Raw genomic sequence first — 54,076 nt, 5'->3', positions numbered from 1 at the left:
AGCGCCAAGGTGCTGACCAGCACCCGGCTGAACAGGTCCAGCTCGCCGAGCAAGGGGGCCAGGCCGAAGTTGAACAACAGTGACACCGGAAAAAACGCCAGCCAGATCGCCACCGCCTGTTTCCAGCGCGGCGGACGTGCGCCCACGGCACCGAACCAGCCATCGATGCCGCTCACGCGATGTTCGGACGGGTCGGCGAACAGCTCGCTGCCACGGCTCAGCCAGGCACTGCGCGACGCGGAAAACTCCCAGGCATGCAGGGTCTTTTCATCGGCGAAGCGGAAGATGATCTGGAATTCATCATCATGGGGGGGCGGTGCGAGCACGCCCGAGCCCAGGTAACCGGGAAAGTCCGTGGCCAATTGCTCGCCTTCGCGCAGCCAGGCCATCAGTTCTTCGTAGCGACCTTTGGCCACACGGCGCGCAACCATCAAGGTGACGGGGGAGGTAGACATTGTGTATCTCCAGATAAACGGATGCGCTTGACCGGGTAGGCGGCGCACGAGCGCAGTGGCGGGTATTGCCACTGCGCTGAAAAAACAGGCAAGGATTATTCCTGTTTTGCGAAAATACGCCAGTGACGTTGGTCCGAAGTCCGGGGGCCTTGAAAAAGACAGGTTTAAGTGCGTTAAATGGGATCCCATTTCCGTTGTCTTTTTGTCAGAAACCCCGTGATTACTGCACCGACTGATAGCACTTTGCAGCTGGAATCGATTGATTCGGAGCAACGCTTCCCCATTCGGGAAGTGGCGAGATTGACAGGCGTCAATCCCGTCACTCTGCGGGCGTGGGAGCGGCGTTACGGGCTGATCCTGCCCGTACGCACCGAAAGTGGGCACCGCCTGTACTCCAGGGCCGATATCGAGACGGTCAGTCGTATTCTCGAGTGGACTGAACGTGGCGTCGCGGTGAGCAAGGTAGGCAGGCTTCTGGCCCGTGACGCTCAACAGGCCGACGCGATTCGTGCCGAGCGCGACGCGGTTGAAGACAGCGAGTGGCCGCAGTGGCGGGCTCGACTGCTGCAGGCCATCAGTGCTTTCGACGATCGCCAGTTGGAAAGCGTTTATGGCCAGATTTTCTCGGCCTATCCCCTGAACGTCGCGTTCCAGGACATCCTGATGCCGCTGTGGAACGACTTGCTGCGCCATCAGGGCCGTTTCGGTCAGGTCAGTGAGTGGCTGTTTTTCGACGCCTTCCTTCGGGTGCAGACGTTCCTGCGCCTGCAGATAGCGAGCGCGTCGCCGGCGCCCCGCGTGTTACTCAGCGCTATGCCTGGTGAGTGCCGAAAACTGGAGCTATTGGTGGCGGCGCTGCTGATGAGCGGGGAGGGTTTGACCGTGAAGGTACTGGGCCTGGGCCAGCCGGTCGATGAGTTGACCCTGGTCTGTGAAAAGATCCGCCCCCAGGCGTTGGTGATTTTCTCCAACCATTCACACAAGCAGGACCTGAAAGCGCGTTTGAACCGCCTGGCATTGACCCTCAATTGCCCGCTGTTTCTCGCAGGCGCTGCATCGCAGCTGTTGCAGGCCGATCTGGCCGGTACTCCCATCGGTTGCCTGGGCAGCGAAGGGCGCCAGATGCGCCAGCGTCTGCAGCAGTTTCTCAGTGGCGACCTGGATACCTGATCTCAGGCATGTACATGCGGATGCACCAGACGATGCTGGTGCAGGATGAACTGGCGCAGGCGCTCGATTTCATCCGCGTCACTCTGATTCAGGCGGTAGGCGAACAATCCCCGGGCGGTTTCCCGCTCCAGCGTGCCGCGCAGCGCAATGCGTTCGTAACCGGACGGGCTGAACCACAACGAGAAGGATTTCGGCGGCCTGGCTCGGCCACGCCCTTCTACGAGCACACCTTTGAATGACACTTCATGCACCCACAGCGCGCTGGCGGAGCCCTTGATGTTCTCCAGGGCCACCGGCGCTTCAAGGGCCAGGCGCCATGGGCGAATCATCGGTCCGTCTTCAAAAATACTCGGCACGCCCAGCCGAAGATGCACCGCATGAAACTCATCCTCGACCAGATGCAGAGGGAAGGTGAGCTGCTGATTGTCGAACTGCGCCTGGATGGTGACTTGATCATGAGCGGCCAACCGGGTCAGCAGATCGCGAATCTGTGCACCGCCATTAACCGTCAGGCTCGACCATGCGTCCCGCAGGTTGAGCTGCGGGTTGTGCTGCATGTTCTGGATAAAATCCAGCTCGTCCTGAGTCAATAGAGCATCGCGGCGCATTGATATAGCTCAAAGGTTGGGCATTAAAAGGCCATTATCGCTCTAAAGAACGCATTTGTTACAGCTTGTTAACTTGGCTGTTCGACTTGAGCGCCGCCAGCTCGGCTTTAAGCTCGGCTATCTGGGTTTCCAACTGAGCCACGCGTTGCTGTGCCTTGACCTGGAGGGTGACGTCTTTTTGCACGCCGACGAAATACGTCTGCTGGTCGGCCGCGTTGTACACCGTCGACACCGAGAGCTCGTTCCAGAAGTGCGTGCCGTCTTTGCGGTAGTTGCGCACGATCTCTCGGCAGGCGCCGCCACTGTCAAGCGCCTCGCGGATCGCCATCAGGGCCGGCTGGTCACGATCGCCCGACTGCAGGAAGCGGCAATCCTGATAGAGAATCTCGTCCAGGGTATAGCCGGTCAGCCGTTCGAACGCGGGGTTGACGTAGATCAGCGGCTTCTCTTCGCCCTCGCGTTCGGCAACGACGATGCCGTCGTTGGACGCATTGACAACCATCTGCAGCAACTTGGCGTTAATCATTGAGCGTTCCATGGCTTGTTCTGATGGTGCAAGTTTATGGCAAATCCTGAATGTTGCACGGCTCGCCCTGAAACCACGGTGCAACTGCTAATATTCTACGCTTTCGTTCAATGACAGGATCAGATTGATGAAAGTCGCCATCCTTTCCGGCTCGGTCTACGGCACGGCAGAAGAAGTCGCCCGCCACGCCCGGGACATCCTCAAAGCTGCGGGTTTTGACGCCTGGCACGATCCGCGCGCCACGCTGGCGGACGTGCAGGCCTTCGCCCCCGAGGCGTTCCTGGCGGTCACATCGACCACCGGCATGGGCGAGTTACCCGACAATCTGCAGCCGCTGTATTCGAGTATTCGCGACCAACTGCCGGCCGCCTGGCGCGGCCTGCCCGGTGCGGTCATTGGCCTGGGCGACGCCAGCTACGGCGACACCTTCTGCGGCGGCGGCGAGCAACTGCGCGAATTGTTCGGTGAGTTGGGCGTTCGCGAAGTGCTGCCGATGCTGCGCCTGGACGCCAGCGAAAGCGTGACCCCGGAGAGCGACGCCGAGCCGTGGTTGGCCGAGTTTGTGACGGCCCTTCAACCGTAGCGAGTGGGCGCGGCAACTGTGGGCACACTGTCCAGCGTGCTTTTATTGACGGCGCTTCTCTGACACCGATTTGTACTATTCTCTAGACTGACTCGTTCAGTCATCAAGCTGGCTGCGAAGGCAACTCCGCAAGCCAGGGCGTCTGACTAGACTGGCCCATCACTTAAAAAACAATAATAAGTGCGCCAAGGAGGTCAACATCGTGAGTCTAGCCCCGGTTTCATCGCCACAGAATGTCAAAGACCAGGTCAGTGCGGCCGAATGGCAGACGCGTATCGACCTGGCGGCCTGCTATCGCCTGGTGGCGATGCATGGCTGGGACGATCTGATTTTCACGCATATTTCGGCCAAGGTGCCGGGCACCGATGATTTCCTGATCAACCCCTATGGGCTGATGTTCCACGAGATCACCGCCTCGAGCCTGGTCAAGGTGGACCAGGCCGGCAACAAACGCATGGCCAGTCCCTACGAGATCAACCCCGCGGGCTACACCATCCACAGCGCCATCCACGAAATACGCCACGACGTGAGCTGTGTGCTGCACACCCACACCGCCGCCGGCGTCGCGGTGTCTGCGCAACGGCAGGGCGTGCTGCCGATCAGCCAGCAATCGCTGTTTGTGCTGTCCAGCCTTGCCTATCACGCCTATGAAGGCGTGGCCCTCAATCACGATGAAAAGGCACGCCTGCAGGCGGACCTGGGTGAAAACAATTTTCTGATGCTGCACAACCATGGCTTGCTGACGTGCGGCGCCACCATCGCCGATACCTTTCTGATGATGTTCACGTTCCAGCGTGCCTGTGACATCCAGGTGCTGGCGCAGAACGGCGCGGCCGAGTTGATTGCCATCGAGCCGCAGATTCTGGCCGGCGCCAAGGCGATGGTGGCGGCTGTCACAAAAAGTGCCCAAGGTATGGGCGGTGCGCTGGCCTGGCCGGCGCTGCTGCGCAGATTGGATCACCAGGACCCCGGGTATAAAAGCTGATGCCACTTGCCGAAATACCACTCAGCGTCTGGCGCAAACGCGGCCAGGACTTCGTCTTCCGCGGTCACACCATTCGTTATTGGGTGGCCGGGCAGGGCGAGCCGCTGCTGTTGATTCACGGCTTTCCCACGGCCAGTTGGGATTGGCATTACCTGTGGCAGCCCCTGGCCCAGCGCAATCTGGTGATTGCCTGCGACATGCTCGGTTTTGGCGACTCGGCCAAACCGCTGGATCATGGGTACTGCCTGCTGGAGCAAGCGGACCTGCAACAGGCGCTGCTTGAACACCTGCAGGTCGTCAAGCCGGTGCATGTATTGGCCCACGACTATGGCGACAGCGTGGCCCAGGAACTGCTGGCCCGACATTATGAAGGCCGGTTTCAGATGGCCAGTTGTGTGTTTCTCAACGGTGGGCTGTTCCCCGAAACCCATCGCGCAACGTTGGTGCAGAAGTTATTGCTCAGCCCTTTGGGCTGGATGATCGGCCGAGCCTCTGGAAGAAGCGGCCTGGCCAACAGTTTCAACCAGATCTTTGGCCCACGGACGCGGCCCAGCGAAAGCGCCCTGGATGATTTCTGGAGCCTGATTGAACGCAATGATGGCACGCGCATCCTGCACAAGTTGATCAGCTATATCCCTCAGCGCCGTCGCCTGCGCGACCGCTGGGTGGCAGCGATGCAACGCGACGACGTGCCGTTGCGCGTCATCGACGGTGAGGTCGATCCCATTTCCGGCGCGCATATGGTGGAGCGCTACCACCAGCTGGTGCCGCATGCCGATACCGTATCGCTGGCCGGCATCGGCCATTACCCGCAGATCGAGGTGCCGGTCCAGGTGCTCAGGCATTACCAGGCGTTTCGTGAGCGTATTGGCCAGCAGTCGACGCGTGCGGCTTATTCCTGAGTCTGGTGTCTGCGTAACGCATCATCCCGCTGCCTTATCGAGCACCATTCAGCGTTGCCCGTATTTATTGTGACCCAAGGTGCTGTGCCCGACACTCTGGCCATTGCCATTGTCGCCAGAGGAGTTGGGTATGAATCAGTCAGTGCAGTTGCAGGATAAGGTCGTGATCGTCACCGGTGCCGGCGGCGGATTGGGCCGGGCCCATGCGCTGCTGTTCGCCCGGCACGGGGCCAAAGTACTGGTCAATGACCTCGGTGGTTCGACCCAGGGCGAAGGCGCCAATGCCTCGGCGGCCGACCGGGTGGTGGCCGAAATCCGCGAAGCCGGCGGCACTGCCGAAGCCAACCATGATTCCGTCACCGACGGCGACAAAATCGTGCAGAACGCGTTGGACGCGTTCGGCCGTATCGATGTGGTGGTGAACAATGCCGGCATCCTGCGTGACAAGACTTTCCACAAAATGGACGACAGCGATTGGGACCTGGTTTACCGGGTGCATGTCGAAGGCGCCTACAAAGTCACCCGCGCCGCCTGGCCGCATCTGCGCGAGCAGGGTTATGGCCGGGTGATCTTCACCGCGTCCACCTCGGGCATCTACGGCAACTTCGGCCAGTCCAACTACGGCATGGCCAAGCTCGGCCTGTATGGCTTGACCCGAACCCTGGCGCTGGAAGGGCGCAAGCACAACATCCTGGTCAACGCGATTGCGCCCACCGGCGGCACGCGCATGACTGAAGGGCTGATCCCGCCGCAGGTGTTCGAGCGCCTCAAGCCGGAACTGGTCAGCCCGTTGGTGGTGTACCTGGGCAGCGAAGCCTGTCAGGAAACCTCCGGCCTGTTCGAGGTGGGCGGCGGCTGGATCGGCAAGACCCGCTGGGAGCGCAGCCTGGGCATGGGCTTCGATCCCGAAGCGGGCTTTTCGCCGGATGACGTGGCGGCACACTGGCAGCAAATCTGCGACTTCGACGGCGCGGCGCACCCCGGGGACAATATCGAGGCGCTGAAAGAGATGATGGCCAACTTGCAGAAGTTCAGCCTCTGATCGTTGCCATAAAAATGGTGAATCCCACGGGGCGTCGACGACGCCCCGTTTTTATTCGAGGCATAAAAAAGGCCGCTGCATAGGCAGCGGCCGAAGTAAGACGTTGGATCAAGGAGCGATAAATCAACGTCAGTGAACACGGGTAACAGATTGAAAGTAGTCACAATCGGTTGAATTCGAGCTTTTCTCCCCCACTCGGGAGCGGGCTGTTTGCCCTGAGAGCGAGGTAAGAATAGTCGGTTGTAACAGAATGAGTAATAGCAGTTCAGGACAAGGACTGTTACAAAAACGACAATAATGACCTGGTCGTCATCGATTCCTCTGATACGCCACCATCCATCCAATCCATGACCGCGCCGAAACCTTGGCCGGCGCGGCTCGTCATCCTTTCGAGCGACAACACGAATACCTCCTTGGTGCGCTTATCGCTCTTCATGGGCGGCAGTAGGGTGGGGCCTTCTGTCACTCACCGGGGAAGACGCATGACAAAAACAACAATGCGCGCCATCTTCACGCCACAGGCGCTGGCCGCTGCGGTTGCCGTGGGCTGCTGTGCCCAGGCACAGGCTGTTTCGTTCAACATTGGCGAGATCGAAGGGCAATTCGATTCCTCGCTGTCGGTCGGTGCAAGCTGGGGCACGCGGGATGCCGACACAAGCCTGGTCGGCGCCGTCAACGGCGGCACAGGTCAGGCGTCCACCGGCGATGACGGACGTCTGAACTTCAAGAAAGGCGAAACCTTCTCCAAAATCTTCAAGGGCCTGCACGACCTTGAACTGAAATACGGCGACACCGGTGTGTTCGTGCGTGGCAAGTACTGGTACGACTTCGAGCTCAAGGACGAGGACCGCGAGTTCAAGCCGATCAGCGACCACAACCGCAAGGAAGGCGCCAAATCCAGCGGTGCGCAGATTCTCGATGCGTTCGTTTACCACAACTATTCCCTGGGCGACCTGCCCGGCACCGTACGCGCCGGCAAGCAGGTGGTCAGTTGGGGCGAAAGTACTTTCATCGGCAACTCCATCAACAGCATCAACCCGATCGACGTGTCGGCGTTCCGTCGTCCAGGCGCCGAGATCAAGGAAGGCCTGATCCCGGTAAACATGCTGTTCGCTTCCCAGAGCCTGACCAATCAGTTGACCGTGGAAGGTTTCTACCAGTTGGAGTGGGACCAGACCGTGCTGGACAACTGCGGCACCTTCTTCGGCGGGGACGTGGCGGCGGACGGCTGCACCGGTAACTACACGGTGGGCAGCCCGGGGATTGCGCCGCTGCAACCCATCGCGGCGGCACGCGGCCAGGGTTTTGTGGTGACCCGCGAAGGCGTGGTGGTGCAGCGCGCCGCGGACCGTGATGCGCGCGACTCCGGCCAGTTCGGCGCCGCCTTGCGCTGGCTGGGCGATGACACCGAATACGGCCTGTACTTCATGAACTACCACAGCCGCACCCCGACCGTGGGCACGATTACCGCCAATACCAACCTGGCGACCATCGGCGCCATTGGCGCCGCCGCCCCGGCGGGCTTTGGTGGGGCGCTGGCCCAGAGCACCATGCTCGGTCGCGGCCAGTACTACCTGGACTACCCGGAAGATATCCGCTTGTTCGGCGCCAGCTTCTCCACCACCTTGCCCACCGGCACGGCGTGGACCGGCGAGATCAGCTATCGGCCCAATGCGCCCGTGCAACTCAACACCACCGACCTGACCCTGGCGCTGGTCAACCCGATTGCCGGCAATACCGCGTCGCCTATCCGCAGCTCATTCGGCGCCGACAACAAAGGCTACCGCCGCAAGGAAATCACCCAGATTCAAAGCACCATGACCCAGTTCTTCGACCAGGTGCTGGGCGCCGAGCGCCTGACACTGGTGGGCGAAGCGGCCGTGGTGCACGTCGCCGGCCTGGAAGACAAAACCAGACTGCGTTATGGCCGCGACTCGGTGTATGGCGCCTACGGGTTCCAGGGTGACACCGACGGTTTCGTCACTTCCACCTCCTGGGGCTACCGCGCACGGGCAATCCTTGACTACAACAACGCAATTGCCGGGGTGAACCTCAAGCCCAACCTGTCCTGGTCCCATGACGTCGCCGGCTACGGCCCCAACGGGATTTTCAACAAAGGCGCCAAGGCCATCAGCGTCGGCGTGGACGCGGACTACCGCAGCACCTACACCGCCAGTCTCAGTTACACCGACTTCTTTGGCGGCGACTACAACACCCTGACCGACCGCGACTTCCTCGCCCTCAGCTTCGGCGTGAACTTCTGATTTGGCTTAAAGAAGGACAAGAACCTATGCGTAAGACAATTGCAGTGCTGGCCCTGAGCCTGTTGGCCGCCCACGTGATGGCAGCGGTATCGCCGCAAGAAGCCGACAAGCTTGGCACCACCCTGACCCCGGTCGGCGCCGAAAAAGCCGGCAACGCCGATGGCTCGATCCCGGCCTGGACCGGCGGCATCCCGAAAAACGCCGGCGCGGTGGACAGCAAGGGCTTTCTCGCCGACCCGTTCGCCGGTGAAAAACCGCTGTTCGTGATCACCGCCGCCACCGTCGACAAGTACAAGGACAAGCTCTCCGACGGCCAGGTGGCGATGTTCAAGCGCTACCCCGAGACCTACAAGATCCCGGTGTACCCGAGCCACCGTACGGTCAACCTGCCGGCGGATATCTACGCGTCGATCAAGCGCAGCGCACTCAACGTCAAGGCGATCAACGACGGCAACGGTCTGGAGAACTTCACGGGTAACCGTTACTACGCGTTCCCGATCCCCAAGAACGGCGTGGAAGTACTGTGGAATCACATCACTCGCTACCACGGCGGCAACCTGCGCCGCATCATCACCCAGGCCACGCCCCAGACCAACGGCAGTTACACGCCGATCCGCTTCGAGGAAGAAGTCGCGGTGCCACAGGCTATCCCCGATATCGACCCGGCCAAGGCGGCCAACGTGCTGAGTTATTTCAAGCAGTCGGTCACGGCGCCGGCGCGGCTGGCCGGCAACGTGCTGCTGGTGCACGAAACCCTCGACCAGGTGAAGGAGCCGCGCCTGGCCTGGATCTACAACGCCGGCCAGCGCCGTGTGCGGCGGGCACCGCAGGTGTCGTATGACGGGCCGGGCACCGCCTCCGACGGCCTGCGCACCACGGATAACTTCGACATGTTCTCTGGAGCGCCCGACCGCTATGACTGGAAACTGGTGGGCAAGAAGGAGCTGTACATCCCGTACAACAGCTACAAGCTCGATTCGCCCACCCTCAAGTACGACGACATCATCAAGGCCGGGCATATCAACCAGGACCTGACCCGCTATGAGCTGCATCGCGTCTGGGAAGTGGTCGGCACCGTCAAGCCGAGCGAGCGGCACATCTACGCCAAGCGCCACATGTACATCGACGAAGACAGCTGGCAGGTCGCCCTGGTGGACCACTACGACGGTCGCGGCCAACTGTGGCGTGTCGCCGAAGGCCATGCACAGTTCTATTACGACCACCAGGTGCCGGCCTACACCGTGGAAACCCTGTACGACCTGATCGCCGGGCGCTACCTCGCGCTGGGCATGAAGAACGAGGAGAAGAGCAGCTTCGTGTTCGGCTTCGCAGCCAAAGCGGCGGATTACACCCCGGCGGCGCTCAGGTCCGAAGGCGTGCGCTGATCTTCAACTGACACTGCAATCAACCTGTGGGAGGGGGCAAGCCCTCTCCCACATCGGGCTGTGTACACATCGGGTTCTGTGCATGGTCCTTAATCACCCCGCTGAATACTTCTTCAACAACCGCCCACCACAGGACTAGGGTTGCATCACAATAAAAAAGCAGGATGCAGCAATGACCGCCCTGACACGCTGCCTGGACCGTCCTGGATTCATGCCTCGGCTGTCCGCCCACCATGTGCTGCGCCCGCGTCTGGCCGCAGCGTTGCTCGCGGCGCCGGCACGTGTGAAGTTGTTGTGCGCGCCGGGCGGCAGTGGCAAGAGCGCGTTGCTCGCCGAATGTGCACTGCAGGCGCCGCCCGGGTGCCAGGTGTACTGGTTGGCGCTCAATGGTGGCGTGGCGTGCCCTGGTGATTTTTCCCGGCGCCTGGCGCACAGCCTGGGCCTGTCTTATACCGATGAAGCCACGTTATTGCTGGATCTTGGGCGCTGGCAACACCCGGCGTGGGTGTGCCTGGATGATTTCTGTCGCATGCCCGCTGCCGAGCTGGACGCCTTGCTGGATCGGTTGCTCACCGTCAGCAGCCCGGCGCTGACCTGGTGGCTGGGTGCGCGGCGCCGGCCATCGTGCAATTGGCCGCGGCTGTTGCTCGATGACGAATTGTTGGCGTGCGGCAGCACCGAACTGGCCTTCAACGCTACGGAAATCCAGGCGTTGCTTGGGCCAGGGCAGAGTGTCGAGAGCGTCATGCAGTTCAGCGCGGGCTGGTGTGCCGGGGTGCGCATCGCGTTACTCAATGACGGCCATGCCGATAAAACCTTGCTCGATTACCTGCAACACGAAGTGTTCAACAGCTTGCCGGCGGAGTTGGCCGAAGCCTGGCGGGTGCTGGCCAACCTGCCGCGCTTCAATGCGGGCCTGTGTGAACATCTGTTCGGCTTTGGTGACGGTGCTCAGTACCTGCGCGAGCTTCAAGCGCTCGGTGCGTTTATCCAGCCCTGGGAAGGCAGCACCGATTGGCTGCAGATATTTGCACCCCTGGCGCGCCTGCTGCGCGAAGAACCCTGGCCGGCCAAGCGCGCCTGGCACCGGCGCGCCTGCCAGTGGTTCAGTGCCGAGCAGGACTGGCAGGCCGCCTTCGAGCAGGCACTGCTGGCGCAGGAATACGAGGCGGCGGTGAGCCTGTTGCAGCACTTCAGTTTCGAAGACTTGTTTCGCGGGCAAAATGCCGTGCTGCTGTTGCGCCTGCATGAGCAGCAGGGCGATGAATTGATGCTCGGCTCGGCGCAATTGGTCGGGCTGGTCACGGCTGCACTGCTGTTTGCCGGGCGCTTCGAGCAGGCGGCGGTGTGCATCGACCAGTTGGCTCGATTCGCACCGCGACCCACGGCGGTGGCGCAGCGTCATCTGGTGGCGCGCTGGCAGGCGCAAGCCGGCTGGCTGCTGCACCTGAGCGGCGATGCCGAGGGGTCCCGCGCGCATTTCCTCGAGGCGCTGCAAGCCTTGCCCGAAGATGCCTGGACATCGCGCCTGATGTGCCTGTCGGGCCTGACCCAGCAAGCCCTGCTGCGCGGTGAACTGGATGTCGCCCAGACCTTGAATCGTGAAGCGCTGTGCCTGGCCCGCGCCCACGGTTCGCTGGTGTTGGAGGCCTTGCTGGAGCTGGATCACGCCCAATTGCTGGAACAGCGCGGCGCGCCGTACCGGGCACAAAGCCTGTTGGAAAGCGTGCAGGCGATGCTGGCCGAGCAGCGCTTGCAGGCGGGGCCATTGATGGGGCGTATCGCCCTGCGACGCGGGCATCTGGCGTTGCGTCAAGGGCAGGACGCCCTGGCGGGCGAATGTTTCGAGGTCGGCATGAACATCTGCCTGCACAGCCAGGACAAGCGCGTGCTCTACGGGTTTCTCGGGCTGGCGCTGCTGGCGGCCAATCGCGGTGATTACGCCCAGGCGTTCATCCAGCTGCGCGATGCCGAGCGGCTGATGCAGCAGCGCCACGTTCCCGTGCTGGTGTACCGCGCGGTACTGTTGTTGATCAGCGGGCATTTCTGGTTGCAGCAGGGGCGCGCGGAATTGACGGTCGAAGCGGTGCGCCGCGTGCTGCGTCACTTTCATGGGCCCTGCGCCAAGCAGGCGCCGCCGGCCACGCTGGAATTGATCCCGCGTCTTGAGTACCTGCTGGTGCTGGCCGAGGTCAGGCTGGGCTGCGCCGAACAGCCGCTCGAGCGCCTCGGCGCCTTGCTCGACAGCACTCGGCAACGCGGCATGCTGTGCCTGGAAACCGAATTGCAGTTGGTGCTGGGCGAGGTGGCCTGGCGCCTGGCAGAGCCGGCCCGGGCGCGCCTGGCCCTGCAAGCCGGCCTGGCATTGGCGGCGCGTTGCCAGGTGCAGCAGGCGGTGCGCGAGTTGCGTCTACGCGCACCGGGCTTACTGAGTGAGTTGGGGCTCGAACCGCAAGCGTCGCCCGTCGGCGTCACGCACAACCTGCTGAGCCAGCGCGAACTGGAAGTGTTGCAGTTGATCGCCCTGGGCAACTCCAATCTGCAAATTGCCGACCGCCTGTATATCTCCCTGCACACGGTCAAGACCCATGCGCGGCGTATCCACAGCAAACTCGGGGTGGAGCGGCGCACCCAGGCGGTGGCCAAGGCCAAGACGCTGGGCTTGATGGGCTAAGCGCGCAATGCCTGGCGATAGTCCCCAGGCGCCGCGCCCATGGCTTGGCGAAAGCGCTGGTTGAAATGACTGGCGCTGGAGAAACCGCACCTCAACGCGATCTCCCCCACGGCCAGGGTGCTGCCGCGCAGCAGGCTCTGCGCGCGGGCCAGCCGGCGCGCCAGCAGGTACTGGTGGGGCGGCAGGCCGAAGCTTTGGCGGAACATGCGCGCGAAATGGTACTCCGACAGTGCGCACAGGCCGGCCAGTTGGCCGAGGCTGATGGCGTCCTGCAGGTGCTGGTCGATGTACTCCACCAACCGCCGCCGCTGGTGCGCGGCCAGCCCACCTTTTACCCGCAGCCCGTCGCGGGCGCCGACCTGGCTGAGCAGAGTGTGACTGAGCATTTCGTGGGCCAGGCTGCTGGTCAGCAGACGCTCGCCGGGCTCGTGCCAGTTGAGGGCAATCAACTGGTGAAAGCATCCGGACAGATGGGCGTCTTCGAGGAAGGTGCCTTCGCGCAATTGCAGTTCACGGGGTTCGCGGTCGAGCAGGGTGACGCAGCCGAGGGCAAATTGTTCGGGGCTGAAATACACATGGGCCAGGCGAATCTGGCCATTGATCACCCACGCCGATTGATGCTCGGCCGGCAGGATGCACAGTTTGTCCGGGCCGCCCTTGATGCCCGGCTGGTCACGGCGAAAGGTGCCGGTGCCGCCTCCGATGTAGCACGACAACGTGTGATGGCTGGGCGCCTGGTAATCCTGGGAATCGTGGTGGTTGCTCCACAATGCCGCGGACAGACCGTCACCGAGCTCGGCACAGGCTTGCAGGCGTGCGTTGGGCGAGCGGTTGAGGGCTTGAAAGACTTGCAGGGATTCCAGTGCTGGCATGCTGTGTTCTCCGACGTTTTGCATCCTACTCCGCCGTCATGGCGCTGTGAGCCCCGCGGCCGACAAAAGCGCAAGAATGTGCAAGAGAACTGCACGCGGTAAAAGCGACACTGGGACTCACTCGCCGGAGCCCGCTATGAACCTTTTCCTGTATTTACTCACGGTGCTGATCTGGGGCACCACCTGGATCGCGCTCAAATGGCAGTTGGGCGTGGTGGCGATTCCCGTATCGATCGTGTACCGCTTCGGCCTGGCGGCGCTGGTGCTGTTCGTGCTGTTGCTGCTCAGCCGCCGACTGCAGGTGATGAACCGGCGCGGGCACCTGATTTGCCTGGCGCAGGGCCTGTGCCTGTTTTGCCTCAACTTCATGTGTTTTCTCACCGCCAGCCAGTGGATCCCCAGCGGGCTGGTGGCGGTGGTGTTTTCCACGGCGACCTTGTGGAACGCCCTGAATGCCCGGGTGTTCTTCGCTCAGCGGGTCGCACGCAATGTGTTGATGGGCGGCGCGCTTGGGTTGCTGGGACTGTGCTGTTTGTTCTGGCCGGAGGTGGTCGGGCACACCGCCAGCCCGCAGACCTTGCTGGGCCTGGGCTTGGCCTTGCTGGGCACGATGTGTTTTTCGGCGGGCAATATGCTGTCGAGCCTGCAGCAGAAAGCCGGGCTCAAGCCGTTGACCACCAATGCCTGGGGCATGGCCTACGGTGCGGTGATGCTGGCGGCCTATTGCGCAGTGCGCGGTATTCCGTTCGAGATGGACTGGAGCGCGCGGTATATCGGCGCGCTGTGGTACCTGGTGATCCCGGGTTCGGTGATTGGCTTTACCGCCTACCTGACGCTGGTCGGGCGCATGGGGCCGGAGCGGGCGGCCTATTGCACGGTGTTGTTCCCGGTGGTGGCGCTGAACGTATCGGCATTTGCCGAGGGCTATCAATGGACCGCACCGGCGCTGGCGGGGTTGGTGCTGGTGATGCTGGGCAATGTGCTGGTGTTTCGCAAACCCCGGACGGTAGCACCGACTTTTCATGCGAAACAAATCTGATGTGGGAGGGGGCTTGCCCCCGATAGCGGCCTTGCAGTTGACACATGCATTGACTGACACACTGCTATCGGGGGCAAGCCCCCTCCCACATTTGATACCAGGTGGCCTGTCTATTTCAGTCCAAGCCGCCTGGCCATGCGGCCGAGGTTGGCGCGGTCCAGCCCCAGTTCGCGGGCGGCGCCGGCCCAGTTGTGTTGATGGCGCTCCAGGCAGGCGCTGATGATCCGGCGCTGGAAGTGCTCGGTGGCCTGGCGCAGGTCGCCAGTGGCGTCGGGGGCAGTAGCGGGCGGTGTTTCGATGGCCGTTGCGCTGACATCCGGCAGGTCCAGGTCCAGGTCCACGGCGCTCAGGCTGAGAATTTTCGGCCGCTCGCGGCAGTGGCCCAGGGCTTTGAGCGCGCTGCGTCCGATCAAGTGTTCCAGCTCGCGCACATTGCCCGGCCAGTCGTAGGCCAGCAGCGCCGCCTGGGCATCGCTGGTCAGGCGCAGACTGCCCAGGCCCATGCGTGAGCGGTTCTGCTCCAGGAAGAAGCCGGCCAGCAACAGCACATCGCGCCCGCGTTCACGCAGCGCAGGCACTTTCAGAGGGTAGACGCTCAAGCGGTGGTAGAAGTCGGCGCGGTAGCGGCCATTGCGTACCTCAAAGGCCAGGTCACGATTGGTGGCGGCAATCAGGCGCACATTCACCTGATGCTCCTTGTCCGAACCCAGGCGCTGCAACTGGCCGCTTTGCAGCACCCGCAGCAGCTTGGCCTGCACCGTCAGCGACAGTTCGCCCACTTCATCCAGGAACAGCGTGCCGCCATTGGCCAATTCGAATTTGCCCCGGCGTTCATTCAGCGCGCCGGTGAAGGCGCCGCGCACATGGCCGAACAGCTCGCTTTCCACCAGGGTTTCGGGCAGTGCGGCGCAGTTGAGGCTGATCAGGGGTTTGTCGGCACGCGCCGAGGCGGCGTGGATCGCCTGGGCGACCAGTTCCTTGCCGACCCCGGTTTCACCGGTGATCAGCACGGTCAGGTCACTGCCGCCCACCAGTTTGATTTCCTCCACCAGATGCTTGTGCGCCTTGCTCTGGCCGATCATTTCCTTGTGTTGCTGGCCGCTGGCTTGACGGTAGATCTCGGCACGCTGGTGCTCGTCCTCGGCGCGCAACGCCAGGCGTTCAATGCGCTCGGCGACGTTGACGGTGGCGGCGGCAAGGCTGGCAAAAGCTTGCAGGGCGTCCAGTTCGACCCGTTCAAAGCGCTCGGTGTCGAGGGCGTCCAGGGTCAGCAGGCCCCAGGGCTGGTCGTCGATAAACAACGGGCAGCCCATGCAATCGTGTACTTGCAGATGCCCGTGCAGGCCGTCCACCAGGCCGTCGTAAGGGTCGGGCAATTGGCTGTCGCTGTCGAAGCGGGTAGGGCCGGGGCTGCTCAGCAGCACCTCGAAACGCGGGTGTTCGCTGACCTTGAAGCGTCGGCCCAGGGTATCGGCGCTCAAGCCATCCACGGCCAGCGGCACCAGCCACTCGCCATCCAGGCGCAGCAACGCGGCGGCATCGCACGGCAGCAGGGCGCGCATGGCTTGCAGCAGGCGTCGATAACGCTCGCCCTCGGGCAGTTCCCGTGACAGGTCGGCGACCAGCGGCAGCAGGGTGGTGAGCAACGGCTGTGCAGTCATAATGACTCCTTGTAGTCCTTATGACTATAAGTTGTAGGAGGTCATACTGACTACATAATATTTAACTCTATGAAAAATAACGTTTTATTTGTTGGCATGAATACTGACTACCTAAGGGTAATGAGTAAAAAGACCCAGGAGTCTGCCATGCTGAGTGCCCAAGACCGTGCCATCGTCAAATCCACCGTGCCCCTGCTGGAAAGCGGCGGCGAAGCGCTGATTACCCATTTCTACCGGATGATGCTGTCGGAATACCCGCAAGTTCGCCCACTGTTCAATCAGGCCCACCAGGCCAGCGGCGACCAGTCCCGCGCACTGGCCAATGGCGTATTGATGTACGCGCGGCATATCGACCAGTTGGACCAACTGGGCGACCTGGTGGCCAGGATCATCAACAAGCACGTGGCCTTGCAGATCCTGCCGGAGCACTACCCGATCGTCGGTGCGTGCCTGCTGCGGGCTATTTCCGAGGTGCTGGGCAGCGAGATAGCCACCCCTGAGGTGATGAGTGCCTGGGGCGCGGCGTACGGCCAGTTGGCGGACATCCTGATCGGCGCCGAAGCGGCTATCTACGACGAAAAGGCCCAGGCGCCCGGCGGCTGGCGCGGTGCGCGGCCGTTCCTGCTGGTCAAGCGTGTGGAGGAGAGCGACGAGATCATCTCGTTCTACTTCGCCCCGGTGGACCACGGCCCGATTCTCAACGCTGCCCCTGGCCAGTACATCGGCATGAAACTGGTGCTCGATGGCGAGGAAGTGCGTCGCAACTATTCCCTGTCGGCCTTGAGTGATGCGGGCCTGTATCGCATCAGCGTCAAGCGCGAAGCCGGTGGGCGGGTATCCAACTACCTGCATGACCAACTGCACGTCGGCGCGACCATCGACCTGTTCCCGCCGGCGGGCGAGTTCACCCTGGCCGCCAGCGATAAGCCGCTGGTACTGATCAGCGGCGGGGTGGGCATTACGCCAACCCTGCCGATGCTCGAAGCGGCCCTGGCCACCCAGCGCCCGGTGCACTTTATCCACTGCGCGCGTAACGGCGGCGTGCACGCGTTCCGTGACTGGGTGGATACGCTGGCGGCCAGGCACCCGCAACTCAAGCGCTTCTACTGCTATGCCGAGGACGACGGCGTGAGCCCGGCGGCGGACAAGGTCGGCCTGCTGAGCCAGGATCAACTGGCGGCGTGGTTGCCCGAGCAGCGCGACATCGATGCGTACTTCCTGGGGCCTAAAGGCTTCATGGCTGCGATCAAGCGGCATCTGAAGGCGCTGGGTGTACCTGAGAAACAGGCGCGCTACGAGTTCTTCGGCCCCGCTGCGGCGCTGGAATAATCCCTCAGCAGCCATGCTGTCCAATGTGGGAGGGGGCTTGCCCCCGATAGCGGTGGGTCAGTCAGCTTGTCTTTCGCTGATACATCGCATCGGGAGCAAGCCCCCTCCCACATTAGCTCTGCATTTTTCTCGATTAATCCGGCGTTAACCCTTCTCTGTTTTAACGGGTGCCTGTGTGTAAACTTGTTGCCATCAGGCAAACAAACAAAGGAAACCGGAGATGAGTGACGAAATGCGTTTGGGCAGGGAGCGGCGCTTTCTGGTGTTGCTGGGCATCATCTGCCTGGCGCTGATCGGCGGCGCGCTGTACATGCAGGTGGTGTTGGGCGAAGCGCCGTGCCCACTGTGCATCCTGCAACGCTACGCCTTGCTGTTGATCGCGTTCTTTGCGTTCATCGGCGCCGCGATGCGCACCAAAGGGGCCGTCACGCTCTTTGAAGGGCTGGTGGTGCTCAGCGCCCTGGGCGGTGTGGCGGCTGCCGGTCACCATGTGTATACCCAGTTCTTCCCTCAGGTCAGTTGCGGCATCGATGTGCTGCAGCCGATCGTCGATGACCTGCCCCTGGCCAAAGTGTTTCCCCTGGGCTTTCAGGTCGACGGCTTCTGCAGCACGCCCTATCCGCCGATCCTCGGCCTGTCCCTGGCGCAATGGGCATTGGTGGCGTTCGTGCTGACCGTGATCCTGGTGCCCCTGTGCATCTATCGTAATCGCCACCCCAAAGCCTGAGCCCGCTCACGAAACGCCCCGGTCTGCTTGAGTGCAGGCCGGGGCGTTTTTGTTCGCAGGGATTTGTGAAAGAGCTGTGACGAGTGGCAACAAAAGCGGCGCGCAGCGTGCGACATGTTGTCACACGGAGGCTGTCGCAGGAGGGTCGTAACCGTCCGGACCGGCCTCTGGATTTGCATCTGGTGCGCAAACTGTGCTGTCAGTTCGGGGTTTGAACGGCGCCGCGAAACGCTCAAGGGTTCGGCACGCGCGGGGTGAGTAAATGCCTTGTTTTATGGGGACTTTACTGCGTTTACCATGCCCTTACAGGTTGTAAGGGGAGTGGCAATCTGCCCAATAGCCCAGCAATTTTTGTGGTTTTTGTTGAGAATTGAACGCGATAAGATCGCGAACCATTGCAAGAATGGTGAAGGATTATTGCTGTAATCGATAAAAATTATTTCTTTATCAGACATGGTTTATACATCGCTAGCTAACTACAATCGCCCGCACTGAATGTCCGGTGCTGTTCAATATTTGAGCATTGGAGCGGTCGAGGAGCAGATGGAAGGCTCTGTGCGATCCCAGGTTCCGGCAGCCTTTCAACTATCCGCACCAAATGGAATTGGTCTGTAACAAGGCCTTTAGCCACGAAATCGAATAAGAACTCACCGCAGGTCCGTGAAACGTACAGCTATGACGTGGCGGGCAGGCTCTTATTCAATCGAAGAGAAATGCCAACCCTTGGCAGGGTGAAGTGTTGGCGATCAAAACCCAACTGCATTGCGCAAGCTGCTTTAGAGGTCGTGAGATGAGTAAAAACAGGTACCCCCGATTACTAGGCTTTTTGCCGCTGCTTGGCATGATGTTAATGCTGGGAGGCTGCAAGTGGACCTTGCTCGACCCAAAAGGACAGGTCGGTCTGGATGAACGAAACCTGATCATCACCGCCACCCTGCTGATGCTGCTGGTCGTGGTCCCTGTGATCATCATGACCTTCGCCTTCGCCTGGAAATACCGCGCGTCCAACACCAGCGCCACCTACGCGCCGAAGTGGTCGCACTCCACCAAGATCGAAATCGCGGTGTGGCTGGTCCCGATCCTCATCATCATTGCCCTGGGTTATGTGACCTACAAGTCCACCCACGCGCTGGACCCGTACCGTCCGCTGGAATCGGACGTCAAGCCGATCAACATCGAAGTGGTCGCGCTGGACTGGAAGTGGCTGTTCATCTACCCGGACCTGGGTATCGCCACTGTGAACCAGATCCGGTTCCCGGAACACACTCCGCTGAACTTCAAGATCACCTCCGACGCCGTGATGAACTCGTTCTTCATCCCAGCCCTGGGCGGCCAGATCTACGCGATGGCAGGCATGCAGACCAAGCTGCACCTGATCGCCAACCAGAAAGCTGAAATGGAAGGCATCTCCGCCAACTACAGCGGCGCTGGCTTCACCGGCATGAAATTCAAAGCGATCTCGACGAGCCAGGAAGAATTTGACGCCTGGGTAGCCGAAGTCAAGGCCGCACCTAAACAGCTTGATCAAGCTGAATACGACGCCCTGACCAAACCAAGCCAGAACAACCCTGTCGCGCTGTACTCCGCGTTTGAACCGAACCTGTTTCAGAAAATCGTCGACAAGTACGAAGGTATGAAGCCAGGCAAGCCGGTCAAGCACGAGAAGAAAGAAGTGGCCGTGGTTGAAGGTTCTGACACAGGCGCGCATTCAACTGCTGGGGCAGAGGAGTAAACGATGTTTGGTAAATTAAGTTGGGACGCGGTCCCATTCCACGAGCCGATTGTGATGATTACCATCGCCATGATCGCGCTGGGTGGTCTGGCACTGTTTGCAGGTATCACTTACTTCAAGAAGTGGACCTACCTGTGGACCGAATGGCTGACGTCGGTCGACCACAAGAAAATCGGCGTCATGTACGTCATCGTGGCCATGGTCATGCTGCTGCGTGGTTTTGCCGACGCCATCATGATGCGTACCCAGTTGGCCATGGCCACCGAGGGTTCGCCTGGCTACCTGCCACCTGAGCACTATGACCAGATCTTCACCGCCCACGGTGTGATCATGATCATCTTCATGGCGATGCCTTTCTTCACCGGCCTGATGAACCTTGCCTTGCCGCTGCAGATCGGTGCGCGTGACGTTGCCTACCCGTTCCTGAACTCCCTGAGCTTCTGGCTGCTGGTGTCGGGCGTGGTACTGATCAACGTGTCCCTGGGCGTCGGCGAATTCGCCAAGACCGGTTGGGTTGCGTATCCGCCATTGTCGGGCCTGCAATACAGCCCGGGCGTGGGTGTGGACTACTACATCTGGGCCCTGCAGTTATCAGGACTCGGGACGACATTGACGGGGGTCAACTTCCTGGCCACCGTCCTGAAGATGCGCGCCCCCGGCATGAAACTGATGGACATGCCGATCTTCACCTGGACCTGCACCTGGGCAAACGTGCTGATCGTGGCTTCGTTCCCGATCCTGGCCGCTACCATGGCGCTGCTGTCGCTTGACCGTTACCTGGATTTCCACATTTTCACCAATGAACTTGGTGGCAATCCAATGATGTACGTGAACCTGTTCTGGGCGTGGGGTCACCCTGAGGTGTACATCCTGATCCTGCCGGCGTTCGGTATCTTCTCCGAAGTGATCTCGACCTTTACCGGCAAGCGCCTGTTCGGTCACCACTCGATGGTCTATGCATCGGGCGCCATCTCGGTACTGGGCTTCATGGTGTGGCTGCACCACTTCTTCACCATGGGTTCGGGGGCCAGCGTCAACGCCTTCTTCGGCCTGGCGACGATGCTGATTTCGATCCCGACGGGGGTGAAGCTGTTCAACTGGCTGTTCACCATCTACCACGGTCGTCTGCGCATGACCAGCCAGGTCCTGTGGACCCTGGGCTTCATGGTGACCTTCGCCATCGGCGGCATGACCGGCGTACTGCTGGCCATCCCGGGTGCTGACTTCGTCCTGCACAACAGCCTGTTCGTGATCGCTCACTTCCACAACGTGATCATCGGCGGCGCGGTATTCGGCTACATCGCAGGTTTCAGCTTCTACTTCCCGAAAGCGTTCGGCTTCAAGCTGCACGAAGGCTGGGGCAAGGCTGCATTCTGGTTCTGGATCTCGGGCTTCTTCGTCGCGTTCATGCCGCTCTATGCACTGGGCTTCATGGGCATGACCCGTCGTCTGAACGCCACTACCAACCCTGAGTGGGTGCCGTACCTGTACGTCGCCATGTTCGGTGCAATCATGATCGCCGTGGGCATCGCCTGCCAGTTGATCCAACTGTACGTCAGCGTGCGTGACCGCAAGCAGAACATGTGCGAGTCCGGCGACCCATGGAACGGCCACACCCTGGAATGGTCGACCTCGTCGCCACCACCGTTCTACAACTTCGCCGTGATCCCTACTGCGAACACCATCGATGCGTTCACCGAAGCCAAGGAAGACGGTACTGCGTACCAGCAACCCAAGCACTACGAGCCGATCCACATGCCAAACAACACCGCCACTGGCGTGGTGATGGGTGCGCTGTTGACCGTGTTCGGTTTCGCGATGATCTGGCACATCTGGTGGCTGGCAATCGTGGGCCTGGTAGGCACCATCGGTTACTTCATCATTCACGCTGCCCGTGATGATCAAGGCTACATGGTGCCGGTCGAAACGATCGAACGCATCGAAGCCGAGCAGCACGCTCGCCTGGTAGCCGAGAAGAAAATCCCGGCCAACCGTGTAGAAACCTCGTTGGAACAGGCTTAAACCATGTCGAACTTAGTGACCAATGCTGGACACGCCCATGTCGATGACCATGGGCACGATGACCATCACCACGACTCGGGGCCAATAACCGTCTACGGTTTCTGGCTCTACCTGATGACCGACTGCATCTTGTTTGCGTCGATCTTCGCGGTGTACGCGGTACTGGTAAACAACGTAGCGGGTGGCCCGTCGGGCCACGACATCTTCGAACTGCCGTACGTGCTCGGCGAAACCGCCTTGCTGTTGTTCAGTTCGATCACCTACGGCTTCGCCATGTTGGCCTTCTACAAGGGCAACAAGAAAGGCGTACTGAGCTGGCTGGGCCTGACCTTCCTGTTCGGCCTTGGCTTCATCGGCATGGAGATCAACGAGTTCCACCTGCTGATCTCCGAAGGCTACGGCCCGCACCGTTCCGGTTTCCTGTCGGCGTTCTTCACGCTGGTCGGCACTCACGGTCTGCACGTATCCGCCGGCCTGCTGTGGATGGCGGTGATGATGTATCAGGTCAATAAGCACGGCCTGACCAACACCAACAAGACCCGCCTGAGCTGCCTGAGCCTGTTCTGGCACTTCCTGGACGTGGTCTGGATCTGCGTATTCACCGTCGTTTACTTGATGGGGACTCTGTAATGGCTAATGCACACTCCCATGACAGCCACGATTCAAGCCACGGCAGCGTAAAGTCTTACGCCATCGGCTTCATCCTGTCGGTCATCCTGACCCTGATCCCGTTCGGCCTGGTGATGTACCCAACCCTGCCGAAGTCGATCACCTTGATGATCGTCCTGGCGTTCGCGGTGATTCAGGTCCTGGTTCACCTGGTGTACTTCCTGCACCTGGATCGTTCCAAAGAGCAGCGCGAGAACGTGATTGCGTTCGTGTTTGCAGGCCTGGTGATCGTTCTGCTGGTTGGTCTGTCGCTGTGGATCATGTTCAGCATCCACACCTACATGATGGCGAAGTGAGGTAAGACCCGATGTCGCTTAAGCACTTTATCCAAATCACCAAACCGGGGATCATTTTCGGTAACGTGCTTTCTGTGGCGGGCGGTTTCTTCCTGGCCTCCAAGGGACATGTCGATCTGGCCATCTTCCTGGCGGCGATGATCGGCACCTCCCTGGTGGTAGCTTCCGGATGCGTGTTCAACAACTGCATCGACCGTGACATCGACATCAAGATGGAACGCACCAAGAATCGCGTGCTGGTCCAGGGTCTTATCTCCCTGAAACTGGCACTGATCTTCGCGACCGTCCTGGGTGTTGCGGGCGTGGTGTTGTTGTACAAGGTGGCCAACCCGCTGGCGGCGCTGTTTGCCGTGATCGGCTTTGTCATCTACGTCGGCCTCTACAGCCTCTACCTCAAGCGCAAGTCGGTGCACGGCACGCTGGTGGGGAGTCTGTCGGGGGCGATGCCGCCGGTGATTGGTTATGTGGCTGTAACCAATAGCTTCGACATGGCCGCGCTGGTGCTGCTGGTGATGTTCAGCCTGTGGCAGATGCCGCATTCCTACGCCATCGCGATTTTCCGCTTCAATGACTACCTGGCTGCGTCGATTCCGGTTCTGCCGGTCAAGCGTGGCATCCAGGTGGCCAAGAAACACATCCTGCTCTACATCCTGGCCTTCCTCGTGGCGACATTGATGTTGACCTTCAGTGGCTACGCCGGCATGAGCTACCTCGCCGTCGCCGCGGCCATGGGCATGTACTGGTTGTACATGGCCTGGACCGGCTACAAAGCGGTGGATGACACCGTCTGGGCGCGCAAGCTGTTCGTGTTCTCGATCTTCACCATCACCGCGCTCAGCGTGATGATGTCCCTGGATTTCCAAGTGCCGAAAGAGCTGCTGCTGACCTACGCGCACTGAGTGGTCCGAGCAGTAAAGGCCCCGCCTTCGCAAGAAGCGCGGGGTTTTTTATTGAGCGCTGCGCCAAACCGGATACGCTGCGTTATCGTTGACGTTTTTCGCGAGCAAGGGCTAGCCGCCCGCCTCGCTCCTACACCCAAATTCTTCGAATGCAGGAAGCAAAGCAATGAGTAAAAAAGCCGTTATGGTCTTCAGTGGCGGGCAGGACTCGACCACCTGCCTGATCCAGGCATTGAAGCAGTATGACGAAGTGCACTGCATCACCTTCGATTATGGCCAGCGCCATGTGGCGGAGATCGAAGTGGCCCGCACCTTGGCCAAGCAGTTGGGCGCCACCGTGCACAAAGTGATGGATGTGTCCCTGCTCAATGAGCTGGCGATCAGCAGCCTCACGCGTGACAACATCCCCGTGCCCACCGTTAACAGCTCAGGTGAAAGCCTGCCGAGCACTTTCGTGCCGGGGCGTAACATCCTGTTCCTGACCCTGGCCGCGATCTACGCCTATCAAGTGAAGGCCGAGAGCGTGATCACCGGCGTGTGCGAAACCGATTTCTCGGGTTACCCGGATTGCCGCGACGAGTTCGTCAAGGCGCTGAACCAGGCCCTCAAGCTGGGCATGGAATACGACGTACGCCTCGATACCCCGCTGATGTGGCTGAACAAGGCCGAGACCTGGGCCCTGGCCGATTACCACGGGCAGCTTGAGCTGGTACGCGAGCAGACGCTGACCTGCTACAACGGCGTCATGGGCACTGGCTGCGGCAACTGCGATGCATGCAACCTGCGCGCCCGGGGGTTGAATGAGTATCTGCAGAATAAAGCGGATGTCATGCAGAGCCTCAAGCACAAGTTACAGTTGAAATAACTCGATCAAGAGCCAAGTGAGATCCAAATGTGGGAGGGGGCTTGCCCCCGATGGCGGTGTGTCAGTTAAAAATGCACTGACTGACACTGCCTCATCGGGGGCAAGCCCCCTCCCACAGAGATAGCGGTGAACCAGTGAGTTTCATGCACTGGTCAGATAGCGCTTGAACAACGACCGGGCCCCATAGGCCGGCAGGATATTGAAAAACGCAAAGCCGACTTTAATCGCGATCTGCACATAGATCATGCTCAAGATATCGCTGGTCTGCATGACGCCATAGAAGGCGATAAAGCAGAACAGGACGCTGTCGATAATGACCGCAAAGAACGTACTGAGGAAAATTCGCAGATACAGGTATCTGGAGTTGGTCAGTTCCTTGATTTTGCACAGCAGATAAGAGTTGATGTTCTCCGACACCAGGAACGACACCGACGAGGCGATCAGCACCGACGAGACTTGCAGGATCACGTCGTTGTACGGTCCGTCCAGTTTCCAGCCCGGCAGCCCTGGCAGAAAGGTCGAGCCGTAGAGCAGGATGATGATCATCGCGTTGCTGGCAAACGCAAACAGAATCGCCCTGCGCGCCAGGCGCAGCCCGAAGTTTTCGTTCAGCAGGTCCACGATCAGAAAGGTCAGGGGATACAGGAACGTGCCCGGCGTCACAATGATGCCCATCGATTCCAGGTAGATCGGTTTGGTCGCGGCGATACTGGTAAAGATATAGAACGTGAACAGCAGCAGATTCAGGATGATGTAGATCATCCATGAGTTTTCATTGCGGTCGTTCATGTCGTAGGCCGTGAGTGCACCGCCTTGTGAATAGAACTTCTTGTAGAGGTTCTTGATTTCCATCCTGTTGAAGTTGTCCATCATTTCGCTGTTGAGCACTTCACTGAGCTTGATCCTGATGACCTTGCCCGTGGCAATCACCATGATCACCGCCAGGCGTTTGTCATTTTCGAACCCCAGCAGCTTGTATTTGCTGTTTTCAACCGGTGCTTCAAGCATGGTCATTGAAACGCTCCTCGAGGATATCGCCGATGACACACAGGCGATCTGAGTTCGCGCAGGGTTCGAGGGTAATGAAGAGTTTTTTGGTGGTGCGGTCGTACACCAGCTTTTCCTTGTCGTCGCTGCACGCGCCTTTTTGCACGATCAGCAGATCGCCTGGCTCATTGAGGCCGGCAATGGCGTGTTCCAGCAGTACGCCAATCAAGTTGCAGGACATGCCGAAGTAGTAAGTCAGCGGGAACAGCGTGGACAGTTCACCGATACGCTTACCCAGGTGCTGCATGACCTGGCTTTCCTTGAGCACCGGCACCGCCGCCGGGTTCATGTTGCCCAGGGGAGAAACATTGCTCTCGATGATTTCCTTGGCTTCAAAACTGATCGTCTCGATTTCTTCGTAGGAGACGCCGAAGAAGTCGGAGATTTTCCGGATGGTCGACTGCTGTACGTTGGCGACCTTGCCTTCCAGGATGTTGTAGATGGTGGTCCTGGTCAGGCCGGCGGCGCTGCTTAACGAAAGCTGGGTCTCGCCGCGACTTTTGATCAAGTACCTGATGTTGCTCTTCAGGTGCTCGGTTTTTTCCCGTCTGTGCATCAAATGCTCACCACTTCCATTTAGTCATAATCGTCCATTCTTTTTTGCGAAACCGTGGATTTAGAGCCTTCCACGCGGCTTTTCAGCGTCGCGATCGCGAGTGTTACATGCGTGCCGCTCAACAATAAAGCGCTAAATCAGACCGCGTTTTTCTCGTCATACTTCTCTGTACGACCCGTACGAATCTCTCGTCCGTCTACAAGGAGTAGTTGCCATGGTCAGCGTCAGTCGTCGATCTATTCTCGCCCTGGGCGCGGCCTTGCCCGTACTGGGGCATCTGGAGTGGGCAGTCGCAAGCGCCGCACCGGCGACCTCTGACAAGGTATTGCTGAACTACAACGAAAGCCCCTACGGGCCGTCGACTGCGGCGCTTGAGGCGATGCAGCGGGGCAGTGCGGCATCGGGGCGTTATCCTTACCGGCACATGTACGCGTTGGCTGCGCTGTTCGCCCAGCAGCAAGGCATTACCGAGGAGAGCGTGGCGGTGTTTGCCGGTTCCATGGCCGCCCTGCGCTATGCCGTGTTGGCATTCACCAGCCCAACTCGTGGCCTGGTGATGGCCACGCCGTCCTACGAAGTGCCGCGCCAGGCGGCCGCGTCGAACCAGGCGCCGGTGCGCGAGGTGAACCTCGATGCCGGGCATGCCCATGATGTACCGGCCATGCTCGTGGCTGATCCCCAGGCCGGCATGCTGTACCTGTGCAACCCCAACAACCCGACGGGCACTGTGACGCCAACCGAGGCCATCCGCCAGGCGCTGGCGAACAAACCCAAAGGCTGCGTGCTGGTGGTGGACGAAGCCTATATCGATTTCTGCGATGCCCCCAGTTGCGTGAGTTGGACCAAGGACCACGACGACCTGCTGGTGCTGCGCACCTTCTCGAAAATCTACGGCATGGCCGGTGCGCGCCTGGGCCTGGCAATCGGCCACCCGGCATTGCTGGAGCAACTGGCGGTGTTCGGCGGCGACAATGTGCCGGCCGGTGCCAGCCTGCTGGGTGCCCATGCCAGCCTGGAAGACGTCAAGCTGCTGCCTCAGCGAAAAGCGCTCAATGCCACAGCGCGTGATGAGACGATCGCTTGGTTGGCGGACCGGGGGTTCAGGTGCACGGCGTCGCAGAGCAACTGCTTCATGATCGACGTCAAGCAACCCGCGGAGCAGGTGATCGAGCGGCTGGCTGCACAGCATGTACTGGTGGGGCGGGTATGGAGCAACTGGCCGCAGTGGGTGCGGGTGACGGTGGGTAACCGGCAGGAGATGGAGCGGTTTCGCCAGGTATTCGCCACGCAGATCGTGGGTGGCGGCTGAAAAAACATACAAAAGTGGGAACGGGCAAGCCTGTTCCCACCTTCGCGTCCTGTTGCGCGACCGCCAACGGCTTACTGTTGGGCGATGCTGTAGCCATCAAAGGCTGTCTGCTGTTGCAGTGCAGCAATCACGTTCTTGCGGCTCAGCGGCTGTTCAGTACCGGCATTATCCACAAAGCTTTCCACCTCCGGCTCGGCCTCATCACCCTCACCGACAAAGTTGAACCCCAGAAACTCGAACGCTTCACGGTCGACGTTGAGTTTGGAGCGCGGCGTACGCAGGGGCAGGGTGACGCTGCTGCCCTCCTTGCTGATCACAAACACCTCGGCTTCTTTCTTGACTCGCGCGGCCTTGCCCTTGCCGGCGCTCGGGTTGCTGATGGCCTGGTGCGACTGGTTCAACACCTTGAGAGCCAGGCCATAGACCAGTTCCTGGAACTCGGGATCGTCCTTGAAGCTGGACAGGATGCGGCTGATGGAGAACTTGCTGTTCAGGTCTTCCAGGGCGGCGTTATCGGCAGCCTCGGCGTCCTTCAATTGCTTGAGCTGGCCCATCAGATCGTAGGCCTTGTCATCGTCGAAGGCGTCATGGGCCTGACGGATAGCCATGCGCAACTCGCGGATCTGGTCGCTTTCCTTGGAGGTGTGAAACGCGTCCAGCACCATTTCGCTGATGATCTTGGCCGCTGGCACATGCTGTGAAAGATTGATGGCGTTCTCGTATTCGGCTTTGGCGTGCAAGGCGGTTACGGAGGCTTCGGCGGATTCAGCGGTGTACGAATCGGACATTGAAATTTCACTACTTCAGTAAACGGGGAGAGACAAAAAAGCGTCGGGCATTTTCAGGGGGCAGGGGAGTCAGGTCAAGACAACTCCCGGCGGTGAGACCGGTCAGTCGTGATAAGAAATGGGCGCTCAGGTTACCGTTTTTATTCCGACACGCCATTCTTCCCCGCCGCCTTGGACCGATACAGCGCCTGATCGGCGCGTGTCATCAGGGCTGCCGGTGACTCACCGAGCCGCCGTTCCACCACGCCCAGGCTCAGGGTTATCCTGGCATCACTCACGGCAGGCATTTCCTGGATTTTATAACGCACCCGTTCGGCCAGTTCCTTGGCCGTCTCCAGCGTACTGTTGGGCAAGACCAGCATGAACTCATCACCGCCCCAGCGCGCCAGTAAGTCATCTGCTCGCACGCACGCTTCCAGGCCTTCAACGACCCGTATCAGCGTCTGATCGCCTACGCCATGGCCATGTCGGTCATTGATCGGCTTGAAGTCATCGATATCCATGGCCACCAGCGCCAGTGGCAGGCGAAAGCGTTCGGCGCGGCTGCACTGCTCGAGCAATACTTTTTCCAGGCGATAACGGTTGGCGATGCGGGTCAAGGCGTCCCGTTCGGCCAGGGAGCGGTTTTCGTCCAATTGCAGTTGCAGCTGCTGATTGACGCGCGACAATTCAAGGGTGCGCTCGACCACCAGCGCTTCAAGAGACTGGTTACGCTTTTGCAGGCGTTCCATGGAGCATTTGCGAGTGTGGATGTCGCGGTGCGCACCCACCATGCGCGCGACCGAGTTGGCTGGATTGCGCGCGATGACGTAGCCACGGTCTTCGATCCAGAGGTAGCTGCCATCGTATTTTCGACAGCGGTATTCGGCCCGGTATTGGGGCGCGCGTTGGCAGATATAGTCGTCAAATCCGGCCATCACCCGGGGGTAATCCTCAGGATGGATCAGGTTTTCCCAGGTGAATACGCTGTTTTCCAGGGAGTGGCGCGAGTGGCCCAGCATTTCGTACCAACCGGGGTTGCGGTAGACGAACCCGGTATTGGCATTCCAGTCCCATATCCCGTCGCTGACCAGCTCCATGATGGCATGCAGCAGGTCGGCGTTGAGGTCGGAAAAGTCATTACGCGGTATTTCGTTGCCGGCTGTATCGTCCATCGACGCGCTTCCTGCGTGAACTGGCTTCCAAGGCCAGCTGTGGTTGACGCCGATACTCCGTGGCTGACGCTACTGTACAACGCGGACGTTGCGCTTTGAATAGGGCAGATGTGTTGTTTCAGGGGCTTGGCGCCGTCATTTTCGTACGAGGCCTGCCATCCGCGTTGTGCTGATAAATCGTTTCAGGTTGGCCCTTTTCGTTGAAAAATACCTGGCCGATCCCGGCAGAATTCCATAAGCGCTCGCCTGCCTCGGCATGTTCCGGAATATGCGGCACCACCTGCATGGTACGGCGCCGCGTAAACCAGTTGAGCGGTGAGCGCGGGGAGTAGAGCCAGCGGTTGAGACGGTCGAACCATTCCAGCAGGCGCGGCGGGAACTCGTTCTTGATGCCGCTGCTGGTGATCTGCCAGATCCTGGGACCCGCATTGCGGTGGCGAATCAGCACTTCGTAGACGAACGAATAATGCACGTCACCCGACAGAATCACGTAATTACCGGGTGTACGTGAGTGGCGGAAGATATTGAGAATCACCTGGGCGCTGCCGCGATGGGCCATCCAGTTTTCGGCGTCCACCAATAAGGGGTGGCCGCACCAGCTGAAGATTTTCTGCACGGTCTCGATCAGCTTCACGCCAAAGATTGGCGCGGGCGAGACGATGATGGCCGAAGGGTGATCGAGCAGTTCCTGCTGCAGTTCGCTCAAGGCTTCCCAATCCAGCAGGCCGGAGGGTTGCTTGAGCGTGAACTCGCTGCGCCAGCGCCGGGTGCGGGTGTCGAGCACTACCAGCGCGGGTGTGGTCGGCAGTACGTAGTGCCAATGCTGGAATTTCAACAGCGCTTGCACCAGGTCATCCTGCGCGCCGGCGTCGAGGTGATTGTGGCGTGCCGTTGCGGTCAGGGCCTGGGTTCGCTTCACCAGTTCGTCAAACACCTGTGGTTGGTTGCCCCAGCCCTGGCACAGCATGTAGGCAAGCAAGGCATTGCCGATGATACGTTTGGAGAAGGGGTGGCCGTAAGCGGTTTCCTCCCATTGAGCGCTGAGGTTCCAGTCATCGGTGATGTCGTGATCGTCAAAGATCATCAAGGTCGACAGATGGGCGAATACTCGCGCGACACCCGGCAGGCCGTCGCGGAATCCCTCGACCCGGAGCTCTTCGCTGGCGTAACGCTGCTGTCGTTCCAGGCTCAAGGGCGGGCCTTGAAGCGTGATCAGCGCCCAGGGCGTGGGCGACCACACCAGCAGGTACATCGCGATGACTTCAGCAAAGGTCACCAGATGATTATCGGCGGTGCTGCTGGTAAAAATCGGCTTTTTCACACCACCGAAGAAGCGTTCGCGCAATGTCTCATTGCTGTCCAGTGCCGGCAGCAAATCGGCACGGTGATAATAACTGGCAGGATGCCGGTAGAGGCTTGCGCTGTCATCGACCACAGCGCCTTCCAGGTATTCATCGAACAGGCCCAGCCGTGCAATCAGCCCATGAATCGCGCGCAGCATCGGCCCGGCGACATCGTCGGCGTAAACCTGATCGCCGCTCATCATCAATAAGGCCGGACGCTCGGCCGGGGTCTGGGCGTCGGCCAGCAGACGGTCGATGCACAGCAAACCTTCGTTGGCACTGTGATGGGGTTTGCGGCATGAGCCGTGCACCAACTGATGGATACGGCTATGCAGTACGAAACTAGGGTAGTGATCGTTGGCGTACAGGAGGTGAGGTGCCCATTCGGCGATGCCAGTATTGGCAAAAACCAGGTCGTAGCCGATCGCCACGTCCAGCGGCAGCGCTTCGTCCAGCGACACATCGATCAAGTGAATAAATGCATGACGCCCGACGGTTACGACGGTGCAGTCAAGGGGAATCTCCAGTGTCTGCGTGGGCAGATGCAGCTTCAGCGTCAGTTCCAGTGCTCGACTTCCTACCAGCCACAACACCAGGCGCCGAGCTTCGAGGCGTCGCAGCAGAGGGCCGGCCAGAACGGCGGGCAGTGTGTCGGAAGGCGGCATGCAGGCAGTGGTCCCAGGCTGGATTGAACCGGTAAGTCTAAGCGAGTGAATGTCATGGTTTTGTTATCGGGGGTACGAAGGGCCGTACACTGCCCCTCGTACGCGCCGGGTTAAAGCACGTTGCCTCGACCCAGGCCGTCCAGGCCACCGCCCCTGTTTTTGCTTCGGTCATTGGCCGCCATGCCTTCAGGCTCGACGGCATTGCGTTGCGTGGAGGTGGGATCGATGCTGCGCTTCGTGCGTTGGGACGCTGCATCATCTTGCAGCAGAGGTGGGTATTGAAAGCTGCTCAGTGAGTGGTTGATTCCGCTGACCATGGATGTTTCCTTCTATGAGTAGAGGATGACTTCGCCTGTCGGAGCGAAGTAAGGCCTACCTTAATAGCGGTCCAGGGGGGCCGCTATAAACGCGCTGCTGCAAGATATGACTGCAGATGACGAGCGTTTTTTGGAAACCTCACGCACATGCTTTACCGCATCAGGTGTACGAATCTTCAATCACCTTGGGCACCGTAAACCGGAACTCGCTCCCTCGGCCCACCTCACTCTCGGCTACGATCTTGCCGCCATGGGCCTGGATGATGCCCTGGGTGATGTACAGCCCAAGGCCGCTGCCGGTGGGGTTGTTTTCGGTCTGGGTCCAGTAACGATCAAACACATGCGGCAATTGCTCCGGTGCAATGCCGTCGCCGGAATCACGTACCGAGAACACGATTTCCGCGCCATTGCTCATGGCGCTGATGCCGATATTGCCCTGGCGGGGCGTGAACTTGATGGCGTTCCCGATCAGGTTCGACAGGACCTGGAACAGGCGCTCCGGGTCGGCGTTGATCTGCAGGCCGGGCTCGGCGTTGAACGACAGGTCAATGCCTTTATCCGACGCCAGCGGTGCGAGCAAGGAGTAGGCCTCTTCGAACATCTGGCTGACATCCAGCGCCACCGGCTTGACCACATACCGCCCGGCATCGATTTTCGACGTGTCGAGCAAGTCTTCCAGTAGCACATTCATGCGCCCGGCCGCCTGTTGCATGGTATCGATGGCCGAGGAAATCCGCCGTGACGTATGTGGGCCGTCGGAGCTGAAAGCCTTTTGCAGCATGCCGCAGAGCATGGAGATCACGGTCATGGGGTTGCGCAGGTCATGGGACACCACCGCCACCAGATCTTCACGCGCCCGCACGGCTTGTTGTTCGCGCAGCACCTGGCGGGCCAGGTCGTTTTCCAGGGCCGAGCGACGCAGGTCGTTGGCGGCAAACAGGTCGCCGTGGCTCCACTTGGTGGAGATGCCGGCCATTTCGACCTTCCAGATTTCAAATGACGTGCGGGGACGAAGGCGCAGGCCGGCGTCGGAGTCTTCCAGGTCCAGCGGCTTTTGCGGGTTGCCGCTCCAGTTGATGTTTTCTTTGACTTCCGGGCGGAACCACAGCACACCGTTGTCCACAGGCTTGGGCAGTTGCATAGCCAGGACGCCGCTGGCCACCTGCTGGAACGCAGCCGCCGGTGGGTACACCGACACCAGGTTATGACTGGAAAACACCGGTTCGGCGCTTTGCTGCAGCCACTTGTGCAACGCGCGGATCTGCGCCGGCTCCGGGCAGTTGCCGTAGCGGTGCAACTGCTTGTCTTCAATGATCGCCACGCCGCCGGCCATTGTCAGGTTCATCAGCAGTTGCGGTTGTTGGGCCAGGCCATCGAATACGTCGATCTGCGAGGCCTTCATGGCGTGATCCAAGCGCGCAAGGGCTTCAAGCTTTTCATCACGCTGGCGGCTCAGGTCCAGCGCTTCCATGGCGCTGATCTGCAACGACAACACCTGGCCAATGGTCTGGCAGGCGATGCGCAGGTCATTGGGCACCAGCAGGGGCTCACGGTTGCCGCAGCTGATAAGGCCCCAGAGTTTGTCGCCATTCATCAGCGAGATGCTCATGGACGACAGCACGCCCATGTTCTGCATGTACTGGCAGTGGATCGGCGACACACTGCGCAGGGTGGCGAAGCTCAAATCCAGCGGTTCGCCGGTGTCCGGCCGCAGCTTGGGCACCAACGGCACCGGCTCGTAGGCCGCATTGGGAATAATACGCAGCCAGTTGGTGCGATACAGCTCGCGAGCCTGCTCCGGGATGTCGGACGCGGGGAAGAACAGCCCGTTGAAAAGCTCCATGGACGGCGCCGACGCTTCGGCGATCACTTGGCCATGGCCTTCATCTTCGAAGCGGTAGATCAGCACGCGGTCGTAACCGGTCATGGCCTGGATTTCATTCACGCTGATTTCGTACAACGCCTGCAGGGTTTTCGCCGCCTGCAAACGTTGCAGCATCTTGCCCAGGTCACTGGTGCGACCGTTCACGGCGCGTGGGCGAAAGTCCTTGAGCCGCGGTTCGAACTCCAGCACCAGCACGTTCTGGTGGCGGTGCAGCAAGCCTTCGAAGTCCGCGCCGTTCAGGGTGACGTGCAACGGTGGCATGTCGAAAAAGGTATCGGTCTGGGCCATGACCTGCACGGCCTGGGCGTGTTCGGTGCCGATCAAGCTGTGCAGCGGCTGGCCGAGCAGCGTTTGCGGCGCATGGCCGAACAAGGTGCCGACGTTGGCGCTGATCTGGATGATCTTCAGGCCGGGTTCCGACAGGGTCAGCAGCACACCGTGAGGCTGGATCGCCCCTGGAAAACGGATGGGCTCATTGGCACAGTTGGCAAGCAGCTCTTCAAAATCTTCGGGTTTCATAGCAGTACCTCCTGGCTGTCGAGCCATTGCTCAAAGCAGCTGAATGTCGAGCGGGCGGCGTCCACGGCGTATTGTTTGGCGGGCGCGTCCAGCGGCTGGTCGCCCAGGTAAACAAGAAAGTCTTTCCAGCGCCGCCCGGTCTCTACCCCGTAGATATCGAGAAAAGCGCCGCCGTTGTCGGCATTGACGTCCAGGCGCTGAGCCATTTCACGGCGAAGCACCTGGCCACCCAGCGTCGCGCCCTCCAGTACATACAGGGCACCGAGGCAGGCGGCGGGGGTGTCGAGCGTTGGCAGTTGCGTGCAACGGGGCAGGGTGTCGATGGCGTTAGCATCCAGGCCCAAGGCGTAGAGATCTTTGACCAGTGTCGGTGTTTTCACACGCATTGCCGTATCGAACCCTTCGGGAATCAAGCCACTGGCGTACAGTGCCGCTTCCATAGGCAGATAAAAACCGCAGTACGCCTGGAGCAGGCGTCGGTACCACTGCGCATCAAGGCGCTCAGAGAAAAACGGCAGGCGCTTTTCCAGGGCGGCATGCAGCGAGGCCGTGCCTGTGCGCAACGCTTCCAACAAGGTGTTCGCATCGACGTCATGGGCCTGAGAATGCATTCAGTAAGCTCGAACTGTGGGCCTCTCGGCCATGAATGACGCGCGCAAATGGGCGACGATTCTACACAACTCGCGGTCAGTAACTAAACGCGCAAGGCGAAAAGGCTGACTAACGGATCAGAAATGTCGCTCCTTGCGTCACAATGGACCAACGGGTTTACCGGGAAGTTCGCGCAAGGTGATATTGCGAGGCTATCAGTGCATAGCCAAACCCTGCTGATTGAGCGCGTTCTGCACACACTCAATCAAATGCTGGGTTCTCCACGGCTTGGGCAGAAACCGCACTGAACTGCCCAATTGCGCTGCCAGATGGGTATTGCCGGAGGTCAATACCACCTGCACCGTCGGCCAGCGGTGCGCCACGACCTTGCTCAGATCAAAGCCATTGAGCAAACCCGGCATTTGAATATCGCTGACAATCAGGTCCACCGGGTCATCGCCCCGTTCCAGGTAGATCATCCCTTCATCCGCCGAAGGGAACGACGTCACCGATGCGCCGAAGTCTTCCAACACATCCACCATTAACGCCCGAATGATCTCGTCGTCTTCCAATACTAAAATCGATGGCTGAGCCATGATCCTTACTCCACCATCAGGGTTCAGTAAGGTGGAGTGGAGGCTTGGCGCATAGGTTCGATTGGATGTTTTCTAAACGATGGGTGGTCGTTTGGCGGTGTGCAGGAGCGTGGTTGGGTGGCGCGGTCATGAGAATCGATTATGTTGAGCATGCCGGGTGGAGCGACTGGGGAGCGGCCGCTTAAACAGGCATAATCGAGCGCAACACTCGATGCGGAGCCGTACGATGAAGTTCGCCTTGTTGACCCTCGCCCTGATGCTCACCACCGCCCAGGTTGCCGCCGCCGGCGACGCAGAAGCGGGCGGCAAGCTCTTCGCCAAGACCTGCGGCGGTTGCCACAGCGTTGGCGAAGGCGCCCGTGGCGGCTTTGGGCCGCAACTGAACGGCATCATTGATCGGCCTGCCGGCACCACTGCGGACTATCAGTATTCAGATGCGATGAAGAACTCGGGGGTGGTTTGGAACCGGGACAAACTGGCGGCCTACATTGAAGATCCGAAATCGGTTGTGAAGGGGACGCGCATGATTTTCTGGGGCATCAGTGATCCGCAGAAGATTGAAAATATCCTCGCGTACCTTGAGACGTTTCAACCCGAGTGATGGCGTAAACGGTTGTCTCCAGCCGTCGCTTGGGTTTGTCGGCGCACGTCTAGCCTTCAGACGCCATGTCCTCAACGATATGGATCCGCAAATCGTGACGACCGGGGGCAAGCTGCGGCTTAAGGGTCAACGCCGGAATTTCATAGTCCCCGGCGTTCTGGCGACGAAATGGCAGAGGTTTGTCGTCGAACAGGTTATCCAGCCGAGCAGCGTAGGCCGCGCATAGCTGTTCGAATCGAGCGGCGTCCATTTTGCTGGTTTTATAGATGGGGAAGGGCGGCATGACAGTGAACCCAGGGTAGAACAGCACGCCATGCTGGATAGGAAATAGCAGGTCATCCAGCGCCCCGTTTACCCCTCGACCGCTGTAATGGGACTCCCACCCGCCCATGCTCACCACCAACATCGCCCGCTTTCCTGCCATGCTGCCCTCGCCGTAGCGATCGCCCCAGTGGCGTTCGCTGTGTTCGCCGACACCGTAGGCGAAACCACAGGCGTAGACGCGTTCGACCCAGCCCTTGAGAATTGCCGGCATCGAGAACCACCACAGTGGGAACTGAAAGATCACCGCGTCCGCCCACCGCAGTTTGGCCTGCTCTTGCTCGATGTCTGTCGGTTGGGTGCCGGCGGCGAATACACGTTGCGACTCCAGCGCTGGGTTGAAAGGTTTTCCATCGTCATAGCCTGGAGCGTCGTCCTTATCAATGGGCGCTTTCCAACGCATGGCGTAGAGATCGGAAACCTTGACCTCGTGACCCGCGCTTTTCAGGTGAGCGATCGCGAAGTCCCTGAGCGAGCCATTGAGCGAACGGGGTTCCGGGTGGGCGTAGATCAGTAGTAGCTTCATGAGGCGCTCCGAGTGGGTGTAGGCCTCACCGTAACGACGAACCCGGTATGATAGAAATGAATTTCCGAAACATATGGTATTTACATGCACAATACCTTGCGCCGTCTGGATCTTAATTTGTTGGTCACGCTGGATGCACTGCTGTCTGAGCAAAACGTTACTCGGGCGGCGCGCTTGCTCAACCTCGCTCAGCCGACCGTCAGCCTGCAACTGGGGCGGCTGCGAGAAATTCTGGACGATCCGTTGTTGTTGCCCGGTCCCCGAGGCATGTCGCCTACCGAGCGAGCCCGTGAATTGCGCGGGCCGCTGCGCGAAGCCCTGGTCGCGTTGGAAGGCGCGCTGAGTCCCAGTGCCGCTTTTGAGCCCGCATTGTCCAATCAGACGTGGAGGGTGGCTGCCAGTGATTACGCAGCAACTGCCTTAGTCTGGCCCTCGCTGGCGCTGCTCAGGCGCCTGGCGCCAAATACGCGCCTGGCGCTGTTGAACAAACATCCCGTCAGTCTTGCCAGTGATCTGGAAAACGGCCAGCTTGATCTGGCGTTGCATACTCGCGATGACGCGCCGCCAAAACTGCGTCAACGGTCTCTGGTTCATGAACGCTATGTGCTGGCAGGGCGGCGCGGTCATCCCGCGTTGACAGCCAAGCTTTCGCTCAAAGCGTTCTGCGGCCTTGAACATGCCGTCATGTCACCCAATGGCGCCGGGTTCGTTGGCAGCACTGACCAGGCACTGGCAGCTAAAGGCCTGGAGCGACGAGTCGTATTATCAGTGTCTAATTTCAACTCGCTCATCTCAGCATTGGCGCACAGCGACGTGGTTGCGGTGGTGCCGGAAAGGCTGGTGCGAGATGAGCCCGCACTGCACGTACAAGCGCCTCCACTGGCCATTCCGGGCTTTGAAATGCTCATGCTTTGGCCCGAACGACTGCACCGGGATCCCGCTCATATGTGGCTGCGCGACCTTATCGCCTCGACGTTGGCAGGCACCTGTACGCATTGATCGTTTCTACGTTGCGCGTGGTAAAGCCTGGGCGAATACCACACCGTTGAAGGTATGGGTGCAGCAGTCGTAAAAGGGTTTCATAAGCTCGGGCGTCAATTGCGGGTCGACCTTCTGTAACAGGCCGGCCTCGTCCACCCACAAGCCGCTGTAATAGCTGTTCTCATCCGTTCTCACATACATTGCGTCAAGAGTCCTTCTTAGGTTGCTTTGGAGAGGGTGGCCACGCGCCTTGGTAGCGGAAGGAAATCTGGTAGTCGAGGTGTTCGGGCTCAATCATGTGCTGGAAATACGGCTGAAGAGTCGTTATCCAGTCAGGCAACATGTCGAATACATCGGCGTATATCGCGGTTTCGTCACCTAAAACCCAACGCTTCGAGAACACTGTCTGTGTCTTCGATATCCGCTGAATACTCATCCGCCTTCAAGTTATTGCTGTGCTTTTCGTACCACCGTAATCTGATTTTCATGATTATTTTTCCTGAGCTCGTCTTTTACCTGTCATTCGACGCCTTGGATTTGCAGTCTTCGACGTTCGGTGGAGTTGTGATCAATTGCGCCCATGCATTCTCTTAGCTTGGATTAATCGCGTGCCTCCTCGTAATCAAACGCGACGTAGTAGTCGCTCTCTGAAAGAGCAATCTCGTGGGAGAAGTAGGCCTGTACCTGCGATAGCCACTCCCGCCGCAGTTCAAACATGCCGTTATTGACGTCTTCGTCTACCGACAATCCGAGCTCAGAAATCACGGAGTAATCGTTTCCTAAGTCCGCCGAATCCTCAGTTCCGATTAGCCACTCTGTGGTTCTGTCGAACCATTCCAATCTCACTTTGAGTCCCATGTAACCCTCGCAGATACTTTCTGATGTTTCGTTTCTTTTTTGGCCCTTTTAGCTGCTCGCCGGTTAGATGGTTGAACGCACCCATATGGCGTCCGGCAATTGGCAGGGCTTGATAAAGACGCAGCCGACAGGTTTGGCCAGCGTAGGTGCTGTGGCAGGAGAGGGTTCGTATAGATCAATCGCCGGTGAATAAGGCGCCTGCGACGGTTGCGGTGTCAGGATTCGCTGTCTGCGTAGCGCTTCTTCAGTAGGTGGATAAGAACGTTCTGACATGACCGGCTCACTTCCTTGTGCGAGGAAATGAGCCTACGGGGGCGAATGAGCGGGAGAAATTCGGCTTGTTCGATGGCCTGCGTGGGAAAAGTCAGCCAGCTACCCGCGACGCTTAAAATTGATATTTGAACCCTACCATCACAGGTCATTGTTGTGTAAGCCACGGCGGGCATGAGGGGGCGGGATGTAGGGGGTGGCTGCCGGGGGAGGCTGATGAAGAGGTAGGACGGTTCTGGTTTTGTTAGGATCCGATGAAAAAAGCCTTCTCTCGGTTGCCTGATAATTAGCAAGGTGGATATATGAATCCGGACAGTAATATTGAATAGGATGTTCGACGATGATTTATGAAAATGTTGATCCGCAACTGCTCGCCTTTTTGCAGAATCCCATGAAGTTTACATCGCCCGTTCCGCCCGCAGGCAAAAGCCTGAAATGGCATGCGCGAATGCTTTACAAGTTTACGATGCTGCGCAGGTTTATCAGTGCCGAGCAGGTACAGGCGTTGCTGTGGGAGAAAATTAGGAATAATTTGGAGAAGGCTGAAAACGCTCTGCCTCAATTAATTTTTGAAGATCATGTGCCGCTCAATCAGGACACGGTGCATCGTTTTACTGATGAGTTGTATCGATATTTCAGAATTGTATTTTTACCGTGTGATGCTACGTCGGCATCGCAAAATGAAATGCTCGCTGCCTTTAGTAAATCTTATGCCTGGGCGGCGCTTGAATATACCTGTAATAGAATTTCCGAGAATCTTGAGCTTCGTGCAGTGCACAACTTATCGATCTTGGCGAATGAAAGGTTGTGGTTGGGTTACTACCTGAGTGAAGTGTATTTTCTGATAGGTCATGGGCTCTTGAGCGCCAAGCTGCACGGGAAAACGCTAAAGATAGTGCCTACCGCCAAGCTACAGGTGCGATTAAAGGCTTACTGGCTAGCGGAGGTCACTGAAGCTAATTCTAATATCGGTGATATTTTAAGTCGGCATGACATTGTACCTATGCTGCATGAACGAGGTCGTCTGACACCAGAATTACGCAAGCTGTTGGTGGATCAAACGTTGGATAAATGTCTGTCCATACATTCGAACTACCTGTCGCCGACCATGACGAACCATCCTAAGTATCAATATTTGCGAGAGGTTGTTGATTTTGCAATTCACCTTGAGCTACGTGCGATGTCAGGTGAACGCTCGACCAGCGAGGAGTACATGAGAAGTATCGTCAGCCCGGCAACGGTAGATATGATTAATAGCGCTCTCGCTGGACGATTACCGACGCTTGATTCGGCCAGCAGTTTTGTTGAGTACAAGGGCGGCATGTATCTAAGGGGCGCGCTGAATTTCAAGTACGGGCTGAGAAAATTTGTCAGGTATCTGCTCGGTGAGGTGCTGGTTAATCAGAAGGGCCCTGACTTTGGCCATCTACTGGGTGTTGGCTTCGAAAAAGACTATGTTTTAAATTATATTCGCAGTCTCAATGACCCTCGCCTGAAAATTTATGAGGAGTTCAAACCAGGTAATAATGCGAAAATCAAGGGGTATGATGTTGATCTGATTATTCAAGATGTAGATGAGGATATTTATTATTTCGTGCAGGTTAAGCATCAGCTGTCGGAAATTCCTACCTATCTTTCCGAGCAGTGCGAGTTGTTTCTAAATGCGAACTTTCGTAAGGGTTTTATTCAGCAATTAGGCGTTCTGAAAGATAACCTTTCTGACGATAGTATCAGGCGCAAGCTCAGTCAACATGGATTGGCCGGCGCTCGCCCGGATAATACCCACTTCATACTATTGCATAACGTCCCTTTCTTGAATTTCTATGAGCTTGATGGAATTTTCTTCTACGAGTGGAACTTGCTCAGGAATATTCTACAGGGTGGGCGGGTACAGATTCGTAAAAACCGAAACATCGCAGAGGAACGGGTCATTAGCAAACCACGTTTGCACCGGCCGCAGGAGATGGTAGAAGCTTATTTCAATGATTCGCAAAGCGGAAAGCAAATGAGGGAGCACTACGATATTTATCGAAGGGCCTACGTTAGCTTTGCTTTTGATGACCTTGATGTGATCTGCAAGCTATTGTGAAGCTAATCGCTGCGGTGACGTGGACGTATGACCATGCTATAAGTACTGATCAGCGTTCGCGCCACCAACCCTTTCGAATTTTTCAGAGTAAGTGCTTTGAAATCAACCGTGAAATCTCCACAATCGAAGTCTTCCCGGTAAATTCAAACTTCACCTTCCCCAGCGACGAAAAGTAAATCTCCAACTCCGAATCCAGGTCGAACGTCCCCGACGTTTCCACTGAATACGCCACGATGTTCTTGTACGGCAGCGACGTGAAGTCCTTCTTGCTGCCGGTAATCCCCTGCACGTTCACCGCGATGATGCGCTTGGTGGTGAACACCACGCCGTCGCGCATGGCCTTGTACGCGTCCACCACTTCTTCGCCGTCGAGCAGCAATGAAGCCACGCGTTCGGCGTATTCGTTGTTCTGTTTGAGCTTGAAGAAGCCTTTGTTGTTGAAGTCGATCATGTGCCTGCCCTCGGGTGAATGGTGCGATCGGTGTATGACGTTTTGATCACGGATCTGTATCTAACGCGCGCATTTTGAACGCCCTACCATGGTGTCCAACTCTACAACGTTGAGCGGATGTTTCGCGTCGACAGAACAACCGTCCAGGGAGCCCCACCATGCCCGAACTGTCCAGCTGGCTTGCCTATGCGCTGATATCACTGGGCATGGTGCTGACGCCCGGCCCGAACATGATTTACCTTATTTCCCGGTCGATCTGCCAGGGGCGCACCGCCGGGTTTATCTCCCTGGGCGGCGTGGCGCTGGGGTTTCTGGTTTATATGCTGTGCGCCGCCTTGGGTATTACCGCGTTGGTGATGGCGGTGCCCTTCGCCTACGACGCGCTGCGCTTTGGCGGGGCGCTGTACCTGGCCTATCTGGCCTGGCAGGCGGTCAAGCCGGGTGGCCGTTCGCCGTTTCAGGTGCAAAGCCTGCCCCAGGACAGCCCGCGCAAATTGTTCACCATGGGCCTGGTGACCAACCTGCTGAACCCCAAGGTGGCGGTGATGTATCTGTCGTTGCTGCCCCAGTTCATCGACCCGAACGGCCATGGCAGTGTGCTGATGCAATCCCTGGTGCTGGGCTTCACGCAGATTCTTATCAGCGTGAGCGTGAACGCAGTGATTGCCACCCTGGCGGGGTCTATCGCCGTGTTTTTCGTCACCCGGCCGGGGTGGCAGGTGGTGCAGCGCTGGCTGATGGGGTCGGTGTTGATGGGGTTGGCGGTGCGGATGGTGGTGGAAGGGCGGCGGTAGTGGCTGGTTACAGAATGGCCTTCAGGTAATTCTTGAGTGCGTCGAGCGGGGCATTGAGGTCTTCCAGTGTCGGCGCCTGGCGCATGTCCCGCGTAAGCCGTTGCAGCTCGCGCCCCATCACGGTCGTGGCGCCGCCCAGTGATTCGAGTGCTGAGGTCAGGCACTCATCAAGCTTCAACCGAATCCCCGCCAAATCCCCCTGGCGCACCAACAACCCAAACACCTCGCGGTCGTACGCCTCCATCACCGGATCATCGCGCAAAACCGGGCTGCCGCCGTCCGTCTCGTGCACCAGCTTCAGGGCAAAGAGCGCAACCGCTTCCAGCGTCAATTCCATGGTTTTGGTTCCTGCGGTTTTGGGGGAGGGCGATGATCACTGTTCTGCGCGGGAAAAAAAAGACCCAATAGTGTGAACCGGTTGGCTTGCGCAGCCGTAGTGTCGGCTGCCCAAGGAACGATATTAATTAGCCATGCTCCAACTCGGCGTGCCAAGTGCACCCGGTCGCCAGAAGGATAGGGTGCAAGACCTAACCCACTACAAGGATGCAAACACTCATGCAGTCATCCCCCACCCAAACGCCATCCGCCACTGGCGAACTGATCGCCAGTTTTCGCCACGGCAAGGGTTTCCTGATCTTCAGTTTGATATTTGGCGTCGCGTTGCTGGGGCTCGCGGTATTTGTGCTGTACCTGGGCACCATCCTGCCGGCGGGCAGTCACGGCCCCGTCGTCGGCCAGACGTCGCGCGGCCTGTCATTCAGCTTCAGCAGCCCCCAAACCCTAATCTACTTCACCAGCGCCTTGCTCACCGTTCTTGCGTTGGGCGTGTTTGCCGGTTACGCCTGGCACAGAAAACTGCGTGCGCCGCGTTACAACGTGTATGAGCACGGCATCGAGCGCTTCATCAACGACCAGCGCGACTACACCGCCTTCGCTGACATTGAAGACCTGTACCTGTTCGGCTCCGGGCAAACCGTGATGACCGGCATGATCACCAACCTGGCCTATCGTCGTAACGCGTCGGAGCCGTTTCACCGAGTGATTGAAACCCTCAAGGGCTTTTACCAGTTCCAGCAGTTGGTGCGCGAGCTGCATGTACGCGCGCGCATGCCGGTGGTGATCGCGACGCTGGAAACGGGTGGGTCGGTGACGTTCAACTGCATCAGCTCGGGGCAGGTCTGGGGTAAGCGCATGAGCGGCAACTTCCTGAACATCACCACCTCGCCGATTGTGGTCAGCCGCGCATTCCTGCAATACCAGGGCCGCACAGTGCCGATGTCTTCGCTGCGCACCGTGGACCTCAATGCCTGGACCGAAAAAGTGGTGATCAAGGACGAGAGTGGCAACGCCGTATTGTCCACCATCGCCACCGGCATCCTGAGCCACGACCTGTTCCTCAACACCCTCGATGCGGTATTGGCGGTCGAAGAACAAACCCGCGAGCTGGCGTGAGCCGGCAGCGTTAAGGATGAGGACTCAACGATGATCTATCGCGGTGCAGGCTGGCTCACCTTGTTTACACCCGTGGCGATGGTGCTGCTGGTGATGTGGCTGTGGCCGGATCCGAGCGTCAAGCCTGGCAATACGTCGCTTACGCAAGTGTTGATGGGGTTCGGGATTGGCTCGGCGATCAACGTTGTGCTGGGCTTTGTATTGAATCGAGAGGTTCACGCCGACGGCGTGCGTCATCACTTCTTTTTCATGCCCATGCAATGGCCGGCGCTGGCGATCACGCTGGTGTGCGCGCTGATCGCCCTGTTGAAATAAGCTTACCGACCGCTCGGCAAGGGCGGTCGGGTTTCGACTTGTTCGAGGCTTATGCGATACGTGGTGTAAGTGTCGCCATCCCTCAGGTAAAGATCGCTGCGATAACGGCTGACGGCGCCCTTGAGTTTGATGTGCAGGCCGTTGGCGACGCGCTGGATGACCACGTCTTGCAAGTCGGTGTCCGAGACCAGGAACGGCGGGGTTTTGCCGAGGTACACCTTCATGGTTGCGTCTGTCGATTCACGGTAATCCATATAGAACTTCAGCGTCTTGGGCTCCGAACGGTCCCTGGCTTCCTCGACGATATAAAGCCATTCCCCCGGTATGAAGTTTTGCTTCAGGACTATTTGGGGGGGAAGCTCGGGTTTGTGCACATAGGCATAAATGAGAAACCCCGCAAGGCAGAGCGCGGAGATAATCGCCAGGTACTTTTTGAGCCTGAGCTTCAGGGCTTGCCATTCGGGTTTATTCATAAGTTTCAACGTTGGGTATGAAGACGGTGTCATTGCGGTGCATTGATGATAATCGTGTCCAGACCCAAAGGCAGTGTTCAAATCCACTGATCATTCAAGGCGGTACGGTCCCCACCTTCATGGCCAGTGTTTAAAATGCCCTTAGGCTCAATCATCATCAGCTTGGCTTCGCCTTCGGCGGCCGTGCGGTGCACTACGCCACGAGGGACCACATACAGTTCGCCTGGCGCCACATAGACCGGGCCGTCTGGCAGGTCGATACGCAGCGTGCCTTCCAGCACCAGGAATGCCTCGTCGGTTTCGGGATGGGCGTGCCAGATGAATTCGCCCTCGATGCGTACCACTTTGAATTGGTAGTCGTTCATCTCGGCGACGACGCGCGGGCTCCATTGTTGATCGATGAGGGCGGCTTTTTGGGTGAGGTTTATGGGGGCGGCGGGAGGCTGAGCCATGACGGATACTCGGGTAGGTGAGGACAGTCAGGTTAGCCAGAAGAATGGCGCAGGGCTTGAACGATCATGCAATAGGCGTCATTGCGCTGTTCCGAATTCAAGCCTGCCGCAATTTGCCCGCGAGCCAAGATAGCGCCATCGCCGGAATCGAGAGAAAAGCCGCATACAGGATGCCGACACCCAGCAACGGGGAAGCACCTGAGGTGACCAACATCACTGGGATCTGAGCAAGCATTACGACGGCACCTGCGGACCACTGGGCGCTTTTTTGCAGGGCTCCAAGAATCACCGACAGAGCAAGCGCGGCGGGGTAGATGAGGGTCCAATAATTAGCTAGGTCCCATGGCTCTTTAGTCCCCGTGACTGTTGAAACAACAGTCCAAAAAAATAGGGAAACAAGACAGGTGGCGATGAGTGCCATGATTTTCCTATTTCACTTTGTCGAAAGGCCGTTGGACGCAATCGAAATTTATTTCGATCGCAGTGAAGCCCTGCGCTTTACCACGTTGGCAAGCAAGCTGGAAAGCGATTCGATTGAATAAGGTTTCTGCAATAGCTCGAACCGCTGACCACCCGCTTCAATTTTGGCGAACTCGGAGCTGTAGCCTGTGGTGAGGACCACTGGCAACCATGGATAAAGTACTTCGATACGTTCGAACAACTCGATCCCGCTCATGCCGGGCATCGTGATATCTGAGAAGACGACATGAAAATTTTCCGGGTTAGTTGAGAGCGCGGTAAGCGCCTCCCGCGCGCCAGGTACCCAATGGACGGTATAACCCAGCTGCTGCAGAGTAGCAGAAGTGAAAGTCCCGATATCTTCATTGTCCTCTACAACCAGCACCGCATATCCCTCGCCGCACTCCGTAACTGCAGGTGCGGCATCAATGGTCTTTTGCACGAATGCCTCGACCCGTGGCAGATACAGAGTAAACGTGCTGCCAACACCCTCACAGCTACTGACCAGGACCTCTCCGCCTGATTGCTTTGCAAACCCGAAGACTTGAGACAGACCGAGTCCGGTGCCTTGCCCCACACCTTTGGTCGTATAGAACGGCTCAAAGATGCGCTCTAATTTGTCTGCAGAAATTCCCGTGCCGGTATCGGATATAGAAACCGTCACGAAATTTCCAGGACGTTCGGGGTGTGAGCGTACTGCGGGGAGCGATGTATTCGTATTAACGCTGATTGAAAGCTCCCCAACACCGCCCATTGCGTCCCGAGCGTTAACGAGCATGTTTACCAGCGCGGTCTCGAACTGGCTTAAATCGGCATTGATAAAACACGGCTCATCACAGATATCGATGGTCACACTGATCCGTGACCCAGTGAGCGTGTCCATCATTTCGCCTATTCGCACAACACTCTCGCCAGCGTTAAAGATTTCCGGTTGCAGCTTTTGTCGTCGTGCAAATGCCAACAACTGGCTGGTCAACCGCGCCGCGCGCTCTACCGTACTTGAAATCGCTTTGATGTATTTATCGCGGCGATCTTCTGATAGGACTGGGCTGCTGAGAAGATCTGTACAGGACTTGATAACCGTCAGTAGATTATTGAAATCGTGGGCGACACCACCCGTGAGCTGCCCAATAGCTTCCAGCTTCTGCGATTGCCGCAGCGCCTCCTCTGAACGCTTCAATGCCTCGTTGGCATCTTCCTCCGCTTGAGTATCCCGGCCAACAGCGTGGATAAAGTCTTTATCCGGCACAGCCGTCCAGGAGATGGTGCGATATGAGTTATCCGAATGCCGGTAGCGATTCTTGAAAGTAGGGAAATGCTCCCCTCGTTTCAGATCGGTCATCGCATCAATCGTCCGCTCCAAGTCATCAGGGTGAACGAAGTCAAGAAATTGGCTATTTATGAGGTGTTCTTCAGGCCATCCCAGCGTTTTACTCCACGCAGGGTTGACCGCCGAGATTTTCCCATCGAAATGAGCGACCAGCATGAGGTCTGCGGAAAGCCGCCAAATTCGATCACGGTCCTGGGTTTTCTCGACAACTTGCTGCTCCAACGACTCGTTGAGTTGGGCCAATGCATTTTGGGCATCACGCAGGGCTGTCATGTCGCGAGAAACGCTAAGGATTTTTTCGGGTTTCCCATCCGAGCCAAAAATAGGACTGACTTGAACGTGCCACCATTTCAGCGTCCCACCCATGGTGAAAGCAGATCCCATAAAGCTGGCACTCTTACCTTCGCGAGCAGATTGCACCGCAGCCTTGGCATCCACGTTTCCTTGATCCTGCCAGAAGTCAGGCCATGGACAGCCCCGTATTTCATTGAAATCGCTGACTTCCATGATCTCTTTACCCAACTCGCTCATGAACGTCAGGCGGGCGTCCAGATCCAGTACCTTGATGCAGTCGTTTATGCTCGCGAGAACACGGTCGGTGAATGCCTCGTTCTCCTCCAGTTTCAGCGCTCCGTGAACCTGCGTCGTGGTTTCGTGGACAAGGCAGAACATTCCTTCAGGCTTTCCAGTATCCCCATGCAGTGGCGAAAACGAGAATGACCAGAAAGTCAGCTCGGTCACCCCCTCCCGAACAAGTGTAATCGGATGGTTTTCAAAGCGGCTCGCCTGCCCCTGAAGCGCGCTTTGCGCAATGGTGCGTACTTGCTCCCATGCTTGGCCCCAAATCAAATGAATCGGCGCGCCTAAGGCAACTTCTGGCGCGCACGGGAGATTGATGAGGTAAGCGTCATTGAAGAACAGTTGTAACGTGTCTCCCCACACGAGGTACATGCTGTCGGGGGAGTTCAGCATCAGACTGAGTGAACTTTTGAGCGCCATAGGCCAAGATTCTCTGGCCCCCAGAGGGGTTGCAGACCAATCCGTTTCGCGTATGAGGCGCCCCATATCTCCGCCACCGGCAGGGAGGTCAAACGAAACCATGTACTTGAAAGCTCCCTCGGCCAAAAGGTGGCCAATACGCTGCGAGAATAGAGCAGGCATGATGTCATTCATGCCTGCTGCACAGCCATCTATAAAAAAAACTGGAGGTGCCTTCGGTCGGTTTTGGAGTCAGGCTCTGGTGCTGTGTTCAACGTAATGCGTGAAGTGAATCGTCCCAGGATTCATGACGTCGCCGAGTGAGCGTTTCTGGCCGGTTGCTGCCGGGCGCGAGCGGCAACTCTCAGTTGTTGTTGCCGACCCGAATTATGTGCAGACACTGAAACTCCCCGAGAAAGGTAAGATGACGGCCCATCCTGGCTGCGGCTTTGATTCATTGAGCGACCCGTCCTAGGTTGCGTCGGCTTCCGAGGTATTCACTAAAATCTTGGGGCAGACTAAGGCGATCATTGACGCCAAAAAAGCTGCCGCCGTGGTGGGGGGACTAGAACTTGCTACTGTGGCTGAAAGGTCTAGTGGAATCAGGGGAAGATTACATTTGAAATAATGGTGGTTTGACCCTGAGGGATCCCCGATTTTCTTAAGAAAAATCAAGATGTTGGAGTTGTTGAAGAAGCCTGCATGAGTCGGCAACTTGGTTTGCACCACACAAAAACAAGATCCCAAACCCATGCAGGCCATCCGATTTTTACACAGAGCGCTCGCTCAAGCACTGCCTTCAATCCACTCTCGTCGCCTGACAACACTGATGAGTTGTGTCAGTTCGTTACTGCAAGGCCGCCGCCTGACGCTGACAGCGCTCGGACGTTTTATGCCAGGTCAGGCATTCCCAAAACATGCAATCAAGCGGGTTGATCGGTTACTGGGCAATCAACACCTCAGAGCAGAGCGCCCGCTGTTCTACTGGGTGATCCTGCGGGCATTGCTGGGGTCGGTGAAGCACCCATTAATCTTGGTTGACTGGTCCCGAATTGATGCTCCCGGCAACGCTTTTTTGTTGAGGGCCGCGATACCTCTAGAGGGGCGCTCATTCCCTATTTATGAAAGTATTCATGAACGCGAGTGTTGCCCCAAATACCAAGACCGCCTGCTCAAAACACTGGCTGAACTACTGTCCGATGGATGTGTTCCAGTGATGGCTACTAATGCAGGTTTCCGGCGCCCATGGATGAAAGCAGTGGCCCCACAGGTTTGGTACTACGTGGCTCGTATACGAAATCGGGAGCTTTATCGTGGTGACGAAAATGAGTGGCTGCCCGTGCAAAATCTCTATGCTTTGGCCACTTCGTCACCCAATTCGCTTGGTCGGGTCGAGATGACGCGTAGCGCTGCGCACTTGATCAATTTGTGCTGCGTGCGACATTCAGCCAAGGGCCGAAAGCATCAACGAGTGACCGGCTCAATCGCCAAAAGTAAGCTCAGCCGACAGTGTGCCAGGTGTGAACGGGAGCCCTGGTTGCTTGCCAGCAATCTGAGACAAGACGAATGGAATCCAGCAAAAATCGTGGCGATCTATAAGCACCGTATGCAGATCGAAGAAGGCTTTCGAGATGTAAAAAGTGAGCACTTGGGATTAGGCCTGAATCTGCATCGAAGCCACTGTCCAAAGCGCATTGAGGTGCTGTTGTTGATTGCTGCCTTGGCCAACTACCTGCTCTTTTTAACAGGTCGGCAGGCACGGGAAAGCGGTTTGGAACGACGCTTCCAAAGCAACAGCATCAAAGAAAAGTGAGTGCTCTCATTGTGGCGACTAGGCTTGGAATACTGGCGAAGCTGCACAGATTTTGGAGGACGAGAACACTTGGAAATATTGGAGCGGGCTCTGCGTGATGAGGTGCGCCATCAAGCGCAGAGCTTAGGGTGAATTTGTGGGGATCCCTCAGGGTCTGACCCCGGTTTTACACGTATGGTTGTGATGCATACGCACGGGGAGAATTCGGCTTGGTCGACGAGCGTTGCTGACCAGGTGGAAGGGTGGGAGGTTCAGTTAGAAAGCGAGCTGTTCAGATAGAACTCAATTTCATCTGAACAGCTTGCGCTACATCACAAATGCATTTTCTATTTATGAGAAACATTTTATGGCGTGATCGAATTACTTGATTACGGTGGCGTCATGAGCGATCAATACCTGATCATTGCGGATGACCACGCCGATTGCCGTACCGGTTGGGAGGTTGATATTCCCTGATGGCGGAACGAAGAGGGCACGGATTTATTTCTCCTAGAAATAAACCGTGCCCTCTTATTGAGGAAGGTCAGGAAACAATGAAAGCGCTGGTGCAGCAGGCCTAAGAGTAGGGGATGGGACTATACCGGATGAGGTGTTCACTATTCTGGGTGTACGGCGCCTGTGCTTTCTACCCCGCAGTTCGCCGGGATCTATCGATGTGGCTAAGGTTTTTCGGGGGTGTACCGAGGAGGATGGAGTCTAGACCCCTAAGCATGGACGTGTAAGCCGTTCACCTTACTGAATTTGCTCCTACACTCCGCACGTAATTTTATTTTCGCCCGCGCTTATTTTCCTTTCGCGCTTGATGTTATTTTGAGATCATGAGCAGGAAATTCCAGGCAATTCCGCCGCGCTACTTCATTTAGAGCGATTAGTATTTTGAATGTTAAGGGATGAAGTGAATTAAATGGATCTTACAGCACCATCAATGAATGCTGCGTCCGCTTTGGTTTTGATTTCAATATCTTTCTTTTCTTTGTATATAGTGATTAGGAAAACTTTCGAAAAGGTAAGTGTTTTTTGGTTGGCTGTGAAGGCTAGTTTGGTGGAATTTTACGTTGGCAAGAAAGATCTGTTGTTGAGCTCTTTGTTGATAATGTCAGTGGCCTTCAGTCTTATAGCCGCGGGGGGAGGGAAGCTACTTGATTTGGATGCTGCTAAATCAGAGCGAATAGTCAACGGTATGCCTACTGACTTTATGCGGGCTAGAATGAGAGAGTTTCTGGCAGACAGCAATTTTAATTCTTCATTCTGGCTTATAAATCTATTGCCTGGCGCTGCAGGCTTTTTGAATTATCTAGCTTTTTCATATTACCGTAGAAAGGTCAATCTACTTACTGGAGCATTGAAGAAAAAGACCTTTGAGATTGATTCGGTTCCCCGCGTAGATATAGATTATTTGTTTGAGATTGAACTAAAGCAGTGGTTGCAGGCTTTGGGGCTGGATGAGGTGGTTCGGGCAACTGTTTTTAGAGATGAGGGCGTAAAGGGTAAATTTAGCTGCTTTGCGAGATACTGTTACGATGAAGATTATAAAGATAAAAGAGATTATCTTTATGACAGGGTCGGATTGCTGGCCATTGCTTGTAAACCTAGAGAAAGTGGTGTTCATCTGAAGCTTCCTGATCCGAGAGAAAATGAAGAAGCCTATTTTAAATATCATGCTCAGAATTTAGGCCTGTCTCTAGAGAAAGCTCAAGGCCTTAGAATGAGATCTCGTTGTTATATTGCGTCACCTATTCGGGACACAAAAGATACAAGAAATATCGGAGTGTTAGTTTTAGAGGCTTTAAGTGAGAATGGTCTGACTGCTAGCATAAATCATAAGCTTGAAAAGTTTGGATATTTGACAAAGCTGTCTTTCTTGATGGAGGTTGCTGAAGTTTTGAGACCAAGGCTTTCGGCTATGAAAGGGAAATCTATATGAGCTCTAGAAGTAAGCTTAAAGATTTGATTGCTTGTATATTGTTGCAATATCCTTCTCCTGAAGATTTGTCAAATTCAAGGTTGACCAAGTTGATTTTTTTAATCGACTGGAAAAGTTGTTTGGTCGATGGGCGGAAAGTATCAGGAATTGAATGGTATTTTGATCATTATGGACCATATGTTGAGGATGTTATTGAGCTAGCTAAAATTGATAGTGATTTCAATGTTATGCCTGTTAGAGGGCAGAGCGGTTCAATTAAAAATGTTATCGGTCTATCCAAAGGCTTTTGTGATGTGATAGAGCTAGGTGAGGTTTCTGAATATTGTGTTAAGTTCGCAATTGATCTAACGGCTGGAAAAAACTATGATGAATTTATAGAGTTGGTATATTCGTTGTATCCTGTGGTGACCTGTCCAAAATACTCAGATATTGATCTTGTAAAGAAAGCGTGCGAGTATAAAAATTTGATATTAGACTCTGATTGATTTTTTGTTGTGTTTATGCATGCATTACTACGGGCACTGTTTTTATCTGAGGCTATTTTTTTCAAGGAAAGGGGTTTAGGATTTTAGCTCTAGATTCTTCTTCAGCTGTTAGGGCGGCTGTGGTAACGCTCTAATGTGGTGCTCCAGTCTCTGTCTTAGAGTCGGTTAGCCACTCGAGTTATATTTTTTCGTTGCTTTCAAAGCAACGAACGGGCCTGAGTTTCCGAAACAATTTGACGCATAGGCGCCGCCATTCATTAGCGCTGTTGGCGCTTTTTTTGTGTCTGCATGTCTGTGTCATAGCAGCTGCGCGGAAAAAAAAGGGGGCGGATTTGTTGTCCTCTGTCCGCTTATTTCAGAAAAAATCCATCCACTTTTAAGTGTTTTTCCACGTTTTAGCTTCAGTGGGTGGTACGAATTACTGAGTTTTACTTTTCGTGCCTGCGTTTTATAGTATGTACTGTTCCCATTTTACTCCATGCATTACTAGACGGCCCGTAACCTTGGATAGTAACGCGAGCAATCGAGCGAGTCCTATCGCAGGATCGTCAAATTTAAGATAAGTATTCTCTCCCTCTTGTTCGAACAAAGTCCCCTCGTTCTTGATCAAAATCCCCTTGGTTAGATCTAAGTAAATATCAGGTTGGGAGCTTTCTGGAAGGGTGCTTAGTTTTTCTTCTATATTTATTAGCGGGGAGCCTTTGTAAGTTATAATGGCGCTAAGTATTCTTCTGTATGGCCAGGAAAGGTTTCCAAGTTGGACTCCTTCTCCTGTGCTTGATTTCAATGCCTTAACGCTTTGGATATTTGACGCGATATGTTCAAGTGTCGCTGGTGTGATTTCAGTCTTTATTTCGAATGTTGCTATCGTGGCCTCTTGGAAAATCAAATCATGCCCGCTAGCAAATGGTAGACGAGGCATCGATTTCAACATAAGGACAATATCTTGCTGTTTTGAGCGTTGACCATATGAATCGATGATCATGCCACTCACGACGCTAGTCATTTCGGGGAGGTGGGCAATGAGAAAGTCTTGAATCAATCGTTCTCGGGCTGAACCTGCAGTCGCTGAGTGCCCCAATACATTAGTCATCTCATACTGAGCACTCAACGATCTGACTGCTCCAGAGCAGTATTCGACTAATGGCTTCATTTAAGTATTCTCCTTGAGTAGAAAGCTAATATACGTCGTATTTGATTTCTATGAAGATGCACCCTTGCTTAGCGGAACTGAGAAACCGAACACTGATCACGATATTAATGTTTGTTAGGGACAGCTTCTAGCCGATTGGGGAGCTTTCGGAGTTCCCCTTACCCGTTGAGGCATGGCAGGGATGCCCACGATTTGGTTCCGCTGTCCCCTAACCTTATCTCGGGCTGCCCGCCGGAAACTTTTCGCCACAGATCCAACCTTCCAGCCCCAACCGCTCCTGCGCTACCTTCCACCGTCGCTTCCAACCCAGCGACCGGACCTGATAATCCGAAAACAATAGGCTCACTTACTTAGGAGCTTATCAATGAGTGTTTCTGATCAATCGTACCCTCGCAATCCCTTAACCCACACTTCCACCCACCTTGGAGGTGCCCAATGATCAACCCACCCCTCAACAAAACTCTCGGCGTCATCACCTTTTCCACCTGCGGCAAACACCCCAACCTCCACCGCCTTTTCCGCGTCAATTCCGGCGTACCCATCCGCGATGCCCTGCAGCATGCCTCCGAGCTTCTGCACTGTTCAAAAATGCTGGCATTGGATGCAGCGATGGATAACAGCGCAGATCGCTATGCCTGGGCAGCACATTATTTGGGGGAGATGGCGAAGGCGGTGGTGGATGATTTGGCGAATGGGATGTTGCCGAATGGGGTGATGGAGGAGGGGGATTCGGTTGAGGTATAGGCAGGTGGTTTGAGGGTGTTGGGGCTGGCGCAATCGCAGGCAAGCTGAACTGGTCAAGTAATCTTGGACACTGATTAAGGTTCACGCCGCCAACCTTTCCTTCACGACCGGCGACCGGTAGTCGTTGTAGCT

General features: G+C 57.4%; 53 protein-coding genes and 4 pseudogenes (1 of these 57 cut by a window edge). 28 read left to right on the top strand and 29 right to left on the bottom strand.

The genetic code is table 11. From position 1 onward, the window contains the following. Positions 1–455: the 5' portion of an antibiotic biosynthesis monooxygenase gene (locus PspCFBP13528_RS23555; RefSeq protein ID WP_065951199.1), read on the bottom strand. It extends 103 nt beyond the left edge of the window; the window shows 455 of its 558 coding nt (coding positions 1–455); it begins with the start codon at positions 453–455; its stop codon lies off the left edge, out of view. A 243-nt stretch (positions 456–698) separates the two neighbouring features. Here PspCFBP13528_RS23555 and PspCFBP13528_RS23550 point away from each other — a divergent pair, with 243 nt between their 5' ends. Further along, a complete protein-coding gene (locus PspCFBP13528_RS23550) occupies positions 699–1,625 on the top strand; it encodes a MerR family transcriptional regulator (RefSeq protein ID WP_241669137.1) in 927 nt (308 codons plus the stop codon). Between the two features lie 2 nt (positions 1,626–1,627). Here the strand turns inward: PspCFBP13528_RS23550 and PspCFBP13528_RS23545 are convergent, their stop codons facing one another. Next, positions 1,628–2,233, bottom strand: coding sequence for a hypothetical protein (locus tag PspCFBP13528_RS23545; RefSeq protein ID WP_065951201.1), 606 nt, complete (start codon positions 2,231–2,233; stop codon positions 1,628–1,630). Between the two features lie 58 nt (positions 2,234–2,291). Beyond that, positions 2,292–2,759, bottom strand: a complete 468-nt coding sequence (locus PspCFBP13528_RS23540) for a PAS domain-containing protein (RefSeq protein WP_137201636.1) — start codon at positions 2,757–2,759, stop codon at positions 2,292–2,294. A 127-nt stretch (positions 2,760–2,886) separates the two neighbouring features. Between PspCFBP13528_RS23540 and PspCFBP13528_RS23535 the strand changes: the two genes are divergently transcribed. The 7 genes from PspCFBP13528_RS23535 to PspCFBP13528_RS23505 all read left to right on the top strand — a co-directional run bounded on the left by PspCFBP13528_RS23535 (position 2,887) and on the right by PspCFBP13528_RS23505 (position 12,594). Beyond that, entirely contained in the window at positions 2,887–3,342 is a 456-nt protein-coding gene (locus tag PspCFBP13528_RS23535; RefSeq protein ID WP_065951203.1) for a flavodoxin, read from the top strand. Between the two features lie 202 nt (positions 3,343–3,544). Further along, on the top strand, positions 3,545–4,327 hold the full coding sequence (locus PspCFBP13528_RS23530) for a class II aldolase/adducin family protein (RefSeq protein WP_065951204.1): 783 nt from the start codon (positions 3,545–3,547) through the stop codon (positions 4,325–4,327). Further along, the gene (locus tag PspCFBP13528_RS23525) at positions 4,327–5,229 is read left to right on the top strand and encodes an alpha/beta hydrolase (protein WP_065951205.1); all 903 of its coding nucleotides are present in this window, start codon (positions 4,327–4,329) and stop codon (positions 5,227–5,229) included. Before PspCFBP13528_RS23530 ends, PspCFBP13528_RS23525 begins: the two co-directional genes overlap by 1 nt. 130 nt (positions 5,230–5,359) lie before the next feature. Further along, positions 5,360–6,271, top strand: coding sequence for an SDR family oxidoreductase (locus PspCFBP13528_RS23520; protein WP_137201635.1), 912 nt, complete (start codon positions 5,360–5,362; stop codon positions 6,269–6,271). 482 nt (positions 6,272–6,753) lie between these two features. Then, positions 6,754–8,535: a DUF1302 domain-containing protein gene (locus PspCFBP13528_RS23515; protein WP_065951207.1), complete on the top strand. Its 1,782-nt coding sequence runs from the start codon at positions 6,754–6,756 to the stop codon at positions 8,533–8,535. Between the two features lie 26 nt (positions 8,536–8,561). Further along, positions 8,562–9,920, top strand: a complete 1,359-nt coding sequence (locus PspCFBP13528_RS23510; protein WP_101219670.1) for a DUF1329 domain-containing protein — start codon at positions 8,562–8,564, stop codon at positions 9,918–9,920. A 172-nt stretch (positions 9,921–10,092) separates the two neighbouring features. Beyond that, a complete protein-coding gene (locus PspCFBP13528_RS23505) occupies positions 10,093–12,594 on the top strand; it encodes a LuxR C-terminal-related transcriptional regulator (RefSeq protein WP_137201634.1) in 2,502 nt (833 codons plus the stop codon). On the opposite strand, the gene PspCFBP13528_RS23500 is transcribed toward PspCFBP13528_RS23505, so the two are convergent. Next, the gene (locus tag PspCFBP13528_RS23500) at positions 12,591–13,466 is read right to left on the bottom strand and encodes an AraC family transcriptional regulator (RefSeq protein WP_137201633.1); all 876 of its coding nucleotides are present in this window, start codon (positions 13,464–13,466) and stop codon (positions 12,591–12,593) included. The two genes, PspCFBP13528_RS23505 and PspCFBP13528_RS23500, sit on opposite strands and share 4 nt — an antisense overlap. Positions 13,467–13,602: 136 nt before the next feature. Between PspCFBP13528_RS23500 and PspCFBP13528_RS23495 the strand changes: the two genes are divergently transcribed. Then, positions 13,603–14,505, top strand: coding sequence for a DMT family transporter (locus PspCFBP13528_RS23495; RefSeq protein WP_137201632.1), 903 nt, complete (start codon positions 13,603–13,605; stop codon positions 14,503–14,505). Positions 14,506–14,615: 110 nt separating this feature from the next. On the opposite strand, the gene norR is transcribed toward PspCFBP13528_RS23495, so the two are convergent. Further along, a complete protein-coding gene (norR, locus tag PspCFBP13528_RS23490) occupies positions 14,616–16,166 on the bottom strand; it encodes a nitric oxide reductase transcriptional regulator NorR (RefSeq protein WP_137201631.1) in 1,551 nt (516 codons plus the stop codon). Between the two features lie 147 nt (positions 16,167–16,313). On the opposite strand from norR, the gene hmpA reads away from it, so the two are divergent. Next, positions 16,314–17,495 carry an NO-inducible flavohemoprotein gene (gene hmpA / locus PspCFBP13528_RS23485; protein ID WP_101219674.1) on the top strand — a complete coding sequence of 394 codons (1,182 nt, stop codon included), beginning with the start codon at positions 16,314–16,316 and terminating at the stop codon, positions 17,493–17,495. A 220-nt stretch (positions 17,496–17,715) separates the two neighbouring features. Then, positions 17,716–18,222: a disulfide bond formation protein B gene (locus tag PspCFBP13528_RS23480; protein WP_065951214.1), complete on the top strand. Its 507-nt coding sequence runs from the start codon at positions 17,716–17,718 to the stop codon at positions 18,220–18,222. Between the two features lie 472 nt (positions 18,223–18,694). Here the strand turns inward: PspCFBP13528_RS23480 and PspCFBP13528_RS28115 are convergent. Further along, positions 18,695–18,985 (bottom strand): annotated as a pseudogene (locus PspCFBP13528_RS28115) (hypothetical protein). Between the two features lie 27 nt (positions 18,986–19,012). Here PspCFBP13528_RS28115 and cyoA point away from each other — a divergent pair. From cyoA to queC, 6 genes are all read left to right on the top strand, one after another. After that, positions 19,013–19,954 (top strand): ubiquinol oxidase subunit II, encoded by a 942-nt coding sequence (gene cyoA / locus PspCFBP13528_RS23470; protein ID WP_065885078.1) that lies wholly within the window; start codon positions 19,013–19,015, stop codon positions 19,952–19,954. Positions 19,955–19,957: 3 nt separating this feature from the next. Continuing rightward, positions 19,958–21,976: a cytochrome o ubiquinol oxidase subunit I gene (cyoB, locus tag PspCFBP13528_RS23465; protein ID WP_065951216.1), complete on the top strand. Its 2,019-nt coding sequence runs from the start codon at positions 19,958–19,960 to the stop codon at positions 21,974–21,976. A gap of 3 nt (positions 21,977–21,979) precedes the next feature. Next, on the top strand, positions 21,980–22,606 hold the full coding sequence (locus PspCFBP13528_RS23460) for a cytochrome o ubiquinol oxidase subunit III (RefSeq protein WP_003194052.1): 627 nt from the start codon (positions 21,980–21,982) through the stop codon (positions 22,604–22,606). Further along, the gene (cyoD, locus tag PspCFBP13528_RS23455; protein WP_003194051.1) at positions 22,606–22,941 is read left to right on the top strand and encodes a cytochrome o ubiquinol oxidase subunit IV; all 336 of its coding nucleotides are present in this window, start codon (positions 22,606–22,608) and stop codon (positions 22,939–22,941) included. The genes PspCFBP13528_RS23460 and cyoD overlap by 1 nt, the downstream gene beginning before the upstream one ends. An 11-nt stretch (positions 22,942–22,952) precedes the next feature. Then, the gene (cyoE, locus tag PspCFBP13528_RS23450) at positions 22,953–23,840 is read left to right on the top strand and encodes a heme o synthase (protein WP_003176002.1); all 888 of its coding nucleotides are present in this window, start codon (positions 22,953–22,955) and stop codon (positions 23,838–23,840) included. A 166-nt stretch (positions 23,841–24,006) separates the two neighbouring features. Next, positions 24,007–24,705: a 7-cyano-7-deazaguanine synthase QueC gene (gene queC / locus PspCFBP13528_RS23445; protein ID WP_065951217.1), complete on the top strand. Its 699-nt coding sequence runs from the start codon at positions 24,007–24,009 to the stop codon at positions 24,703–24,705. Positions 24,706–24,846: 141 nt separating this feature from the next. Here the strand turns inward: queC and PspCFBP13528_RS23440 are convergent, their stop codons facing one another. Next, positions 24,847–25,719 carry a queuosine precursor transporter gene (locus PspCFBP13528_RS23440; protein WP_065951218.1) on the bottom strand — a complete coding sequence of 291 codons (873 nt, stop codon included), beginning with the start codon at positions 25,717–25,719 and terminating at the stop codon, positions 24,847–24,849. After that, complete coding sequence (locus tag PspCFBP13528_RS23435) at positions 25,706–26,308, bottom strand: helix-turn-helix transcriptional regulator (RefSeq protein WP_137201630.1); 603 nt, start codon at positions 26,306–26,308, stop codon at positions 25,706–25,708. The genes PspCFBP13528_RS23440 and PspCFBP13528_RS23435 overlap by 14 nt, the downstream gene beginning before the upstream one ends. 214 nt (positions 26,309–26,522) lie before the next feature. Between PspCFBP13528_RS23435 and PspCFBP13528_RS23430 the strand changes: the two genes are divergently transcribed. Next, the gene (locus PspCFBP13528_RS23430; RefSeq protein ID WP_101219676.1) at positions 26,523–27,617 is read left to right on the top strand and encodes a pyridoxal phosphate-dependent aminotransferase; all 1,095 of its coding nucleotides are present in this window, start codon (positions 26,523–26,525) and stop codon (positions 27,615–27,617) included. A gap of 71 nt (positions 27,618–27,688) precedes the next feature. Here the strand turns inward: PspCFBP13528_RS23430 and PspCFBP13528_RS23425 are convergent, their stop codons facing one another. The 7 genes from PspCFBP13528_RS23425 to PspCFBP13528_RS23395 all read right to left on the bottom strand — a co-directional run bounded on the left by PspCFBP13528_RS23425 (position 27,689) and on the right by PspCFBP13528_RS23395 (position 35,475). After that, positions 27,689–28,405, bottom strand: a complete 717-nt coding sequence (locus PspCFBP13528_RS23425) for a hypothetical protein (protein ID WP_065951221.1) — start codon at positions 28,403–28,405, stop codon at positions 27,689–27,691. Positions 28,406–28,545: 140 nt separating this feature from the next. Next, positions 28,546–29,559, bottom strand: coding sequence for a diguanylate cyclase (locus PspCFBP13528_RS23420; RefSeq protein WP_137201629.1), 1,014 nt, complete (start codon positions 29,557–29,559; stop codon positions 28,546–28,548). 118 nt (positions 29,560–29,677) lie between these two features. Further along, entirely contained in the window at positions 29,678–31,567 is a 1,890-nt protein-coding gene (locus tag PspCFBP13528_RS23415) for an alkaline phosphatase D family protein (RefSeq protein WP_137201628.1), read from the bottom strand. 110 nt (positions 31,568–31,677) lie between these two features. Next, the gene (locus tag PspCFBP13528_RS23410) at positions 31,678–31,884 is read right to left on the bottom strand and encodes a hypothetical protein (RefSeq protein WP_065951224.1); all 207 of its coding nucleotides are present in this window, start codon (positions 31,882–31,884) and stop codon (positions 31,678–31,680) included. Between the two features lie 160 nt (positions 31,885–32,044). Next, on the bottom strand, positions 32,045–34,288 hold the full coding sequence (locus tag PspCFBP13528_RS23405; RefSeq protein ID WP_137201627.1) for an ATP-binding protein: 2,244 nt from the start codon (positions 34,286–34,288) through the stop codon (positions 32,045–32,047). Continuing rightward, positions 34,285–34,899, bottom strand: coding sequence for a biliverdin-producing heme oxygenase (locus PspCFBP13528_RS23400; RefSeq protein WP_137201626.1), 615 nt, complete (start codon positions 34,897–34,899; stop codon positions 34,285–34,287). The genes PspCFBP13528_RS23405 and PspCFBP13528_RS23400 overlap by 4 nt, the downstream gene beginning before the upstream one ends. A gap of 195 nt (positions 34,900–35,094) precedes the next feature. Continuing rightward, positions 35,095–35,475 carry a response regulator gene (locus PspCFBP13528_RS23395; protein ID WP_065951227.1) on the bottom strand — a complete coding sequence of 127 codons (381 nt, stop codon included), beginning with the start codon at positions 35,473–35,475 and terminating at the stop codon, positions 35,095–35,097. A 226-nt stretch (positions 35,476–35,701) separates the two neighbouring features. Between PspCFBP13528_RS23395 and PspCFBP13528_RS23390 the strand changes: the two genes are divergently transcribed. After that, positions 35,702–36,076: a cytochrome c family protein gene (locus tag PspCFBP13528_RS23390; protein ID WP_137201625.1), complete on the top strand. Its 375-nt coding sequence runs from the start codon at positions 35,702–35,704 to the stop codon at positions 36,074–36,076. Positions 36,077–36,125: 49 nt separating this feature from the next. On the opposite strand, the gene PspCFBP13528_RS23385 is transcribed toward PspCFBP13528_RS23390, so the two are convergent. Further along, on the bottom strand, positions 36,126–36,923 hold the full coding sequence (locus tag PspCFBP13528_RS23385) for an NAD(P)H-dependent oxidoreductase (RefSeq protein WP_137201624.1): 798 nt from the start codon (positions 36,921–36,923) through the stop codon (positions 36,126–36,128). 84 nt (positions 36,924–37,007) lie between these two features. Here PspCFBP13528_RS23385 and PspCFBP13528_RS23380 point away from each other — a divergent pair, with 84 nt between their 5' ends. Continuing rightward, on the top strand, positions 37,008–37,922 hold the full coding sequence (locus tag PspCFBP13528_RS23380) for a LysR family transcriptional regulator (protein ID WP_065951230.1): 915 nt from the start codon (positions 37,008–37,010) through the stop codon (positions 37,920–37,922). Positions 37,923–37,928: 6 nt separating this feature from the next. Here PspCFBP13528_RS23380 and PspCFBP13528_RS27535 read toward each other — a convergent pair whose 3' ends face one another. From PspCFBP13528_RS27535 to PspCFBP13528_RS27965, 5 genes and pseudogenes are all read right to left on the bottom strand, one after another. Beyond that, complete coding sequence (locus PspCFBP13528_RS27535; protein ID WP_161594770.1) at positions 37,929–38,105, bottom strand: hypothetical protein; 177 nt, start codon at positions 38,103–38,105, stop codon at positions 37,929–37,931. Between the two features lie 4 nt (positions 38,106–38,109). Then, entirely contained in the window at positions 38,110–38,247 is a 138-nt protein-coding gene (locus tag PspCFBP13528_RS28110) for a hypothetical protein (RefSeq protein ID WP_342671476.1), read from the bottom strand. Between the two features lie 31 nt (positions 38,248–38,278). Continuing rightward, positions 38,279–38,392 carry a colicin E3-like toxin immunity protein gene (locus PspCFBP13528_RS28105; protein ID WP_269801680.1) on the bottom strand — a complete coding sequence of 38 codons (114 nt, stop codon included), beginning with the start codon at positions 38,390–38,392 and terminating at the stop codon, positions 38,279–38,281. 112 nt (positions 38,393–38,504) lie between these two features. Then, positions 38,505–38,762: a colicin E3-like toxin immunity protein gene (locus PspCFBP13528_RS23370; RefSeq protein WP_137201623.1), complete on the bottom strand. Its 258-nt coding sequence runs from the start codon at positions 38,760–38,762 to the stop codon at positions 38,505–38,507. 84 nt (positions 38,763–38,846) lie between these two features. Then, positions 38,847–39,035, bottom strand: a pseudogene (locus PspCFBP13528_RS27965) (detoxification); the annotation flags it as partial. A 337-nt stretch (positions 39,036–39,372) separates the two neighbouring features. Between PspCFBP13528_RS27965 and PspCFBP13528_RS23355 the strand changes: the two are divergent. Next, on the top strand, positions 39,373–41,121 hold the full coding sequence (locus PspCFBP13528_RS23355) for a hypothetical protein (RefSeq protein WP_137201621.1): 1,749 nt from the start codon (positions 39,373–39,375) through the stop codon (positions 41,119–41,121). Positions 41,122–41,203: 82 nt separating this feature from the next. Here the strand turns inward: PspCFBP13528_RS23355 and PspCFBP13528_RS23350 are convergent, their stop codons facing one another. After that, positions 41,204–41,572 carry a PH domain-containing protein gene (locus PspCFBP13528_RS23350; protein WP_065951234.1) on the bottom strand — a complete coding sequence of 123 codons (369 nt, stop codon included), beginning with the start codon at positions 41,570–41,572 and terminating at the stop codon, positions 41,204–41,206. Positions 41,573–41,730: 158 nt separating this feature from the next. Here PspCFBP13528_RS23350 and PspCFBP13528_RS23345 point away from each other — a divergent pair, with 158 nt between their 5' ends. Beyond that, positions 41,731–42,366, top strand: a complete 636-nt coding sequence (locus tag PspCFBP13528_RS23345) for a LysE family translocator (RefSeq protein WP_137201620.1) — start codon at positions 41,731–41,733, stop codon at positions 42,364–42,366. Positions 42,367–42,373: 7 nt separating this feature from the next. Here PspCFBP13528_RS23345 and PspCFBP13528_RS23340 read toward each other — a convergent pair whose 3' ends face one another. Then, positions 42,374–42,703 carry a hypothetical protein gene (locus tag PspCFBP13528_RS23340; protein ID WP_137201619.1) on the bottom strand — a complete coding sequence of 110 codons (330 nt, stop codon included), beginning with the start codon at positions 42,701–42,703 and terminating at the stop codon, positions 42,374–42,376. A 218-nt stretch (positions 42,704–42,921) separates the two neighbouring features. On the opposite strand from PspCFBP13528_RS23340, the gene PspCFBP13528_RS23335 reads away from it, so the two are divergent. Together PspCFBP13528_RS23335 and PspCFBP13528_RS23330 are read left to right on the top strand one after the other, a co-directional pair. Continuing rightward, complete coding sequence (locus tag PspCFBP13528_RS23335) at positions 42,922–43,818, top strand: hypothetical protein (RefSeq protein ID WP_137201618.1); 897 nt, start codon at positions 42,922–42,924, stop codon at positions 43,816–43,818. A 30-nt stretch (positions 43,819–43,848) separates the two neighbouring features. Next, a complete protein-coding gene (locus PspCFBP13528_RS23330) occupies positions 43,849–44,133 on the top strand; it encodes a hypothetical protein (RefSeq protein ID WP_137201617.1) in 285 nt (94 codons plus the stop codon). 2 nt (positions 44,134–44,135) lie between these two features. Here PspCFBP13528_RS23330 and PspCFBP13528_RS23325 read toward each other — a convergent pair whose 3' ends face one another. The 4 genes from PspCFBP13528_RS23325 to PspCFBP13528_RS23310 form a co-directional block, all read right to left on the bottom strand. Continuing rightward, the gene (locus PspCFBP13528_RS23325) at positions 44,136–44,606 is read right to left on the bottom strand and encodes a hypothetical protein (protein WP_137201616.1); all 471 of its coding nucleotides are present in this window, start codon (positions 44,604–44,606) and stop codon (positions 44,136–44,138) included. A gap of 77 nt (positions 44,607–44,683) precedes the next feature. Continuing rightward, positions 44,684–45,058 (bottom strand): cupin domain-containing protein, encoded by a 375-nt coding sequence (locus tag PspCFBP13528_RS23320; RefSeq protein WP_065951241.1) that lies wholly within the window; start codon positions 45,056–45,058, stop codon positions 44,684–44,686. A 97-nt stretch (positions 45,059–45,155) separates the two neighbouring features. Further along, positions 45,156–45,479 (bottom strand): hypothetical protein, encoded by a 324-nt coding sequence (locus tag PspCFBP13528_RS23315; protein WP_137201615.1) that lies wholly within the window; start codon positions 45,477–45,479, stop codon positions 45,156–45,158. A 48-nt stretch (positions 45,480–45,527) separates the two neighbouring features. After that, positions 45,528–47,912, bottom strand: coding sequence for a PAS domain-containing protein (locus tag PspCFBP13528_RS23310; protein ID WP_137201657.1), 2,385 nt, complete (start codon positions 47,910–47,912; stop codon positions 45,528–45,530). 664 nt (positions 47,913–48,576) lie between these two features. Between PspCFBP13528_RS23310 and PspCFBP13528_RS23305 the strand changes: the two are divergent. Then, a pseudogene (locus PspCFBP13528_RS23305) lies at positions 48,577–49,770 on the top strand (IS4 family transposase). A 139-nt stretch (positions 49,771–49,909) separates the two neighbouring features. On the opposite strand, the pseudogene trkA reads toward PspCFBP13528_RS23305, so the two are convergent. After that, positions 49,910–50,088, bottom strand: a pseudogene (trkA, locus tag PspCFBP13528_RS27960) (Trk system potassium transporter TrkA); the annotation flags it as partial. A 454-nt stretch (positions 50,089–50,542) separates the two neighbouring features. Between trkA and PspCFBP13528_RS23300 the strand changes: the two are divergent. Next, positions 50,543–51,562: a hypothetical protein gene (locus PspCFBP13528_RS23300; protein ID WP_137201614.1), complete on the top strand. Its 1,020-nt coding sequence runs from the start codon at positions 50,543–50,545 to the stop codon at positions 51,560–51,562. Next, on the top strand, positions 51,559–52,047 hold the full coding sequence (locus tag PspCFBP13528_RS23295; protein ID WP_137201613.1) for a Panacea domain-containing protein: 489 nt from the start codon (positions 51,559–51,561) through the stop codon (positions 52,045–52,047). Before PspCFBP13528_RS23300 ends, PspCFBP13528_RS23295 begins: the two co-directional genes overlap by 4 nt. A gap of 448 nt (positions 52,048–52,495) precedes the next feature. On the opposite strand, the gene PspCFBP13528_RS23290 is transcribed toward PspCFBP13528_RS23295, so the two are convergent. Next, positions 52,496–53,200, bottom strand: a complete 705-nt coding sequence (locus PspCFBP13528_RS23290) for a DUF6602 domain-containing protein (protein WP_137201612.1) — start codon at positions 53,198–53,200, stop codon at positions 52,496–52,498. A gap of 435 nt (positions 53,201–53,635) precedes the next feature. Here PspCFBP13528_RS23290 and PspCFBP13528_RS23285 point away from each other — a divergent pair, with 435 nt between their 5' ends. Beyond that, on the top strand, positions 53,636–53,944 hold the full coding sequence (locus PspCFBP13528_RS23285) for a DUF3077 domain-containing protein (RefSeq protein WP_137201611.1): 309 nt from the start codon (positions 53,636–53,638) through the stop codon (positions 53,942–53,944). Positions 53,945–54,076: the final 132 nt, after the last annotated feature.

It is taken from the genome of Pseudomonas sp. CFBP13528, from assembly GCF_005233615.1.
Classification (GTDB): Bacteria; Pseudomonadota; Gammaproteobacteria; order Pseudomonadales; family Pseudomonadaceae; genus Aquipseudomonas; species Aquipseudomonas fluorescens_AM.
Note: the sequence above shows the minus strand (reverse complement) of the source record. Positions and strands in the feature narration are given on the sequence as shown.

Bases quoted from the DNA above. Each gene is read 5' to 3' on its own strand.
- PspCFBP13528_RS23425 (WP_065951221.1), bottom strand. From the start codon at position 28,405: ATGTCCGATTCGTACACCGCTGAATCCGCCGAAGCCTCCGTAACCGCC.
- PspCFBP13528_RS23525 (WP_065951205.1), top strand. From the start codon at position 4,327: ATGCCACTTGCCGAAATACCACTCAGCGTCTGGCGCAAACGCGGCCAG.
- PspCFBP13528_RS23510 (WP_101219670.1), top strand. From the start codon at position 8,562: ATGCGTAAGACAATTGCAGTGCTGGCCCTGAGCCTGTTGGCCGCCCAC.
- PspCFBP13528_RS23310 (WP_137201657.1), bottom strand. From the start codon at position 47,912: ATGGGGCGCCTCATACGCGAAACGGATTGGTCTGCAACCCCTCTGGGG.
- PspCFBP13528_RS23390 (WP_137201625.1), top strand. From the start codon at position 35,702: ATGAAGTTCGCCTTGTTGACCCTCGCCCTGATGCTCACCACCGCCCAG.
- PspCFBP13528_RS23315 (WP_137201615.1), bottom strand. From the start codon at position 45,479: ATGGCACTCATCGCCACCTGTCTTGTTTCCCTATTTTTTTGGACTGTT.
- PspCFBP13528_RS23405 (WP_137201627.1), bottom strand. From the start codon at position 34,288: ATGAAACCCGAAGATTTTGAAGAGCTGCTTGCCAACTGTGCCAATGAG.
- cyoB (WP_065951216.1), top strand. From the start codon at position 19,958: ATGTTTGGTAAATTAAGTTGGGACGCGGTCCCATTCCACGAGCCGATT.
- PspCFBP13528_RS23350 (WP_065951234.1), bottom strand. From the start codon at position 41,572: ATGATCGACTTCAACAACAAAGGCTTCTTCAAGCTCAAACAGAACAAC.
- PspCFBP13528_RS23440 (WP_065951218.1), bottom strand. From the start codon at position 25,719: ATGACCATGCTTGAAGCACCGGTTGAAAACAGCAAATACAAGCTGCTG.
- PspCFBP13528_RS28110 (WP_342671476.1), bottom strand. From the start codon at position 38,247: ATGTTGCCTGACTGGATAACGACTCTTCAGCCGTATTTCCAGCACATG.
- cyoD (WP_003194051.1), top strand. From the start codon at position 22,606: ATGGCTAATGCACACTCCCATGACAGCCACGATTCAAGCCACGGCAGC.
- PspCFBP13528_RS23500 (WP_137201633.1), bottom strand. From the start codon at position 13,466: ATGCCAGCACTGGAATCCCTGCAAGTCTTTCAAGCCCTCAACCGCTCG.
- PspCFBP13528_RS23435 (WP_137201630.1), bottom strand. From the start codon at position 26,308: ATGCACAGACGGGAAAAAACCGAGCACCTGAAGAGCAACATCAGGTAC.
- PspCFBP13528_RS23480 (WP_065951214.1), top strand. From the start codon at position 17,716: ATGAGTGACGAAATGCGTTTGGGCAGGGAGCGGCGCTTTCTGGTGTTG.
- PspCFBP13528_RS23540 (WP_137201636.1), bottom strand. From the start codon at position 2,759: ATGATTAACGCCAAGTTGCTGCAGATGGTTGTCAATGCGTCCAACGAC.
- PspCFBP13528_RS23430 (WP_101219676.1), top strand. From the start codon at position 26,523: ATGGTCAGCGTCAGTCGTCGATCTATTCTCGCCCTGGGCGCGGCCTTG.
- PspCFBP13528_RS23345 (WP_137201620.1), top strand. From the start codon at position 41,731: ATGCCCGAACTGTCCAGCTGGCTTGCCTATGCGCTGATATCACTGGGC.
- PspCFBP13528_RS23335 (WP_137201618.1), top strand. From the start codon at position 42,922: ATGCAGTCATCCCCCACCCAAACGCCATCCGCCACTGGCGAACTGATC.
- PspCFBP13528_RS23300 (WP_137201614.1), top strand. From the start codon at position 50,543: ATGGATCTTACAGCACCATCAATGAATGCTGCGTCCGCTTTGGTTTTG.
- cyoA (WP_065885078.1), top strand. From the start codon at position 19,013: ATGAGTAAAAACAGGTACCCCCGATTACTAGGCTTTTTGCCGCTGCTT.
- PspCFBP13528_RS23325 (WP_137201616.1), bottom strand. From the start codon at position 44,606: ATGAATAAACCCGAATGGCAAGCCCTGAAGCTCAGGCTCAAAAAGTAC.
- PspCFBP13528_RS23535 (WP_065951203.1), top strand. From the start codon at position 2,887: ATGAAAGTCGCCATCCTTTCCGGCTCGGTCTACGGCACGGCAGAAGAA.
- PspCFBP13528_RS23370 (WP_137201623.1), bottom strand. From the start codon at position 38,762: ATGGGACTCAAAGTGAGATTGGAATGGTTCGACAGAACCACAGAGTGG.
- PspCFBP13528_RS23410 (WP_065951224.1), bottom strand. From the start codon at position 31,884: ATGGTCAGCGGAATCAACCACTCACTGAGCAGCTTTCAATACCCACCT.
- PspCFBP13528_RS27535 (WP_161594770.1), bottom strand. From the start codon at position 38,105: ATGTATGTGAGAACGGATGAGAACAGCTATTACAGCGGCTTGTGGGTG.
- PspCFBP13528_RS23515 (WP_065951207.1), top strand. From the start codon at position 6,754: ATGACAAAAACAACAATGCGCGCCATCTTCACGCCACAGGCGCTGGCC.
- queC (WP_065951217.1), top strand. From the start codon at position 24,007: ATGAGTAAAAAAGCCGTTATGGTCTTCAGTGGCGGGCAGGACTCGACC.
- PspCFBP13528_RS23385 (WP_137201624.1), bottom strand. From the start codon at position 36,923: ATGAAGCTACTACTGATCTACGCCCACCCGGAACCCCGTTCGCTCAAT.
- PspCFBP13528_RS23520 (WP_137201635.1), top strand. From the start codon at position 5,360: ATGAATCAGTCAGTGCAGTTGCAGGATAAGGTCGTGATCGTCACCGGT.
- PspCFBP13528_RS23495 (WP_137201632.1), top strand. From the start codon at position 13,603: ATGAACCTTTTCCTGTATTTACTCACGGTGCTGATCTGGGGCACCACC.
- PspCFBP13528_RS23355 (WP_137201621.1), top strand. From the start codon at position 39,373: ATGATTTATGAAAATGTTGATCCGCAACTGCTCGCCTTTTTGCAGAAT.
- PspCFBP13528_RS23330 (WP_137201617.1), top strand. From the start codon at position 43,849: ATGATCTATCGCGGTGCAGGCTGGCTCACCTTGTTTACACCCGTGGCG.
- PspCFBP13528_RS23295 (WP_137201613.1), top strand. From the start codon at position 51,559: ATGAGCTCTAGAAGTAAGCTTAAAGATTTGATTGCTTGTATATTGTTG.
- cyoE (WP_003176002.1), top strand. From the start codon at position 22,953: ATGTCGCTTAAGCACTTTATCCAAATCACCAAACCGGGGATCATTTTC.
- PspCFBP13528_RS23545 (WP_065951201.1), bottom strand. From the start codon at position 2,233: ATGCGCCGCGATGCTCTATTGACTCAGGACGAGCTGGATTTTATCCAG.
- PspCFBP13528_RS23460 (WP_003194052.1), top strand. From the start codon at position 21,980: ATGTCGAACTTAGTGACCAATGCTGGACACGCCCATGTCGATGACCAT.
- PspCFBP13528_RS23285 (WP_137201611.1), top strand. From the start codon at position 53,636: ATGATCAACCCACCCCTCAACAAAACTCTCGGCGTCATCACCTTTTCC.
- PspCFBP13528_RS23400 (WP_137201626.1), bottom strand. From the start codon at position 34,899: ATGCATTCTCAGGCCCATGACGTCGATGCGAACACCTTGTTGGAAGCG.
- PspCFBP13528_RS23320 (WP_065951241.1), bottom strand. From the start codon at position 45,058: ATGGCTCAGCCTCCCGCCGCCCCCATAAACCTCACCCAAAAAGCCGCC.
- PspCFBP13528_RS23415 (WP_137201628.1), bottom strand. From the start codon at position 31,567: ATGCCGCCTTCCGACACACTGCCCGCCGTTCTGGCCGGCCCTCTGCTG.
- PspCFBP13528_RS28105 (WP_269801680.1), bottom strand. From the start codon at position 38,392: ATGAAAATCAGATTACGGTGGTACGAAAAGCACAGCAATAACTTGAAG.
- PspCFBP13528_RS23380 (WP_065951230.1), top strand. From the start codon at position 37,008: ATGCACAATACCTTGCGCCGTCTGGATCTTAATTTGTTGGTCACGCTG.
- PspCFBP13528_RS23505 (WP_137201634.1), top strand. From the start codon at position 10,093: ATGACCGCCCTGACACGCTGCCTGGACCGTCCTGGATTCATGCCTCGG.
- PspCFBP13528_RS23420 (WP_137201629.1), bottom strand. From the start codon at position 29,559: ATGGACGATACAGCCGGCAACGAAATACCGCGTAATGACTTTTCCGAC.
- PspCFBP13528_RS23290 (WP_137201612.1), bottom strand. From the start codon at position 53,200: ATGAAGCCATTAGTCGAATACTGCTCTGGAGCAGTCAGATCGTTGAGT.
- norR (WP_137201631.1), bottom strand. From the start codon at position 16,166: ATGACTGCACAGCCGTTGCTCACCACCCTGCTGCCGCTGGTCGCCGAC.
- PspCFBP13528_RS23340 (WP_137201619.1), bottom strand. From the start codon at position 42,703: ATGGAATTGACGCTGGAAGCGGTTGCGCTCTTTGCCCTGAAGCTGGTG.
- PspCFBP13528_RS23395 (WP_065951227.1), bottom strand. From the start codon at position 35,475: ATGGCTCAGCCATCGATTTTAGTATTGGAAGACGACGAGATCATTCGG.
- hmpA (WP_101219674.1), top strand. From the start codon at position 16,314: ATGCTGAGTGCCCAAGACCGTGCCATCGTCAAATCCACCGTGCCCCTG.